Origin of the sequence: Paenibacillus sp. FSL W8-0186 (assembly GCF_037969765.1) — a bacterium.
GTDB lineage: Bacteria > Bacillota > Bacilli > Paenibacillales > Paenibacillaceae > Fontibacillus > Fontibacillus woosongensis.
The window spans coordinates 4,171,256-4,228,926 of record NZ_CP150207.1 but is presented as its reverse complement, the minus strand read 5'-3'; the positions used below and the strand labels follow the sequence as shown (position 1 = coordinate 4,228,926).

Here is a 57,671-nt window from a genome sequence, read left to right as displayed (position 1 = left end):
GAACTACTTGCAGCCTGGAGATACGCTGGTATTGAATGATACACGGGTAATTCCGGCCAGACTCTTTGGCGCCAAGCGGGATACAGGGGCCAAGGCCGAGGTTCTCCTGCTTAAGAACTTAGGGGACGACCGGTGGGAAGCGCTGGTCAAGCCCGGCAAAAAACTGAAGACCGGCGCTGTAATCACTTTCGGAGACGAACTGACAGCTACGATTGAGAGCGAAGGGGATATGGGGGAGCGCGTGCTTTCCTTTTCCTATGAGGGCATCTTTAATGAAATCCTGGACCGGCTAGGCCAGATGCCGCTTCCTCCGTACATTAAGGAGAAGCTCGACGACCGCGAACGTTACCAGACTGTATATTCGAAGCATGAAGGGTCAGCCGCCGCACCGACTGCCGGTCTGCATTTCACGAATGAGCTGCTGGAGCAGGTACAGGCTAAAGGCGTGGACATTGCTTTTATAACGCTGCATGTAGGCCTTGGAACCTTTCGGCCGATGTCGGTCGAGCGGGTAGAGGATCATGTCATGCATGAGGAATATTACATTCTGTCCGAAGAGACGGCTGAGCTGCTGAATGCGACAAGACAGCGGGGCGGGCGAATTATTGCCGTCGGCACGACTTCCGCCCGCACGCTGGAGACGGTGGCGGATAAATGCCAGGAAGGTCCGGTCACCGCGATGAGCGGCTGGACAGGCATATTTATTTATCCCGGCTATGAATTCAAACTGGTGGATGCGCTGCTTACTAATTTTCACTTGCCCAAGTCGACATTGGTCATGCTGGTCAGCGCTCTGGCCGGACGAGAGCGCCTGCTCAACGCATACCGTGAAGCCGTCGAGCACCAATACCGCTTCTTCAGCTTCGGGGATGCCATGTTTATTTATTAAGGTTAAGAGGATGGTTGATGATATTGGCAGCAGCAATAACTTACGAACACATTAAGACGTGCAAGCAGTCGGGCGCAAGGCTCGGTCGGGTGCATACCCCGCACGGCGTGATTGAAACGCCGATTTTTATGCCGGTCGGAACGCTAGCCACAGTTAAGACGATGAGCCCGGAAGAACTTAAGGAAATGAATGCGCAAATTATATTGAGCAACACGTATCATTTGTTTCTGAGGCCCGGGCATGACATTATTCGTGAAGCAGGCGGACTGCATAAATTCATGAATTGGGATCGTCCGATCTTGACCGACAGCGGCGGATTTCAGGTGTTCTCACTCAGTGAAATGCGGAAGATTACGGAAGAGGGCGTGCACTTCCGCTCGCACCTGAACGGTGACAAGCTGTTCCTGTCTCCCGAAGTCGCGATGGAAATCCAAAACGCGTTGGGCTCGGATATTATGATGGCCTTTGACGAATGTGCGCCTTACCCGGCTGAGCATGATTATGTTAAAAAATCGCTTGAACGTACGACCCGCTGGGCCGAGCGCTGTCTGAAAAGCCATGCCCGCCCGCATGATCAAGGCTTATTCGGGATCGTCCAAGGCGGCATGTTCGAAGACTTGCGCAAACAGAGCGCGAAGGATTTGACTTCCCTGGATTTTCCGGGGTATGCTATTGGTGGACTGAGTGTTGGTGAGCCTAAGCATTTGATGTATGAGGTGCTCGATTATACGGTACCTTTACTCCCGGCAGACAAGCCCCGTTATTTGATGGGGGTAGGATCGCCCGATGCGTTGATTGAAGGCTCCATCCGGGGAATCGATATGTTTGACTGCGTGCTGCCGACCAGGATTGCCCGCAATGGCACAACGATGACGAGCCAAGGCAGACTGGTGGTGCGCAACGCTCAATATGCAAGAGATTTCGGGCCGCTCGATCCGGAGTGCGATTGCTACACTTGCCGTAATTACTCCCGGGCTTACTTGCGGCACTTGATCAAAAGTGATGAGACATTCGGTCTTCGGCTGACTACATATCACAACCTGTATTTCTTAATTAACCTGATGCGTCAAGTTCGTCAGGCAATTATGGAAGACAGGCTGCTCGATTTCCGGGATGAGTTCTTCGAGCGGTATGGTCTGTTTGGCAATGATAAGGGATTCTAAGAACAGCAATTATTCAGCGAAAGGGGGATATCCATGTTCCAGTATGCAGCAGCGGCAGGATCAGGTGCGGCGAATCCAATCATTTCCCTGGTTGTTCCGTTCGCGATCATGTTTATCGTGTTCTATTTTCTGTTGATTCGTCCTCAGAAGAAGAAGCAGCAATCACGCAATGAAATGCTGAGAGCGCTCAAGAAAGGGGACAAGATCGTCACCATCGGCGGTCTGCACGGTACAATCGTTTCGTTGACGGATGATAACGTGGTACTTCTCGTGAATGATGCGACGAAGCTGACGTTTGAACGCAACGCGATCAGCCATAGCGTAAGCACAGAGAAGGCTTCCGAATCCAAGTAATGGACGAAGCGCCCATCTAAATGAGAAAAGAGCCTGTTGCAGGCTCTTTTTTTGTTGCTCGAAGCAGTACCCTATCTTTTTTTATGCAAATTGACTCCGAACATCCCTCCTAGAGCCCCGATCAATAAGGCAGGAAGAAGTAAAGTGAAATCGTTTAGCCCCGGCGAATTATCCAGGGCCAGAAAGCTGATGCACAATACCAGAAGGCCGTACAATATTCCGGTAAGAGCCCCCTGATACCAGCCCTTCTGCCCAGCCCGCTTCCCTGAGGTAAGTCCCCCAAATAACAGAGCAGCGGCATGCACGATGTAAATCGGCCAGGTAAGATTGTGCTCCTCCAGCGAACCGGATTGCAGCAGCAGAGATAAAATCAGCGCCCCGATCATCATCCACAGGAAAGCGTACCATATGCCAGACAAGGTGGGATGGGAAAGTCGAATTGATCCCAATCGTCGGAAGAAATCCATAACTCGTTCCTCCTATTCATTTATTATCATCATTGTATGGTCAAGCTTGCAGGTTTAGTACAGGTTTGCTTGCCGCGAACGAGTACCGGACTAGCAAAAAATGCATGTCCCGCCGCAAATTAAGCGGTTTGACGTTCGCATGGGTCAGCGGGAAGAAGGTCACAATATTTGTACTAATCGTTCTGACCGTATCTGATTAAATGTGATGGAGGGAACCTGATGACCATACATCTCGCTTCGCTTATACTTCGGACCGTGCTCATGTATATTACTGCGTTTGTTGTCATGCGCATTATGGGAAAAAGAGAGATCGGGGAGCTGTCCATCTTCGACTTGGTCATTTCGGTCATGATTGCCGAAATCGCGGTATTCGCGATCGAGGATATGAAACGCCCCCTGTATGAAGGCATTGTTCCCATGATTACTTTGCTGCTAATACAAATGGCGATTGCCAAAGTGTCTTTGCACAGCCGGGGGGTGAGATCTCTGTTTGACGGCAAGCCCAGCGTAATTATTCAGGACGGCCGGATCAACCGGGAGGAGATGAGAAGGCAGCGTTATAATCTTGACGACCTGCTCATGCAGCTGCGAGCCAATAATATAGATAATGTGGCGGATGTTGAATTTGCTGTACTCGAGACTAGCGGCCAATTGAGCGTTATGCCAAAAAAAGAAGGAACCCGGAGCGGACGCTACGTACAAGGCAGCGCTGCAGCCGAGCGAGCCAGCAAACCGGTGGTTCCTAGAATAAGATATGAAGAAATTCCTTTGTCCCTCATTATGGATGGCAAGGTTCAGGACCGCAATTTGGAGCAGATCGGCAAAACGCGATTTTGGCTAAAAAATCAAATTCAAGCCAGGGGCGTCAAGGAATTCAAGGAAATATTTTTTTGTTCCATCGATCATCAAGGGAAGCTGTATATCAATTTAATGCAGGACCCTTAGCTAGCGGAACCATCTGCGCAGCAGCGGCAGCCGGCGGAGATCCTGAAGATCGATCAGTCCCATGGCTCCTGCCAGTACGAGATAGAGCAGCCCCGAAATGAACGCGGCTAAGACAAGCTGAACTTCCGGAAGCGGGCTGATCGGCAGTTCGTGATAAATATAAGTGGCCGCAGCGGCCATGATGATCATTCCGCAAATCACTTTGATAACATCGAGATAAGGAATACGATAGCGCAGTTCTCGCGATACGCTGTAGCCATGCAGCAGCGTCACGACAGCAAAGTTGGCGATGATGGCGATAATTGCTCCGTAAATGCCCAAGCTTGGATTGGATGCCAGATAGAGGATGAGCGATATTTTGATAATTGCTCCGATTAAGGTGTTCAGCAGAGCGCGTCCCGGCTTGTCGAGCGCTTGCAGGGCAGCCTGCAGGGGCGATTGGGCGTATAGGAACAGGGCGAACGGGGCCATGATTTTGAGCATTCCGGCGATATCTGCATTGTTATATATAAGCAGGCATAAAGGCTCGGCCAGGACATACATCAACGCCGCGAAGGGTCCCCCTGTAACGAGAGCCAGCCGCAGAGATTGATGGAGCCTCAGATGGATCGTACGCATATCCCCACGTGCCTGGGCCTCAGCCAGGGAAGGGACGAGGGAAACGGCGAGCGACGATGTGAGCGCTCCTGGCAGCAGCAGCAAAGGGATCACCATGCCTTGCAGCGACCCATATTGGGCCGTGGCAATCGCTGTAGTAATGCCGGCTATCGCGAGGCTTTGAGCGGTGGTGATCGATTCCAGCAAATAAGACAGCGAGCCGACGAGGCGGCCTCCTGTAACCGGTACTGCTATCCGGAGAATGCGCTTCAAGGTAGAGAAAGACCAGCGTCCTGCATCCGGGTTCAGGCTTGATCCCTTACCCGGATCCATAGCCGGGGCTGCGGCTGCTCCCGCAGGCGGCGCCTTTATCTCTTTGCGGCGGGCGCGCCAATAGTGCCATAGAATGACCGCCATGCCGACCACTTCTCCGGCGGCTACTCCGAGCATCGCCCCGGCAGCTCCGTATGCAACGCCCATAGGCAGCATCAGATAAGAGAACCACAGCACGCATATGATCCGTCCTATGGTTTCCATAATTGATGAGCTCGCGGAAGGAATCATATTTTGCTTGCCTTGGAAATAGCCGCGAAATACGGAGGACACGGCGACAATCACGATCATCGGGCTCATGGCGAGAAAGGTATGGTATACCCGGGAATCCGGCAGGACATAGCGGCTGATCCACGGCGCGCCCACCAGGCTGGCGATGGTAAAGATCAACCCCGCCCCTGCTGTAAAAACCAGGCTCGTCCGCAGTATTGCCGCCGATCGGCCTGGCTGGCCGGACGACTCCGCTTCCGCGATCAGCTTAGCGACGGCTAGAGGTATGCCCCCGGTAATGATGGTGACCAGAACGAGGAAGAAAGGGTACCCTAACTGATAGAGGCCCACGCCTTCGGCGCCGATGATTCGGGGGAGAAGGATGCGGGGAATGAAGCCGAGAATGCGATTGACGATACCCGCGACAAGCAGGATCATGGTTCCTTGGATAAAGGTCTGTTTATTCAAAATGATTCCCTCTTTCCCGGAATAAGCATTTTACTATGACGTCTTGTCTGATATATTTATGAATATGCAGAACCTGTCCGGATTCATGACAGCTCTTTTTTGCCAAGCGTCTGGAGAACCGTCAATCAACCGGAACAAGGAAGCAGGAATCACGGAAGAAGGGTAGAATTACTTTAATGACAGCTCACCTCGCAGGAAAGGGGCATCATGAAATGAATCATCAGGAATTCGCCGAGAAGCAGTTAAATGAAACGATCGAAGCTCTATGCCGCAGCAAAGTGGAGGAATTCCGGCTTATCGGTTATGAGCATGTAACCGTATCGGACATTTGGAACTGCGTCAGTCATAAATATGAGAAAGAAGGATACCCCGAACTTCACCAATTGGTTAACGATATCCTTTCGCTCAAATCTACCCAGTTCATGAACTATATGACGTTATCTGCATTTCGTGGGTCCCGTTTCTAGGAAATCGGGATTTCTTTTTTTGTTCTCTAGGGAAGAGTTAATAAAACCGACAATATTTGATAAATTGACGCTCTTTTCCTGCATCGCTATAATAGGAATATTGAGAATTCGAAAGGGGAACGAGGTACGGGATGAAAAGACTCATCGCATTCATAACCGTCGTGGTCGTCTTAACGGCAATCATGGCTTGGACAAGCCCTGGTCTGCTTCGAGATGTACGTCTTGGCCTGGATTTGAAGGGCGGATTCGAGATTTTGTACGAAGCCGAGCCATTTGAAGCCGGAGCAAAAGTTACGAAGGAGTCACTGCTCAAAACGGCCCAAAGCTTAGAGAAACGCGCTAATCAGCTTGGTACAAGCGAGCCGGAGGTCACAACGGAAGGAACGAACCGGATCCGTCTGAAGCTTGCTGGCGTCACCGACGAGAATGAAGTCCGAAAGCTGATGAAGAAGCCATCGACTTTGACGTTCCGCAGCAAGGATGGAACGGAGACGAGTCCCGAGCAATTTAACAAAATCGAATTGGTCGGCACGGACTTCGTCGAAGGCGGGGCATCAGTACAGTTCAATCAGCTTAACCAGCCGGAAATCGCGATCAAGCTGAAGGATAAAGACAATTTCGCCCAAATCACCGAGCGGCTGCTGGGTAAGGAGCTGGCTATTTTCCTTGACGATGATTTGCTGTCAGCCCCTGTTGTTCGGGCCGTATTAAGAGACGGAACGGCTTCAATCAGCGGAAATTACACACGCGAGGAAGCGAATGATCTAAAGGATGAGATCAACCGCGGCGCCCTGCCGCTTAAATTAACGGAGAAATACTCGCAGAGCGTCGGCGCGACGCTAGGAAAGCAGTCCCTCTATCAGACGATCCAGGCGGGTTTGGTTGCCTCTTTGTTCATATTGGTCTTCATGATTTGGTTGTATCGCGTTCCGGGTCTGCTGGCCAGCTTTGGCTTGATTCTGCACACATGGCTGCTTATCGTGGTCTTTAATTTTGCAGAATTTACGCTAACGCTTCCGGGGATTGCGGCTATCGTCCTCGGGGTCGGCATGGCGGTCGACGCCAACATTATTACCAATGAGCGGATCAAGGAGGAAATGCGTCAAGGCAAGAGCATCCTGTCTGCCGTGAAGGCAGGGGGAAAGCACTCGTTCCGGACGATCATGGACTCGAACATTACAACGATCATTGTAGCGATCGTAATGTATATTTTCGGGACAGGAGCGGTCAGAGGTTTCGCCCTTGTCCTGATCGTTGAAATCGTGCTCAGCATTGCCACCAATATTTATTTTATCCGTTTCCTGCTCAACCTGCTGCTTAAAGCGGGCAAGCTGCGGAAGCCGAAATATTTCGGTGTAAAGGAGAGTGAAATTGGTGAGCTTTAAAAATAAATTATTGCATTTGGATTTTGTGCATATTAGCAAGCGCTGCTACACATTTTCCATCATACTAACGATTATTGGCTTCATCTCATTGGCTGTGTTCGGCCTCAATTATAGCGTCGATTTCAAAGCCGGTTCCAATGTCGACATTTCGTTCACGAAGAACGTGACTTCAGAACAAATCGAGCCCATTTTGGAGAATATCGGGGTTCTGGAAGGATCGAAAATCACGCCGGGCGTAGACCGGATGTCGATCCGCTTCGATGAGGTATTGAACGAGGATCAGGATCACCAATTGAAGGGCGAGATACTGAAGCTCGACAGCGGTGCATCCATGGAAATCAATACCGTCGATCCGGAAATGGCGAAGGAGCTGGCGGCAAATGCGATATGGGCTGTACTGCTCTCGAGCCTCGGGATTATTGTTTATGTCGGCATCAGGTTTGAATGGCGCTTTGCGATCGCTGCCATTGTCGCCTTGCTGCATGATGCCTTTATGGTGGTGACGATCTTCTCCATCTTCCGCTTAGAGGTAGATTTGACCTTTATTATTGCGGTGCTCACCATCATTGGTTATTCGATTAATGATACGATCGTTATCTTTGACCGGATTCGGGAAAACCTGCGGTTTGCCAAACAGAAGACACGCCAGGATTTGATCGATCTCGTAAACAAGAGCGTATCCCAAACCATTATGCGGTCACTGTATACCGCTTTGACCGTATTTATTGCCGCTTTATTCCTGCTCCTGTTGGGAGGAGCGTCGATCAGGATGTTCTCGCTGGCCATGGTTATCGGGTTGTTGTTCGGGGCGTATTCCTCGATCTTTATTGCCAGCCCGCTGTGGTTTGTGCTTAAGAGCAAGCAAAAAAACAAACCGGCCAAAGCGTCCTAAGCGACGGTTTGCCGTTTGCATGGCAGGAGCGAAGCCGCGTCTCGATGAAGGACGCGGCTTCGCCGTCTTCATGGTAATAACGTGTTTCAGGAGGGTTAATATGATTCGCGAACGAGCTGTACCATCTGATTCTGCCGCCTGGCTTGGCACTGCAAACAACGTCATCCTGGCCGTGTTCAAAGGAGTGGTCGGCTTGCTCTTTGACAGCCGAGCCCTGCTTGCGGATGCGTTATATTCCGCGGCGGATGCGGCAGCGGGCATCGCGGAGAAGGTTCAGCTTCCGCTAAGCGTCAGACAGCGGCTGAGACTTGGGCATGGGGCAGGCGGCCGCATGAAGGCGGAACCGCTGGCAGCGATTTTTTTCGCTGTATTCCTGTTTATGGGCGCTTTGCAAATGGGAGGCGCTTCAGTATTTACTATGGTTACCGGGAAGGTTGTTGCGCCGGGGTTTATGGCTGGGGTGGCCATTGTCGTCTCGATTGCCTTAAGAGAGATCGTATTTCAGCTTCAGTATCGCCAAAATCTCAAAAAACCGGGTAATGCCTCGAAATCCTTTATCGACATGCACAGGCATTCCCTATACACTTCCATCATTGTTCTTCTCGGAATTTTTGGGGCGATGACAGGCGAAGCATGGGATATACCGTTGTTGTTGTATGCCGACCCGGCTGCCTCTATCGTTGTTGCTAGCCTTGTCCTATGGAAAGGGTATCGGCTGATCGTAGGAGCCGTGTACGGCCAAGAAGAGGCGAAGGCGAAGGCAGAGGACAAATCTGCATTCATTGAAACCGTTCAAAGGGTGCATGGGGTCATCACTGTAGACGAACTGAAATTGCATGGCAGCGGCCATTATATATCTGTAGCAGTCATTATTAGCGTGAATCCGCGGATTTCCGTATTGGAAGCCAATCATATTGCGAATCGCGCCAAAATACTGCTGATGAATCGCTTTTCCCAGGTGAGCGACGTAAGTATACAAGTTATGCCTTATGATCCCGGCTATCCTTACAAGAGTAATTACGAAGGCTCGAATAATGATCTGCCTACGCTGCTGCAATAAAGAAAAATGCGCTCAAGTAGGAGAGAAGGAAAGAAGGTGCTGACAGATTGCTTCATCCGAAGTACCGTTGGGTTGGTCTACATAGCGACGCGGAAGCAGCTTCGCTGCTGGCTGAGCAGGCCGGCATACCGAAGATTGTGGCTTCCCTGCTCGTAAGCCGTGGAATTCAAGACGCTCAGGAAGCGCGTCAATTTTTGCAGGGGACCATGAAGGATCTGCATGATCCTTATTTGCTGAGCGGCATGCAAGAGGCAGTTGCCCGAATCAGGCGGGCTGTAGAGCAGGACGAACAAATTTTGATTTATGGTGACTATGATGCGGACGGCGTATCTTCCACGGCCCTTATGGTTTGCTTGATGCGCCATTTGAATGCCCGGTTTGAGTATTATATTCCTCACCGCTCTAAAGAGGGGTACGGTCTTCATATCTCAGCTTTGGAGCCATTCGTAGAACGAGGCTTCACGCTGGTGATTACCGTCGACACGGGAATTAGTGCGGTAGAGCAAATCTCGTACGCCAATGCGGCAGGGATGGATGTTATCGTTACCGATCATCATGAGCCTCCAGAAGTCCTTCCCGAGGCTTACGCGCTCGTCAATCCCAAATTGCCTTATTGTAAATATCCGTTTAAGGGCCTTGCCGGGGTCGGGGTGGCCTATAAGCTGGCGGCAGCCTTACTTGCCGATGAGACCCCTGCTGCCTGGACAGAGCTGGTTACACTGGGAACGATAGCGGACTTGATGCCGCTTACAGATGAGAATCGTATCCTAGTAACGAACGGATTAAAAGCGATGGCTTATTCCAGTTTTCCAGGGATCACGGCTTTAATGGGGGCGGCGGGTTACGCCAAAAGCGAACCGCTGACCATGGTATCCTCGACGAACGTAGCGTTTGGACTTGCACCCCGCATCAATGCAAGCGGAAGAATGAGCCATGCGAACCAGGCTGTTGCCCTGTTAACGACGCAAAGTATTGAAGAGGCTGAGAAGATTGCTGAGGATTTGGACATCCTGAATAAGGAACGCCAGCTGCTGGTGGACAGCATCGTTCAGGAAGCGATTGCTCAGTTGGCCGGTAAAGAGGCTGAGGGGGCCTTACCGGGTGTTATCGTGTTGGCTGGCGAGGGCTGGAACCCGGGAGTCATCGGAATCGTGGCCTCTAAAATACTGGACCGCTATTATCGGCCAACCATCGTTCTTGGCATAGACCCGGAGACCGGAACATGCAAGGGCTCTGCTCGTTCCATCCCCGGACTGGACATTTATGAAGCTCTAACTCACTGCAAAGGCCTGTTGGATCACTATGGAGGGCATCCCTCGGCAGCAGGAATGACCTTGCACCGAAGCCAGCTTGCGAAGCTGGAAGAGCAGCTGAACGAGTTCGCTGCCGGTGTGCTTTACGAGGAGCATTTTATCCCGGTGATGCATACGGATTTGGAGTGCCGCTTATCGGATATTTCCTTGCCCGTTATTGAGCAGTTGGAAAATCTTGCTCCGTTCGGCATGGGGAATACCTGCCCAAGATTGCTCATTCGCGGCGCCAAGCTAGTGGAAAGCCGTTCGTTAGGCAAGGAAGGCAAGCATATGAAGCTTGTCCTCAGCCAGGATGGAACCATGATGGAGGCGGTGGCTTTCGGGAAGGGAGAGCTGTTATCCCAATTAACCGAAGAGGCCCGGATCGATGTCGTGGCCGAAGCCAGCATCAATGAATGGAACGGATCCCGCAAGCCGCAGCTGATGATTCAGGATCTCGCTGTACCGCATATCCAGGTGTTTGATTACCGGGGGGCAAGCCATCCTGTCGTGAAGATGAATGAAATCCGCAGCCAGCTGATTGAGCAGCAATCACTTGAGCAGCGAATGATCGCCGTCGTCGCGGTCAAAGACTCGGAATTGACGAAAAATTATGAATTGAACGATACCCCTTGTTGGATATATGATAAGGACGTTGGCGTAATTCCTGGCAATACGGCCGCTCAGCTGAACGGGCAAAACAGGATGGATATAAAAATATTGTTTGTTCTGGAACTGCCCGAGTCCTTCGACATATGGCATAAAATGATGGGGGCATTCTCTTCGCTAGAGAGAGTGTACCTGCTCCACCCGGCAAGGGATCGGCAAGAGGCGATTCTTCCGCCGTCCCGGGAGCAATTCAAACAGATCTATGCTCTGCTCAAGCAGCAGGTTACGGCTGCGGTGCCAGAGGAAGAGCTGATTTCCGGCCTGATGCGGCGCACCCGCCTGTCACGGCGGATGCTTGTGATGACGCTGGAGGTCTTCGAGGAATTGGGCTTCATCCATCGCGATATGGGTACATTAACGGTGATCCAGGCTCCCGCCAAGCGGGCTCTGGACTCGTCTCGCCGCTATCTGGAGCTTGGAGAGCTGGCTGAAATGGAGCAGATCCTCCATCATGCCGGAATACCGCAAATTACGCAGTGGCTAATGACAAATCAGCAAAACGTATCTTAGCTATTCCTTTTTTATTTCATAGATATGCTGTTGTTATGCGCTAACTACTAGGAGGAGATTGCATTGGATTTCAAAGAGTACATTCGCGTCATACCCGATTTTCCCCAGCCGGGAATCAGTTTCAAGGATATTACGACCTTGCTGAATAACGGAGAGAAATACCGCGAAGCGATTAACGAGCTTAAGAAAATGGTATCAGATTTAAAGATTGACCTGATCGCCGGGCCGGAAGCGCGCGGCTTCGTGGTGGGCGCTCCTTTGGCTTATGCCCTTGGCGTAGGGTTCATTCCGATCCGCAAGAGCGGAAAGCTGCCGTATAAGACGATCGAAGTCGGTTATGACCTGGAATACGGTTCGGACCGCTTAGCCATGCACAGCGACGCGGTCAAGCCGGGACAGAACGTGTTGATCGCCGATGATTTACTTGCTACGGGCGGGACGATCTCCACTTCGGTGCAGCTCGTTCGCGAGCTTGGAGGCAATGTGGTAGGAACCGCGTTCTTAATTGAGCTTAGCGAGCTGAACGGCCGCGAGAAATTGCCGGGCATCGAGGTGTTCTCGCTGTTACAGTATTAAGATTGCAAGCCATAGCATAAAGACACTAAAGACATCCTTGCGCGGGATGTCTTTTTATATGCTTCATTTATACGGTGGAAAATAAAGTGATTTTTACGAAAATAACTGAGGTCGTTTCGTACCATGTTTTAGGGTAATTTCTAGTAGTTTCGACTTATTTAGTTAAAAATTAACAGTATTTTCTTGACCTGGATGTTGCCAAGCATTAACAATAGGGGTGTATAAGTCATGCATGCAGACGATTGACCATCATTTTAACAGAGGAGGATATCATTGAAGAAGTTACTTTCGTATGTACTAGTATTGGCCGTTGGCATGTCCATGTGGGCGACAAATTTGAATGCGTTTTCAGGGGAGGTTCCCGTAGGTAGGGGCTCTTATTCGACCGTACTGCCTCCAGGAGCGACGGACGCACCGGCCAGTATATACAAAACTTCCAGCGTGGCCGGAAAAATGCCTACGAATGATTGGTGGAGCAGTTTGGCTTGGAGCACTCATTCTGAAGCTCAGTATCCGCATCCGTTGGCAATGAAGCATCAGGAGGATGGCATCCGCATTTATTATCCGGGAGCTAGAGTTCACGCATTGCCAGGATTCGTCGCTGGCTGGATGAATGATATCCATGATTTCACGGTCAGCCATTCTGCAGTCGGCGCCTTTCCGGATGCTAAGGTGGATGGCTTCAGTGACTGGTTTGTGAAGGCGCTGTATCAGCAAGGGAACAATTCGATGAGCGTATCTTACGGACATGGTTCGCCTTACGTGTATTTCACCTTTGCGGGAGGAGATCCAAAGTTAAAATTTTATACCCCGCCAACGGTCTGGTCGGGAGATAGCAGCAGCCCCGTTCTCGGGATTACGATCGAAGGCGCGCATTACGGCTTATTCGGAGCGGCGGGCAGTACTTGGAGCGGAATCGGGAGCAACACGCTGACGAACCAATTGAACGGCAAAAACTATTTCTCGATCGCAGTGCTTCCGGACAATTCTGTGCAAACCTTGAATAAATTCAAGCAATACGCCTATTCTCATATTACCGACACTAAAGTGAACTATACCTATAATGAAGCGACCAGTGAAGTCACGACCACCTTCACGGCAAGCACGGCAGCCAAAGAAGGCAATCAATCGGGAACGATATTTGCGCTGTATCCGCATCAATGGAAAAATTCATCTGCGGCTACACTGGCGTATTCCTACCCTTCTGTTCGCGGCCAAATGAAGACGGTGGAAGGAACGAGCTTTCAAACGAAGATGAAGTTTAACGGCGTTCTGCCGTCGCTCCCGGATCTCGGGTCTTATGATAAAAATGTTCTCAACCAGTATATAAATGAGGCTGCCGCTGAGCAGTTTGCCGGCGCTGCAGATACGTACTGGACAGGCAAACGTTTAGGGAAGCTGGCCGTACTCGCGCCGATCGCCGATCAGGTCGGCAACACGGCTGCCGCAAGCCAGTTCCGCTCGGAAATCAAGAGCCGTTTGGAGGACTGGCTGAAAGCAAGAAATGCATCCGGCAACTTGAAAGCCTCCAATGTATTTTATTACAACAATAACTGGGGAACCGTCATCGGTTATCCCGACAGCTACGGGACGGCTAATGAGCTGAATGACCATCATTTCCACTACGGTTATTTCATTAAGGCGGCGGCTGAGATTGCCAGAACGGATAAAGATTGGGCCAGCGACGCCAATTGGGGCGGAATGATCAAGCTTCTTATTCGCGACATCGCGAATGTTGACCGTTCGGATTCGATGTTCCCGTATCTGCGCAACTTCGATCCTTATGCCGGCCATTCCTGGGCTTCCGGACATGCCAATTTCGGGGACGGGAACAACAACGAGTCATCGTCAGAGGCGATGAATGCCTGGGCAGGGCTCATTCTGTGGGGCGAGGCTACTGGGAACAAGACGATTCGCGACGCGGGAATTTATCAATATGTAACCGAAATGAATGCCATTAACGAATACTGGTTCGATGTGCATGACACGAACTTCCCTGCCGGTTTTACCAAGGAGACGGCAAGCATGATTTGGGGAGGCAAGACGGTGGGCGACGCCACCTGGTGGACAGGTAACCCGACTGAGGTTCATGGCATTAACTGGCTTCCCATCACATCCGCATCGCTCTATTTGACGCAATATCCGCAATATGCGGCGAGAAATTACAATGCGCTGTTATCGGAAAGCGGCAGCAATTTCAGCCCGTGGGAAGATCTCGTATACATGTACCGGGCCATTTCTGATCCTGCGGATGCCAAAGCAAAATTTAATGCTCGCGTATCGCAGTTGATTCCGGAGGCCGGCAACTCCAAAGCGAATGCTTACCATTGGATCTATAGCTTGGATGCGTTAGGGCATGCTGACCCATCGGTAACCGCGAACTATCCAATTTATGCCGTTTTCAATAAGAACGGAGTCAAGACCTATGTCGTCTATAATATGACGAATAGCGTAAAAACGGTTCAGTTCTCTGACGGCCATCAGGTAACGGTGCAGCCGAACAGCTTTAATATCGGCAATGGCGGCGGTAACAACGGCGGTAACAACGGCGGTAACAACGGGGGTAACAATGGAGGAGGCAATGGAGACGGAGGCGGCAATAACGGGGACATCGTCACGGATGATTATACGGTTAGAGTAAACCTCGTCTCGGGATCGGAAGTCAAGATTGTCTTCGTTCCGAAAACTCCTGCGCTCTACGTGGACATTCATTACACGGTGTCTGGCGGACAGCAGCTGAATTACCGGATGACGAACAATAACGGCAGCTGGGAGCAGGTTATTGGAGGACTGCAGGGCGGAAACGTCATCGATTACTGGTTTACTTATGAGAAGTCGGGGCCGCAATATGATTCGCCGCATTACACATTTACCAACTAAGAATCAATGAAAAAGACGCTACACAAATGTGTGCTTACGGTAAAAGAAAGGCCGAGCCAGGGATCGCCTCCCTGCTCGGCCTTTCTTAGTACCCAATATTGCATTGTTCTTGGATTAATGGGCTTCTTCCTTATCATTGGATAGGCCAAGCACTTCGATAAGCTTGAAAAACAGACTCATCACAATGCCTACGATGGTAGCTAAGGCCATCCCCTTCAGCTCGACATCGCCCATTTTCAGCGTAGCTCCGCTCAGACCGATGACGAGGACAATGGTGGCTAACAGCATGTTCGTCGGCCGGGAGAAATCGACTTTCTGTTCTACGAAAATCCGCAGACCGGAAGCGGCAATGACCCCGAACAGCAGAAGCGATATTCCGCCCATAACAGGTGTTGGAATATACGCGATGATAGCGGAAAATTTACCGGAGAACGAGAGCAGGATCGCGAAGATGGCCGCACCGCCGATTACGAAGATCGAGTAGACTCTCGTCAGCGCCATGACGCCGATATTTTCTCCATAGGTTGTATTCGGTGTTGAACCTACGAATCCGGACAATACGGTAGAGATACCGTTACCGAGCAGGGAGCGGTGCAGGCCCGGATCTTTGGACAAGTCTTTGCCCACAATGTTGCTTGTTACCAGCAAGTGTCCGATATGCTCGACGATAACGACCAGCGCTACCGGAATGATCGTAATGATGGCGGACGCACTCCATTTAGGCGTCGTTACGGTTGGCATGGAGAACCAAGGTGCAGCTGCAATGGCCTCCTTGTCTACTGCACCCAAGAAATATGCTAGACCGTATCCAACGACGATACCGATGAGGATGTGAATGATTTTAGGGAATCCGCGGAACATGACGGCTCCCAGCATGGTGACCCCGAGTGTAACGAGAGACAGCATAATTTCTGTCGGATTCGGCGTCCAGGCTTTGGTCGGGTCTGAATTGATCAGCCCAGCCATGCCGGCGGCAACCGGGATCAGTTCAAGCCCGATAAGCGCGACGATCGCCCCCATGGCAGCCGGAGGGAAAACAATATCGATCCAGCCGGTACCAGCTAGCCGAATGAGCAGCGAGACCGCGATGAAAATTAAGCCTGTCACGATAAAAGCGCCAAGGGCGTAAGAATAGCCTGTACCCGGATGAGCAGCCAGAACTGCGAGTACCGGGGAGATGAAGGCAAAGCTTGATCCGAGATAAGCGGGGATTTTCGCTTTACAGATCAAGATATACAGCAATGTACCGATCCCGTTCATGAGCAGGATCATCGCCGGGTCGACGCCGAAAATATTCGGTACAAGCACCGTGCTGCCGAACATGGCAAAAAGGTGTTGCATACTCAGCAGAACACCAGGCCCGAAGGGAACTTTCTCATTAACTTGAATTTCACGTTGCAAACAGGGTCACTCCTCTAAACGTTCATATTTAGTTATCCTTACTAGGATAATGACTATGTCCGCAATTTTCAACAGAAAATATTATAATTTTCAAATAATTTAATGAAAAAGACCCAAAGTTCGCCACACAGCGAGCTTTGAGTCTTGCCAAAGGTGCGGATAATCGCGAATTATATCGATTATTCGAAGGATTCGCACATAAGCGGCCAGCCTACTTGAAATTGTTCGCCTGCTGCTCAGCGAAATCGCCGATAAAAGGCAGTTTGAACCATCTTCCCTGCAGCGCCATCAGCATCAGCACGATCCACAGCACAAAAGAAAGCAGGCCGACGATAAGGGAGCCGATCCAGCCGATGAACGGGATCCAGGAAAAAAAGATGTTGGCAACGGTCAGCAAGCCGAATACGAGGACTGATTGCATGGCGTGGAATTTGACGAAGCTGCTCTTCTTTTCCAGGACTAGAAAGATGATTCCCGTAATGAAGCTTAGCGCATAGCATAGAAGACCGGCAACCTTGGGATCGAGATTAGTCGATGAAGCGTCGATGTGGGGCTCGTTCATTAACAGCAAAACCTCCTTAGAAAATATTAATATGTATGCAACTAAAAGTAAGATATTCGATGCCTTAGAAACTAATTCCTGTTTAATCTACAATTTTTTTATTTCAATATATAAGCTGAATCATGAAATGAAAAAATGTGGGTAAGTACGATATAGGTTTGTAAGAGGTGGAAATCTGGTCACAAGTGTGATTACAAGCCTACACTTCCGAAGCAGCTTTCTGTAGCATTGCTTTCCGTCTTTTCGGAATCGGTTTTCCTCGCCTGCATTCGTTTTTAGCTCATCTTTATCTAAATTGCGTAAACTAAGCTGAGTCGTGCACTAAGATTGCCATGCATTTAAGCTAGGTCGTGCACTAATTGCCATGCAATAAGCGGTGCTGAACACTAAGATGCCATGAAATAAGCTAAGCCGATGCATTAAATGGAATTCATGTATCTAAATATGCCCAAAACGAAGGTATCAGGGGATTAGATGGATTGTCTGCACCTAATTTCAAGAATCCAGCCCCTAGTCGCCATTTCCCTACATCTAAATACATGAAATACACTTAAATCTAACTTCCCTTCCTTGCCAAGGAAACTAAATGCTAATAATCCATTTATATAAGCCGCAATATAAAAATAAATGCGGGGCTAGTACGATATAGGTTCATAAGAGGCAGAAGCATCATTCTTTAGTTCATCTTTTATAGTTTAAATAAAGATGTTTTGTGCATGTTCATCCAGGCCAATGGTTGACGTAAGAGGATGCAGCAGTCATAATTATAGGAAATCAAAATCGGGCGAAAAGTGCCCTTTTATACGCTGCTATACAGTCTTATTTTATATAGAAAGGAAACGAATCGGATTCAATGGGCATAGAGCGATTACTCGAAAAGGCGTCTATCTACATTAAAGAACCGGATCTCAAGCGCATTCGGGAAGCATACGACTTCGCGGAACAAGCCCATCATGGCCAGCTGAGGAAATCCGGTGAACCTTATATTCTGCATCCGCTGGCGGTTGCAGAAATTGTCGTGGGCATGCAAATGGATGCTCTTTCTATTATTGCAGCCCTGCTTCATGATGTCGTTGAAGATACGACCGTTTCCTTGCAGGAAATCCATGATCACTTCGGCAGCGATTGCGCCATGCTTGTAGATGGGCTAACGAAGCTGGAGCGCATCAAATTTCAATCCAAGGAAGAACAGCAGAACGAGAACTATCGAAAAATGTTTATTGCCATGGCCCAGGACATCCGGGTCATCGTTATTAAGCTTGCGGATCGTCTCCATAACATGCGGACCTTGAAGTTCCAGTCCGAGGAGAGCCAGCGCCGCATTGCTTATGAGACGCTGGAGATTTTTTGTCCCATCGCCCATCGGCTGGGGATTTCGGCGATCAAGTGGGAGATGGAGGATATCTCCCTGCGCTATTTGAATCCGCAGCAATATTATCGGATTGCCAATCTGATGCACAAGAAGCGGGCTGAGCGGGAGGAATTCATCAAAAATGTCATCGCCCGAATCCAGGAGAAGCTGGATGAAATGGGCGTTGAGGCCGAGCTGTCCGGCCGGCCGAAGCATATATACAGCGTATATAAGAAGATGACGACGAAGAACAAGCAGTTCAATGAAATCTACGACCTGCTCGCCATCCGGATTATCGTGAACAACATCAAGGATTGTTATGCAACCCTGGGGATCATCCATACCCTTTGGAAGCCGATGCCGGGGCGGTTCAAGGACTATATTGCTATGCCGAAGGCAAATATGTACCAATCCCTTCATACGACCGTTGTTGGGCCGACAGGAGAGCCTACAGAGGTGCAAATCCGCACCAAAGAAATGCACCGGACCGCAGAGTTCGGGATTGCCGCCCACTGGGCTTACAAGGAAGGGACGGAGGCTGGCACGCCGGAGAACAAAATGACGTTCTTCCGCGAGATACTGGAGCTGCAGCATGAAGCCAAAGACGCATCGGAGTTCGTCGAATCGCTGAAAATGGACTTCTTCTCCGATCTTGTCTTCGTCTTCACCCCTTCGGGTGAAGTCATCGAGCTGCCATCGGGCTCCGTGCCGCTTGATTTTGCCTACCGTATCCATACCGAAGTAGGCAACCGGACGATCGGCGCGAAGGTGAACGGACGGATCGTGCCGCTGGATCACAAGCTTAAGACCGGAGATATCGTCGAAATTCTGACCTCAAAACATTCCTACGGACCAAGCCAGGATTGGCTCAAAATCGCGCAGTCCTCCCATGCCCGCAGCAAAATCAAGCAGTGGTTCAAGAAAGAGAAGCGGGAAGAGAATGTGGACAAGGGACGCGACGCGATCGAGCGCGAGCTGAAACGCGCGGGTCTTGACCCGGCGCAGTGGATGACAGAGGATAAGCTGCTGGAAGCAGCGAAGAAATATGCCTTCAATGATGTGGAGGATATGCTGTCGGCCATCGGATTCGGCGGCATTACCGCATCCCAGATTGTGACGAAGTTGACAGAGAAGCTGCGCAAAGAGCAAGAAGAGGCGGAGCAGATCGAGCTGACTTCCGAAGTCAAGGAAGTAAAGGCGCCGGAGGAACGGAGATCCCGTCCAACGAACGGCGTCGTCGTCAAAGGCATCGACAATTTGCTCGTGCGCTTTGCCAGATGCTGCAACCCTGTCCCGGGAGACGATATTATCGGCTACATTACACGGGGGCGCGGCGTCTCCGTTCACCGCAGTGACTGCCCGAATATTCCGACGGCAAGCGATGGGGAAGAGGCGGCGCGCGTCATCGAAGTGGAATGGGAAAGCGCGGTGGAAGCGAACTACAGCGTTGATATCGAAATTACCGGCCATGACCGCCGCAACTTCTTAAATGAGGTGCTTCAAGCGGTCTCGGAGAGCAAGACGAATATTTCCGCAGTCTCCGGACGCGCGGACAAGAATAAGATGGCGTTAATTCATATGACGATCCTGATCCGCAACACCGACCATCTCCATTCTGTTGTGGAGAAGATCAAACGGGTTCAAGATGTGTATACCGTGCACCGCATTATGCAGTAATTTCGGAGCAGGGACGGAATTAAAGGAGACATGAATCGATGAGAGTTGTTGTGCAGCGCTGCAAAGAAGCGAAGGTTACGGTAGACGGTACCGTGATTGGTTCGATTGGCCAAGGCCTTATGCTGCTGGTCGGCATTACGCATGAGGACACGGAGAAGGAGGCGGCGTACCTGGCGGACAAAATCGCCGGACTGCGGATTTTTGAAGATGACGAGGGCAAGATGAATCGGAGCGTAACCGATATTGGCGGAGCTATTTTGTCGGTCTCCCAATTTACGCTATACGGGGATTGCCGCAAAGGCAAACGCCCGAGCTTCATTGCCGCGGCCAGGCCGGAAACGGCGGAGCCGCTGTATGAACGGTTCAACGCTATGCTTCGGGATAAAGGGCTGGTGGTCGAGACGGGGGAGTTCGGGGCTGACATGGACGTTCAGCTGACGAACTGGGGCCCTGTAACATTAATGCTTGAGAGCCAGCAGCCGCCCAAGACAGAAACGCCGTAGCGCGCAGATTTGGAATACGATTTCTCCTTTCAGGGCAATCTGAAAGGGAGATCGTATTTTTTGTTTTCCAAAATAAAAAAAGCACAACCGCTATAAAAGGAGTTTACTTCATGCGACAGTCGCTGAAAGCTGCACAATGGCGCCAGCCTCCGCTGATTCCTGCAGGGGACCGGAGCGAAGCCTCCATGCTGTCCCGGGCAGCCAGCGCCGAGGAGCACGAGTGGATACAATTGGAGTTCAAACCGGGAAGGGCGTTAATCCCTCGGCCGGGCAGCTAGAGCCAATCGGCTCTATTTTGCTTTGTTATAAAAAATCGCGTTGCGGGTAATAACTTCCCGAGAGAGAAATTTTTTGGAAGGAGAGGACAGCCATGAGCAAAGTAGCCTTTTTGCTGGCTAACGGCTTTGAAGATTCGGAGATGCAGGTTCCATACGACGAGGTGAAGAAGGCGGGCCACGAGGCGGACATTATTGGCCTCAAAGCAGGGGAGACACTGAAGGGAAAGCAAGGCAAAGCCGAATATCAGGCGGAGAAAGCTATTACTGACGTCAAAGTGGCAGATTATGACGCCGTAGTCATCCCCGGCGGGTCGTCTCCGGAAAATCTTCGCTTGAACGAAGGGATACTGCAATTTGTCAAAGAGGCCAATGCGGCCAAAAAACCGATTGCTGCGATTTGCCACGGCCCGCAAATCCTGATCAGCGCGAATCTGCTGAAGGGCCGGACGATAACGTGCTATCCGCCGCTCAAGGACGATATGATCAATGCGGGAGCCGAGTTTAGAGATCAGGAAGTAGTGGTCGACGGCAATTATATTACTTCACGTACGCCTGAAGATGAACCGGCATTTGTGCGCGAAATACTGCAGGCGCTGAAGTAAGCGTGAAACCAGTCTTATCCGGTTCAGTGACTCCATGTGACGAAGGAGAGATCGATATGGCCAAACATATTCAAGCTTATTTTAAAAGTGAGGATCAGGCGGAGGGAGCCAGGACGAGCTTGCTTTCGTTCGAGACGGAGCAGGTTGAAGTCGGACGCCTGGAGCAGTCGATTGGAAGGGACGCGAACATCCTTGTTCCCTTCGTCCCGGTAAGCAACAGTGCAGCAGGAGGAACTTACGGTGCCGTAGGCTATCCGGGCGCTGCCGGCGGGCAAGGTTTCGTGCCGGTCGTCATGCCAAACAGCACTATCGCTGATGGCGGCGGTGATCATGAGGAAGCGATGGCGCGAAAAGAGAGGGATGAAGCGGATCCGGTGATGGATCTGAATGATTTCGGCGATGAGGATTACGACAGCCTGCAATATGTGCTGAGCCTGAAAGTCCGGGATCAGGATTACGACGCTGTCGTTCATAAATTGCGCTCCCAAGGTGCTTTTGTAGCTAAGCTTGATGAATGATATGCTGATATAAATCGCTTTCGATTATGTAATATAACTGTAATATTACTTTCATGTTCTTTTAACATAGCCTGTTTATAATAACAGCATGACCCCCTTTTAAAATATATACTTTTGGACCTGCGCCCCGTTGGTAGCAGGTCTTTTTCTTGATTAAAGCTTGACTTTGTGCTTAGGGTTACTTAAAATCTAAAAATATACGTAAAATTCTTTAATACATTTATTCGATGACGGGAGAAAGTAATTCAACCCCACATCCACAGAGAGGAATCCCGGCGTGAGGGATGCATGCTGTTTCAAGCCAATGCTTGGAGCCTTGTTTCCGCCCATGGCTGGCTGGAAGGATTCCGGTGATGATTGAACGAAAGACTTCCCTGAGAACCGGCGGCGAAATGTAACAGAGTAACCGAGCGGCGCAGGCGGGCGTTAACCGCATAAAGCGAAGGCCATAAACATAGCGCAAGAAGGGACGGGTTTATTCCTGTTACCGGGCTATAGTCAGGGCAGTCGGAATGTGGGTGGCACCACGGGTGATTCGGTAAGCGATCTCTCGTCCCTGTTTATATTCATGAACAGGACGGGAGTTTTTTTATTTTCACAGCATCAGTAAGATAGTTGGATGGAGGGATAGACATGGCTTTTCAAAAGCCGACAGGCACGCAGGACATACTGCCCGGAGCTGTCGAGAAGTGGCAATTCATTGAAGAGAAAGCCAGAGATTTGTGCCGTCGCTTCAATTACAAGGAAATTCGCACGCCGATCTTCGAACAAACGTCATTGTTCGAACGCGGCGTCGGGGAAACGACGGATATTGTCGAGAAAGAAATGTACACGTTCATTGACAAGGGCGACCGCAGCATGACGCTTCGGCCTGAAGGAACGGCGGGAGTCGTCCGCTCTTATGTAGAGAACAAGCTGTATGGAGAGCCGGACGTAACGAAGCTGTATTACATCGGTCCGATGTTCCGTTATGAGCGTCCGCAGGCGGGACGCCAGCGGCAGTTCCACCAATTCGGGGTGGAAGTATTCGGCGCTGTCGACCCGGCGATTGATGCCGAAGTTGTGGCGCTTGGATATCAGTACTGCCGTGAGCTTGGCCTGCAGGAGGTCAAGGTAGAGCTGAACTCGGTCGGCAATCCGGCGAGCCGGGCGGCCTATCGCGACAAATTGCTCGGTTTCCTCATGCCGATGAAGGACAATCTGTGCAAGGATTGTCAATCCCGGATCGAGCGCAATCCGATGCGCGTGCTCGATTGCAAGGTGGATCAGGAGAAATTTGCCGACGCCCCTTCGATTCTGGACAGCCTGGATGAGGAATGCACGACGCATTTCGCCAAAGTGCAGGAGCTGCTGACGGCGATGGGCATTGAGTATACGATCAACCACCGTCTGGTTCGCGGACTGGACTATTACACGCATACCGCGTTTGAATATAAAGCCCAAGGCATCGGAGCGATCGATACCATTGGGGGAGGAGGGCGTTATAACGGCCTTGTCTCCGAAATCGGCGGTCCCGACCAGCCGGGTATCGGCTTCGGCATCGGTCTTGAGCGGATCGCGCTCATCCTTGAGAAACAAGGCGTCAGCTTCTCCGCAGAGAAGCCGCTCGATGTCTACCTGGTCGCTCTAGGCGAAGCAGCCGACAATGAAATTTCGACGCAGCTCTTCAAGTTGCGTCAAGCCGGCTTCTCGGCCGAGCGCGACTACCTGGGCCGCAAAATGAAGGCACAGATGAAATCCGCCGACCGGATGAAAGCCCGCTACACCGCCATCCTCGGTGACGACGAACTGGAGCGCGGCGAAATCGCCCTTAAGTCGATGGAAACCGGCGAGCAGCGTACCGTCAAGCTCGCTGAGCTTGCAAACGAGCTGAAGTAAGCCGCAGTCGCCATGCACCATAGCAAGCGTATCCCCGAAGGGGAGAGCGTTTCCTTAGTAGAAAGTAGAAGCAAGAGTCGCAAGCCATGCTGCTAGCAGTAGTTGCCCTGCATCGTAGCAAGCGTATCTCCGCAGGAGAGAGCGCAACCCGCAAAAGCCTTTGCCCTGCACCACAGTGAGCGTATCCCCATAGGGGAGAGAGTCCACCAAGCACGTAGTAACACCAACAACGCATCGTGGCAGTTTATGCCCTACCCTGCAGGAGCGTTGACGTAGAGCGGGCCCGTCGGCGGCAAGCGGCTGATAGCACCATACCATGCCGGGTGAGCCGAAAGCAGAAGAACTCTGCAACGTGTTTGCCAGGTAACCCAGGAGCGCCAAAAGTAAGACGTACCCGAAGGGGGAAAAGCGTTCCACGCACCAAACCCAGCGCATTCCCGAAGGGAACAGCGGCTGCGGGAGCACCTCTTCACCTCCTACGTTACTCCAGTTTGCGGGAGTCCCGAGGGCAGCAAGCCCTCGGGGACCCTCCCTTACGACAAGGGAGGGTTTGGGAGGGTTGGGAATATCTAAATTAAAGGAGCCACATATCCATGAATCGTACTCATCATTGCGGATCGCTTAGCGCCGCTCATATTGGAGAAACAGTAACTCTGAACGGCTGGGTGCAGACCCGCCGCGACCTCGGGGGCGTTCTGTTCATCGATCTCCGCGACCGCAGCGGCATCGTGCAGATCGTATTCAACCCGGACTATTCCGGCGAAGCGCTGGAAATCGCTGATAAAGTACGCAGCGAATACGTCCTTGCCGTGAAAGGGAAAGTAGTCAAGCGGGATCCAGAAACGGTCAACCCGAACCTGCCGACTGGCGAAATTGAAGTGCAAATTTCCGAAATCGAAGTATTGAACGCGGCTAAAACGCCTCCGTTCTTTATCGAAGATGGTATCGAAGTGGACGAGTCGATCCGCCTGAAATACCGCTACCTGGATCTGCGCCGTCCGGAAATGCAGCAGACATTAATGCTTCGTTCCAAAGCAGCGAAGGTATTCCGAGACTTCCTGGACGGGGAGGGTTTTATCGAGGTAGAGACGCCAATCCTGACGAAGAGCTCTCCGGAAGGCGCTCGCGATTATCTCGTACCGAGCCGTGTACATGCCGGCGAATTTTTTGCCCTGCCGCAATCGCCGCAGCTGTACAAGCAGCTGTTGATGGTCAGCGGAGTGGAGCGCTACTATCAAATCGCCCGCTGCTTCCGCGACGAGGACCTGCGCGCCGACCGGCAGCCGGAATTCACCCAGGTGGACATCGAGACTTCCTTCCTGTCCCGCGACGAACTGCTCGACATGATGGAGAGACTCGTTGTACGTCTGTTTAAAGAAACCAAAGGAATCGACATTCCTACGCCGTTCCAGCGCTTGAGCTATGCTGACGCGATGGGCAAGTATGGCTCTGACAAGCCTGACCTGCGCTTTGGCCTGGAATTGATCGAAGTGAACGATATCGTATCGACCTGCGGGGTCAAAGTGTTCTCCTCCGTCATCGAAAAGGGCGGCGAGGTTAAAGTACTTAACGCCAAAGGCTGCGGTACATGGAGCCGCAAGGAAATTGACGATCTTGGAACGTATGCGGCCCGCTACGGAGCGAAAGGCCTTGCCTGGATTCAAGTGAAGGAAGGCGAGTTCCGCGGACCCATCGTTAAATTCTTCTCCGAGCAGGAAATCGAGGCGCTGAAAGAGCGTACAGGTGCAGAGGAAGGCGATCTACTGCTCTTCTCCGCCGACACCAAGAAGGTAGTTGCCGACGTACTTGGCAATCTGCGCCTTAAAATTGGCCGCCAGCTTGGCCTGATCGACGACAACGTGTACAAATTCGCTTGGGTTGTCGACTTCCCGCTGCTTGGCTGGGACGAAGAGCAGAAGCGTTATGTCGCTGAGCATCATCCGTTTACGCGCCCTCGTGACGAGGATATCGCCTTGTTCGATACCGATCCGGGCAAAATTCTGGCCCAGGCCTATGACCTCGTACTGAACGGCTACGAAGTCGGCGGCGGTTCGATGCGGATCTACAAGCGGGAGGTTCAGGAGAAAATGTTCAAGGCCATCGGCTTGTCCCCTGAAGAAGCTCAGGAGAAATTCGGCTTCCTGCTCGATGCCTTTGACTATGGTACTCCACCGCATGGCGGCGTAGCCTTCGGATTTGACCGTCTTGTCATGCTGCTGGCCGGCCGCAATAACCTGCGTGAAACGATCGCGTTTCCGAAGACGGCGAGCGCGACAGATCTGCTCATGAATGCCCCGTCTGAAGTGGATGCGCCGCAATTAGAGCAGCTTCATATTAAATTGGCCGTGAAGCCGGCTGAAGATAAAAAACAATAATTCATTCGCTAGAAACGGGTACTGCCTCCTGACAGGAAGCCGCAGCCCGTTTCTGCTTCATAAAGGAGGATTGCGGGAAGTATGCTGCATCAGTTTTCACGGACAGAGCTGGCGATCGGAGCCGAAGGTCTTGAAGCCTTGAAGAACAGTACGGTAGCGGTTCTTGGCATCGGCGGAGTCGGCTCAATTGCCGTAGAGGCGCTAGCCCGTACGGGAGTCGGACGCATCATTCTGATCGATAAAGATGTTGTCGATATTACCAATATCAACCGCCAAATCCATGCCCTGACTACGACGATCGGGCAGAAAAAAGCGGATTTGATGTGTGAGCGGGTTAAGCTCATTAACCCGGAATGTGAGACGATTGCGCTAAATATGTTTTATACGGAAGAAACCTACGAGCAGCTGTTCCAATATGACATCGATTACGTATTGGATGCCTCGGATACGATCATGTACAAAATCCATCTCATCAAAGAATGCCTGAAGCGAAAAATTCCGATGCTCTCCAGCATGGGCGCCGCGAATAAAATGGATCCGACCCGCTTCCAGGTAGCGGACATTTCGAAGACCTCGGTCGATCCGATGGCTCGCGTCATTCGCACGAAGCTCCGCAAAGACGGCATCAAGAAAGGGGTTAAGGTTGTATTCTCCACGGAGGATCCGGTTAAGCCTCGTGAGGATGTCACCAAGAAAATTGCCCCGGAGGGCGCGAAAATCCGCAAGGCGAAGCAGCCTCCAGCCAGCAACTCGTTTGTTCCACCCGTCGTCGGCCTAATTATGGTCAGCGTAGCCGTCCGGGAACTGCTCGAAATCAACGGAATCAAGATTTAATGAGACAAAGCGATTTTGCCTTTTTCCATGAAGGCGGTCGCTTTTTGTTTTCCATGGTGGTATAATGTAACTCCTTTTGACTCTGGAAATATAAAATCACTCGCCAGGACAATTGGAACACTAAACCTTAGGAGGTAACTGAAATGACTGATTTTCAAAGTGCCTATCAAGAAGAGAAAGAGTGGCTGGACCGTACCTTGCAGGAGATCGACCGCCAATTGTCAGCTTTGCGAGCCATATCTGTGTATACAGGTCATGATTTTACGGAGCAGGTACTGGAGGCGGGCCGGGAGGAACAGCGGCAGCAGCTGGAGAAATCCGTGCGGGAGCCCTACTTCGGCCGGCTTGATTTTGAGGAACAGGGCCGGAAGCCTGCCTCTCTATATATTGGCAAAGTCGGCGTCAGCGACCCTTCCGGCCAGCAGCCGATTGTCATTGATTGGAGAGCGCCGGTAGCGAGTTTATTTTATTCATTTACAGGCGGGGATTCAGCATCCTATGAAGCGCCGGAGGGCATTATCGAGGGACTTGTCTATTTAAAAAGAAACATCGTCATCCGTCAGCAGATTCTGGAGCGCGTCGTCGATACGTTCAATCGGGAGGACGAGGGTCCCGCGGTGTCGGATGAATTTCTCGTCTATCGGCTAGGCGAAAATAAAGACAACCGGCTGCGTGATATCGTATCGACGATCCAGGCAGAGCAGGATCAAATCATCCGGGCGGCAAAAAACACGGCACTTATCATTCAGGGCGTGGCGGGCAGCGGGAAAACGACAGTAGCGCTGCATCGCTTGGCCTTTTTGCTGTATCAATATAAAGAGCAGATCAAGGCGGAACGCATGGTCATCTTTGCGCCGAACCATATGTTCATCGACTATATTTCCGAGGTGCTGCCAGAGCTCGGCGTTGGCGATATCCAGCAAAGCACGTTCCCGGACTGGGCTGCGGAAATACTTGGGCTGGAGCATCCGCCGGCCGCAAGCCAGAGCGATCTTCACCGGTGGTTCGATGCAGGCCGGTCGGAGCCTGTGCCGGAAAGTGAGCTGCCGGGCCGATTCAAGGGCGCGATGCGCTTCAAGGCGGTGATCGATGCTTTTCTCGCTGACATGGAAGCCTTATGCGTCCCGCAGATCGATTTCGAGCCTTGGGAGGGAACGAAGCTTCCTTATGCCGAGATTATGGCTTGGTTCGAGGGAGAATACAAGCATTATCCTACGGCAAGACGCAAAGAACGGGTTCTGGCCCGGCTGCACCGCTGGATCGAGATGGAGCTGAAGAAAGCACCGTCTGCGGCACAGCTCAAGGAGTGGAAGAAGAAAGCGCAGCAGCGTGAGAAGGCTTATGCCAAGAAGTGGCCGGAGCTTACGCCGCTTTCATTGTACGAGGAGCTTTTTCAACTTAAAAAAAAGGGGAGCATAGGCCTTCCCGACATGTCTGCTGATATTCCCCCGGCCATTTGGCAGGAGACGCGCGGCAACTTGAAGCAGGGCATCGTTAAAGAGGAGGATCTCGCGCCGCTGCTCTATTTATATACGTGCATTCATGAGGTCGAGGGCCAGATGACTTTCGACCATGTTGTCATCGACGAAGCTCAAGATTTCTCTCCCTTCCAAATCGCTGTATTGGACCGCTTTGTCAAAGGGCATTCTTTTACGATACTGGGAGACTTGTCGCAGGGCATTCACTATTATAAAGGGGTGCGTGATTGGCATGAAATGCAGGAGCTGTTCGATTCGGAGGATACAGCTTATTTTGCCCTGACGCGCAGCTACCGCTCGACGATGGAAATCATATCTTTCGGAAACGAAATATTGACCAGGGGAGTCGGCACAGAGCTGCTGGCCGTTCCCGTATTTCGCAGCGGGGAGCCGGTCAAGCTATTGCCTGCGGCGGGAACGGAACGGAGCGGGGCCATCACCGAGGTACTGAAGGCCGTGCTCAAGGGAAGCTACCGGACGACGGCGCTGCTGACGAGGACGCTGCGGGATGCTTCGGAGCTCCATGAATGGCTCGTTCAGGAGGGGATCGAAGCCCATTTGATCGATGGCCGTACCGATCAGTATGCCGGCGGCATATCCGTCCTGCCAGCTTATTTGTCCAAAGGGCTTGAATTTGACGCTGTCATTGTTACGGATGTCGACCGGGAGCATTACTCGCCGGAGGATGCCAAACTGCTCTATGTCGGCTGTACAAGGGCTCTGCACGAGCTCTGGCTGCTGCATGGAGAGGAATTACCTGATTATGTGATCACGGAGAATTCAGAGATGGTCATGAACGTGGTTCGTCCTCTTTCGTAAATTCAGATCGCATGAAAAGGAGTAAGATTTATGCATAGGAAGAGCTGTCTTAAGCAGCTCTTTTTCTATTTTCAACGAAGAAATAGGTCTGATGTTATAATCATTTATATGTCTTTGAGCTAAAGCAGCATGGAACAGGGAGGGAGTGGCTTGCCTATGAAGTCATTACCGCTATACAAGTTGATTCAAGAGGACATCCGGTATTTCATACGGACGGGGCAGCTGAGGCCAGGGGATCGTGTCCCGTCGGAGACAGAGCTCGCCGAGCAGTATCATGTAAGCAAGATTACAACTAAAAATGCTTTGAATGGGCTGGCTGAAGAAGGAATCCTGGTCAGACACCGGGGAAAAGGGACATTTGTCAATCATATCCCCAAGGATATCCCGTCCATGAGCGGTCATAAGGGATTAATTGGGCTCATTCTCCCCAGCATGAAGACAAAGGTAGATCAGCGGATCATCAATGCTATCGAGCAATACGTCCGGAAAAATGGCTATCATCTCCTGATCAAAATTACTCAGGAATCGTCGCTGGAAGAGAGCAGGGCCATCGAGGATTTACTCCAATTAAGGGTAAAGGGGCTTATCATATTTCCGATTGAGCAGGAGATGTATAACAATGATATTTTAAGATTGTCATTGAACCGGTTCCCGCTCGTCCTGATCGATCGTTATCTGAAAGAAATCGAGACTTACAGCGTAAGCGCAGATAATGTGGATGGCTCCTATCAGGCGGTTAAGCATCTCATTAGCCGAGGGCATCAGCAAATCGCTTTTGTAACGATGGAAGTGACCAATTCGGTAACGGCGGACCGGGCGCTGGGATTTGAGAAGGCGTTCCTTGAACGAAACCTGCCGATCAATAAAAATTTGTGGTGTGTGGTGAGCATAGCTGATGTGGCTTCGGGAAAAGGAAGCTCCAAGATTCAGGAATTTCTAAGAAACCACCCTGAAATTACGGCGATTTTCACTGGAAATGCAGAACTCACCCACATGACGCTTCGGGCGATAAAACATATGAATCTGCCCAATGAGCAACGCCCGGAACTGATTAGTTTTGACCAGTCCGATTTAGCAGAAGTGAGCTACATCAAGCAAAATGTCGAGGAAATGTGCAAAGTTACTGTGGAGCTCCTGCTGGAGCAGATTCACGGGACATACCTCCCCAGAAGGATAGCCATACCTGTTATTCTATTTCATTAAAAGAACAGTCATTTCAATTATATACTCTATAAGATATAAAAAACTTCAAGGAGTGATGATAAGATGACGATAAAATAGAAAGCGATTACATTCGCCTGTGGGAGGAAGGACGCTATGAGAAAATATTTAAAGATTTTGCTTGTTCTAATGGTTGGATGCCTAATTTTGCCGGCTTCGTTGGCGCAGGCCTACCAGAATCCTCAGACACTCAGCAATGAATGGGAAACTTATGGTTCCGGTGATCCTTATATTTTGAAATTCAAAGGCGATTATTATTTGTACGTCAGCACCAAGGACTCTGAGACAGGCATTAAAGCCTGGAGCTCGCCGGACTTAGTGAACTGGACTTATGCCGGACTTGTGGCAACGGACCCGGTTACGAAAGGGGCTTACGCGCCGGAGGTTATTTATTGGAATGGCTACTTCTATATGTATACCTCTCCGGGCGGAAACGGCCATTACGTGCTGCGCAGCGAAAGCCCTACAGGGCCTTTCACCGTTCAGACCCCCAATAAAGGATTGAGTATTGACGGGCATGTATTTATTGATGACGATGGACAGTGGTATTTCTACCGCGCTGAACACGGCCAGATGGTCGCTCATCCGATGAGTGATCCTTATACTTTTGGAGCCGGGCATCAAACTGGCGCATCGATCGGCGGAGGCTGGACAGAAGGGGCTACCGTCATTAAGCGGAACGGAAAATACTATATGACATACACCGGAAACCATGTTCATAGTCCGGCTTACCGGATCGATTATGCGGTGAGCAGTAATCCTTTAACGGGATTTGAACCTGCCAGCAAGCAGAATCCCGTCGTCCTCTCAACCGAGGGGCCAATGATTGGACTGGGCCATAATGGGTTAGTCACCGGCCCGGATCTGGATTCGCTCTATATGTTCTACCATAATTGGAAGGGCTACACGCCTGAAGGCTGGCCGATTCGAAGTATTAATATGGATCGTGTCGTATGGAACGGGGACAAAATGCTCGTCCTAGGCCCTACGGCAACATCGCAGCCCGACCCGGATATGCCGGATTTTCATGACCGCTTTAACAGAACGGCTATCGGCTCGAACTGGTACAATGTAAATGGCGGGCATTGGGGCATCTATAACCAGGAGTTAATGTGGCAGGATAGTATGGGCTCTACGGCGGCGCATAAACAAATTACGAACGCGGCGACGGATGCGAATTATACGGCAGAATTCCATATGAAGCAAATGAATCGAGGAACAAGCGCCTCCCCGCGTTACGGAGCTACGTTTTCTTATGTAAATGAAGATAATTACGGCGTGGCGATGCTGAGCGAATTGCATAACCGCCTGGAAGTCAATTTTGTCGTAGATGGCGTGTCTCAAGGATGGGTCTATGCTTCACTGCCTTCCGGGTTTGATTATAGCAAGTGGCATAGCATTCGGGTCGAGAAATCAGGGAACGAATTCCGAATCTACGTGGATCAGATGCTGAAGATCGTACAAAGCGCCAATCTTGGCGGTGGTCAGGTCGGCTATTTAACCGAAGATACGCATGCTGACTTTGCTTATGTCGCATTCAGCAACAAAGTGGACGGCAGTAACGCTTGGGATGCGTATAAGCCCGTCCCTGGCAAAGTGGAAGCGGTTCACTATATGAGCGGTGGCGAAGGAATCGCTTATCATGATACAACCGCAAATAATCTGGGCGGCGAATATAGAAAGGACGCGGTAGATATCCGTGTTAATCCGGAAGGCGGCTATAACGTAGGCTGGAACCAGTCCGGGGAATGGTTAAAGTACAAGGTAAATGTGGCTTCAACGGGAGCTTATGACGTTACGTTTCGAATGGCAACCACCATGGATGGCGTACAAATCAGATTATGGGACGGAACGACGGATTTAACCGGTATTGTGCAAATCCCTAATACTGGCGGCTGGGATGAATGGCGCTCGATCACGGTGAAGGGCATACCTCTAACGCAAGGCTTAAGAGAATTACGCGTTGAATTTGTGACGGGTGAGGCCGACTTCGCCAGTATGGAATTCCAGCATCATGCAAGCGTACCTCATCTGACCGATAACTTTGATGGGAGCAAGAGCGGCGACTGGAAGCAATGGGAGGGAAGCTGGTCTGTCAGCGGCGGACTGTATCACTCCGCAGGCGGCACATTTGCCAAGGCAACAATTGGCAATGATCATTGGGCGGACTATACCGTGGAAGCGGATATTCGCATGAACGAGGGCGGAGGAGACTCGGGGATCATTGTCCGCGGTACCAATCCGGCAAATGGGCTGGAGCTTGGGCAAGGCAATGCCGATTTCATGCAGGGGTATTATGCCTACATCAAAACGGATGGAGTGTATCTCGGTAAACAAAATTACAACTGGAGCCCGTTAACGGGTGTGAATCTGGCTCTGTCCACAGGTACATGGCATAAAATGAAGGTAGTCGTTCAGGGAACGAATATTAAGGTGTACGTAGGTGATATGAACGTTCCGAAAATTGATTATAACGATTACTCGGAAACGGCATTTACTCATGGAAAAGCGGGGTTAAGAACGGCTCATCAGAGTACGTCGTTTGATAACTTCACGGTCTATCCTTAATTATAGTTCTATAGTTCTGAAATAGTGGAAGAAGGATCCTGCCATACGGCTGGGTCTTTCTTTGTTCGTATCGAAGCAGGTGGAGATGATAACGATGAGATTAGGCAAAGGCTGGCGGTATTTGCGAACGAGCATAAAATACAAATGGATTCTGCTGCTCATGGCGATGACATTAATCCCTTTGTTTATATTGGGGCTGGTTTCTTATTCTATTTCTAAAGATGCTATTGACAAGAAAGTGGCAGAGTCCTCGAAGCAGTTGATCAGACAGACAGGGGAAAATATCGATATCCGCTTCTCCGGGTACAAGGATATGCTGATGCAGGTGATTACGAACACGGAAGTTATGTCTTTGCTGGATAAGCTGCAGCAGCGTGATGAAAGCATTGTGGAACATCTCACGCTGACTACCAAGCTGGCTTACTTCACGGCGGTCTCTCCAGAGTTCAAATCGATTTCGTTTATTACGGATGCTCAGTATATTAAGGGGATTTTTCGCTGGGAGGATCTTGAAGCTCATCAGGCTGATTTCTATGAGCGGACGATGGCCAAGCGGAATTCTTATGTCTGGTTCCCCACTAGACTAGGACAGTATTCGGATACGGCGGACAATCATGAGGAGCTGGTCTTCTCTCTGGCCAAGCAGGTATTCAACATTTATGATGGCCGGCAGATGGGCATGGTGGTGGTGCTCGATATCCGGGAAGAGATGCTTAGCGATATTTTAAGTAAAAATACAGACAGTGAGCTTTCTACAGAAAGCTTCGTAATCGATCAGAATGGAATCATTTTATCGCATGCGGACAAATCCATGCTGATGACGCCGATGAACCTCTATTTTCAAAATGACACGGGGGCAGCTATTCAGGACGGGGTGAAGGAAGGCAGCTTTGTGGCCAGGTACAAAGGGAAAGAGGTTATGGTGAACTACCAGCAGCTAAAGAGCAACGATTGGAAGGTTGTACATATTATAGAACGGTCCAGTTTATATAAGGATTCGAATCAAGTGATAAAAGTAATCGCTATGATCATGATATTGTGCGTATTGTTCTCGATCATTACGGCCTATGCCATGGCATCGTCTGTCTCCAAACCCTTAAAAGAGATGGTGAAGGCGATGAAGCAGGTTCATCTCGGCAATCTAGCGACACGGATTCGCATCAACGAGGACAGAAGCGATGAAATTGGCAGTTTACAATATCATTTTAATGATATGGTGGGGAGAATTGAAGAATTGGTGGAAGCGGTATATGTAGAGCAGAACAATAAAAGAATTGCCGAAGTAAAAGCCCTGGAGGCGCAAATCAACCCGCATTTTCTCTATAACACACTGGATGCGATCAAATGGACGGCGTTGTTCCAGAAAGCAAATAATACGGCGGAAATGGCCCGGTTATTATCCCGCTTGCTGCATATCAGTATCGGAAAAGGAAGCGATACGGTTCTTGTTCAAGAGGAACTGGAGCATGTCGAATGTTATATGGGAATTCAAAATTTGCGCACCACTACGCCGATTGAAGTGAATTATGAAATTGAAGATAAGGTGAAGATGTATCGGACGCCCAAAGTTATTTTGCAGCCGATTGTGGAGAATGCGGTGCTGCATGGATTTGCGGATCAGCCGCAGGGGGCTGTGATTACGATTCGCTGCAGGCAGGAGGGAAATCGTCTATTATTCGAAATTATAGACAATGGCCTTGGCTTTGAGGATGAGGTTCATTTCGGCGGTCTGGTACCCGATGATTTACCGAAAGGAGCTTTTTTCCTAGGGGTTGGTCTTGCGAATGTAGCGGAGCGAATCAAGCTGATTTGCGGGGAAGAGTACGGTCTTGCTATAAACAGCAAGCCTGGTAAGGGAACTGTTGTGGTTATTACGCTGCCAATACTAGAGTAATCAGGGGGACAATATGTACAAAGTACTGATCGTTGATGATGAGCATTTCGTCCGATATGGAATTAAAGCGATGATAGACTGGGAAAGTATAGGGTTCGATGTCGTGGGTGAAGCGAGCAACGGCACGGAAGGGCTGCTTGTTTTTGAGGAATTGGCGCCAGATGTCGTCATATCCGATATCAAAATGCCTGTCATGGATGGGATCGAGTTTGTCAGTCAGGTCAGGGCATTGGATCGGCAGGTCAAGCTGATTCTGCTGACTTGCCTTGACGATTTTGAGTATGCTCAGAAGGCAATACGTCTTGGGATTACAGATTATTTGATCAAGTCCGATATTATGCCCAAGGATTTGGAGCAGGTGATGATGAATCTGAAGACCGTTCTGGACGAGGCTCAATATGCTGCTGGTCATTCCCCGGGTAAGCAAGCGCACGAGGAATCGAATAAGGATCGCGTTACCAAAGAAGCATTGCTAATGGGGCTGGCACACGGCACGATTTTAGAGGCCCACATCACCGAGGAGAAACTGCAAGCAGCAGGCCTGACTCCCTGCAAGACTCCTCGAATCTTACTGTATATCGGGATCGATGATTTGGAGAAGCTGAGAAGTCGCCACTCAGAAGATGAGATCATTATGCTCCATACCAGGGGGATTGAAGCGACTAGGGAAATATGCTCCTTCGGTTCGGAGGATAACGAAATTATCTCTGGAAGCACGGGGCTGTGGACTGTACTGTGCAAAGGTATTTCTGCTGATGCGGCAGAGGAATTGGCGCAGCGGGTCATCTCGCGAATCTCTGACGAATTAGGATTATCGGTAACCCTTGGAGTGAGCAGTCCGTTCTATACCTTGCTAGAGCTCCGGAATGCTTATTTAGAGGCTGAGCATCGCTATCGGCTGAAGCTGTTTATCGGATGCGGCATCGTGATAGGCCAAGAATTTGTATATGAAACTGACATTGCGGCGAAGCCGGTTCCGGTGATGAACAAGAAGCTGAATGATTATTTGTATTCCTTGGATCGTGAAGCGATGCAGCAGTATCTTGTGGATACCTTCGATCATGTAAAGACAAGGCTCGACTATGAAGGCGTGCATCTAATATCTATTGAACTGCTGCTGAATTTGACCAATATGTATTTGGAATTATCCCATGATCATGAATGGCTGTATGAACGGAAGAAGGAATTGTTTGACCAGATTAAGCAGCTTGAGACGCTGGAGGAGATTATAGCGTGGTTCGTGCAGATCTATGCAGAACTGATCCAGAATATGCGGGCCGTCTATTCAAGTGATCAAGGAAGCATTGCGAAGGCCATTCAGTACATCGAGCAGAACTATGATCAAGATCTGTCGCTCCAAGTGCTAAGCCAGCATGTTCATCTTAGTAAAAATTACTTCTCCAACTTGTTTAAGCGGGAAATGGGCGAAGGGGTCATCGACTATATTACCAAAGTTCGGCTTGAGCGTGCCAAAGCCTTGCTCCGCAATACAGATCTTAAGAGCAGTGAGATCGGCATATTGGTCGGCATATCCGACTCGAAGTATTTCTCCAAACTGTTTAAAAAAATGACAGGCGCAACACCAAGCGAATACAGGGATGGGATGAAGTCCATGTAAGTCATCTGTAAATTTTACACGGATAGAGAGAAATATTGCACCATAAAGATCGGATATGAGAATCGTGCAATGAAAACCTTATTTTTTACGATAGATCACGTAGTTTATTCCGTTTGAATGACTGTCGCTTTATTCTAATATGAAATTCAAGAACAGAATGAATGCGCTTGCATGACAGGCGGGTTAGAAGAAGCTGTTCTAAACCTATACAAGAAAAGGGGATACGCCATGGCTAGAAAGAACAGGTTCACGACAATGTTATTCTTGATGCTTGTGATCGTGCTGATTGCAGCAGGCTGCTCCAGCAAAGGGAACAGTCCAGCCAACTCGGGAAAGGCAGCGGAGACGAATAACGGCCCAGGCGGCAGTGGGACTGGCGGGGCGGTCGAAATAACGTTTTGGAATCTATTTGGGGGCGGGGAAGGCGATTTTGTCGATCAGATCGTAGACGGTTTTAACGGCTCTCAGCAAGAGGTTAAGGTCAAAACGCTGCGGCTGGAATCGGGTGAGTATTATGCCAAGTTCGGTACAGCACTCGCTTCCGGCAAAGGCCCGGATGTAGCGGTAGCTCATGCTGACCGGCTTGCACCTTTTGTTAAGGCGGGTCAATTGAGCGCGCTGAATGAGCTGACGGAGAAGGCCGGCTTTGATTTCAGCGAAATTACGGATAGCAACGTGGAAAGCGTCAGCTATGACGGAATTCCCTATGCCGTTCCTATCGATACCCATTTCCACATGTTCTACTACAATAAAGATTTGCTTGGGGAGGCCGGGCTGCTAAATGAGGATGGCACACCGCGGTTTGGCGAGATTTCTCCTGAAGGCTTCAAGCAATTCCTGACAGAGATCAAGAGCAAGGTTCCAGGGGTAACACCGTTTAGTGTGAATACGCCGTACTTTCATGAGCCCTTCTACAATTTATATTATCAGGCTGGCGGCAGTATTTTGACGGATGATCTGAGTCAAGCCGACATCAACAATGAGAAAGCCATAGACGTACTGAAATTTTATTTGGATCTCTATGATCAGGGTCTTAGCGATATTAACGACAAGACGCCTTGGGATACATTCCATAGCGGAAAATCCGCGACATGGTTTGGCGGCGTGTGGGAAGCGGGCTGGCATCTTGGGGAAGAAGGCCTGAATGTCGGCATTACCTCGATTCCTCCGATCTTCGGCAGCGAGACGCATTGGGCAGCCTCCCATACTCTCGTTATTCCTGAATATGTGACGGAAGAGAAGCAGGTTGCTGCAATGAAATTTATGAAGTATTTTACGCTTGAGGGCGGGAAAATTTGGGCGCAAGCGGGTCATGTTCCAGCAGCGAAGGCGGTCACTGCCAGTGATGAATACATGAACCTTCCGTATCGGGAAGAGTTTGTCGCCTCGCAAAAAACGGTCAAGCATGCACCTAAGACGGATCGGTACAATGCGATCGATACGGTGGTGAAGGATGTGCTTCAGGCTGTTATTTTTAAAACGATGACGCCGGAAGATGGGGTAAAGGGCATGGAGAAGGATATTAACGAAATTCTTCAAAATTAAGAGTAAGGTGGCGAGATGAAACCGTATCTGATGATGCGGTTTCATTCCTTAAACCTTGATAGCGGGCTTGGTTCCGCAGTTCCGCATCGCGTTGGAGGAGGATGACCGTGAAAGCTCAGCAAGCAGCAAGCGGGTGGAAAAGGCAATTGAAAAATGAGTTTTCAGCCATTGCATTTCTAGCCCCATTTTTAATTCCGCTTCTTGTTTTCTATATTTGGCCATTGCTTAGAGGCGCTTATATTAGTCTTCATTCCTGGACGATTCTGGGGATGGAGAAGTATGTGGGCTTCAATAATTATACAAAAATATTGACGAACAGCGATTTTTATAAATATTTATGGAACAGCCTGTATTTTGTCATTTTAGTCGTTCCGATCATTATTTCGCTCGGTCTGTTGCTGGCTCTGTTAATTCACCGCAAGATTCCGTTTCAGACGATGTTCCGATCGATTTACTTTCTGCCATACGTACTTTCCGTTTCTGTCATTAGCTTTATTTGGCTCCGAATGTTCGATTCCAAGCATGGACTCGTCAATGTCATCCTGGAGACTCTAGGGTTATCCTCAGTTCACTGGCTTACCAGTCCTAATGCGGCTTGGTGGTCCATTGTCATTGCTACGGTGTGGTGGACGGTCGGCTTTGTCATGGTATTGTTCCTGGCAGGGCTGCAGGAAATATCCCAGGAGCTCTATGAGGCTGCTGATATTGACGGCGCGTCTTCGTTTCATAAATTCCGGTTCATTACGCTTCCGGGTTTATCTTCTGTGATGAAGGTGCAAATCTTTTTTCAAATCATCGCGGGCTTAAAGCTGTTCGGGCAGGTTCAGATAATGACCAATGGCGGACCCGGGGATACGACGAATACGATCATCCGTTACATCTATGTGACGGGATTCAAGAAGGATATGTTCGGGCTTGCAGCCGCACAATCGACGTTGTTTTGTATTTTTATGCTGTTGATTGCCGCGGTTCAATACATGGTTGTTAACAGAAAAGAGTCGTAAATGGAGAGTGAATAGAGGTGGCGCGAACAGCGATATATAGTTTAACCGTCATATTGGCAGTCATATTTGTAATTCCTTTAGTTTGGATGTTTGTCGTTTCCTTGAAGCCCGAAGGCGTATCCGCGATTACGGTGGCAGAGTGGACGGACTTCTCAGACTTAACGATTAGCAACTATGCCAAGGTATTAACCGAATCGCAAATTTTGAGATGGACCTGGAATAGCTTCGTGATCGGAGCCGTAACTACATTGATTACCGTGATCATTAGCTCGTTAGGGGCCTTTGCTTTTTCACGCAAAAAGTTTAGATCCAAAGGGTTCTTATTTATTTTATGCGTGTCCGGACTACTCATTCCGACGGAAGCGATGTTGATTCCTTTATACGAGACGGTCTTAAGCATCGATTTGCTGGATAATATGTGGGGTATTATTTTGCCCAGCCTGACGAATCCGCTTGGACTGATCTTGATTAAGCAATTTATGGATGGGCTGCCGAAGGATTATATGGAAGCAGCACAAATTGACGGGGGGCGGGATTTCCGCTTATGGTGGTCGATCTATATGCCTCTAACGCGTTCAGCCATGATTGCAATTGGTATTTTCTATTTCATTATGTCCTGGAATAATTTCATCTGGCCGTATATCGCGATTAATTCCGAAGAAAACATGGTGCTGTCTACAGGCTTGCCGACCTTCCTATCGAATAATGTGCTGCATGTGAACACGATTATGGCAGCCAGTGCGATCGCTGCTATTCCTACGATGATTGTTTATATTTTTCTCCAGAAGCATATCGTCCAGGGTGTATCTATGACAGGGGTTAAGGGTTGACGCCTAAATCAGTTGCTTAAGGGACATAGCATGAGATCAGAACTAGGATGAAGGAGTAGATGAGAGACAATGGGAACACAGATGTATATCAAGGATTATCCAAGACCGCAATTCATAAGGACGGACTGGGTTAATTTGAATGGCGAGTGGAGCTTCGGATTCGATGATGAAAACATGGGTGAACGCTTGGGATGGCCAAAGAAGTTCGGGGGTGATCGCCAAATTACTGTTCCTTTCACTTATGAAACCAGAGCTAGCGGTATTGGCGAAGAAGAGCATCATTCTAATGTATGGTACCATCGAATGCTGGATATTCCGGCCGAGAAAGCGGGCAGGCGAGTCATACTGCACTTCCAAGCGGTTGATTATATCGCCAAGGTTTGGGTGAATGGGGAGTATGTTGGACAGCACCAAGGAGGCTATTCCGCATTTTCCTTCGATATTACCTCCTATATCGTTTGCGGAGATGCCAACAGCTTGACGGTCAAGGTGGAAGACAGCATGGATGCTGCCCAGCCGCGGGGGAAGCAGCGTTGGGAGCAGAATAGCTTCGAGTGCTTCTATGTGCAGACGACGGGAATCTGGCAGTCGGTATGGCTGGAATACGCAGCGCCTACGTATATCGATCAAGTGAAAATAACCCCGGACGTCGACGATTGGAAGGTGAGGTTCGAATATCAAATGAACGGCGATTGGCCGGCCGCAGATATGTGGCTGGAAACGATCGTCAGCTTGAAGGGGAAGCAGGTTAAAAAGGTCGGCTTGGCGATGGATCGAAGCTGGCTCCAGTTGGAGGTTGACCTGATTCATGAAGTGAACGGCCCCTGGAAGATGAGCTGCTGGACGCCGGACCATCCGAATTTGTATGACGTTGAGTTTATTTTGTACCGCGGCCAGGAGAAGATAGATCATGTCTATTCCTATTTTGGCATGCGGAAAATTTCCACCAAAGCCGGACAGGTATTGCTTAACAACGAACCGATCTACCAGCGGCTTGTTCTGGATCAAGGCTATTGGCCGGAGAGCCATCTTACTCCGCCTTCGGACGAAGCCATCATCCAAGATATCGATGCGATTCTGGAGATGGGTTACAACGGCGTACGAAAGCATATGAAAGTAGAGGATGCCCGTTTTCTGTACTGGTGTGATGTGAAGGGGCTGCTCGTATGGTCGGAGATGGCAGCAACATTCGAGTTTAACGACAATGCGATTCAGAGATTTACCAACGAATGGATGGAGGTAGTGCGGCAGTATTATAATCATCCATGCATTGTGGTGTGGGTTCCATTTAATGAATCCTGGGGGATCATGCAAATTGCCAAGGACAGAAAGCAGCAGTCTTTCACGGAGGCCATCTATCATCTCACCAAAGCTTATGATCCTTACCGGCTTGTCGTATCCAATGACGGCTGGGAGCATACGGTGTCGGATCTCATAACGCTTCATGATTATGTAGAGTCAGGGGAAGAGTTCCTGCAGCGTTACAAGGATAAAGAGAAGATTATAGGAAACGAAATCGCCTTTAACAAGAGGAAATATGCCTTTGCCGATGGTTATTCCTACAGCGGGCAGCCGATCATTGTCAGTGAATTCGGCGGCATTGCCTTTAAAAATGAGGCGGGTTGGGGTTACGGCCATCAGGAGTCCTCAGAAGAATCATTCGTGGCAAGACTAAAAGCGATACACCATGCTATTAAGAATACAGATTATATTGCCGGGTATTGCTATACACAGATTACAGATGTGCAGCAGGAGATGAATGGGCTGCTGACGGAGTCGCGAAAGTTAAAAGTACCCATGGAAGTTATAAAGGAGATGAACCAATCCTAGTTTGTTGGGAACAGACATCAGGAGCTGCTCATTAGAATTCTAATGGGGCAGCTCCTGATTTCGTAATATGGAGTCTTGGCTAGCATGAGGGTGTTGTTTCCTTCTGGACGGTGCGCATCTTGGCCAGTATTTTGCGAATGCTCTCGTCTGAGAGGTAGTACATCTCGGCTAAATCTCTAACCGATAGGCCTGAACGATGCTTCCGAAATATTTCCTCATTCCGATTGGCAATCGTTGTGCGGGAACCGCTGAGCTCTCCCCAGGAAGCACGGCTTTGCTCCGGCTTGGGGATGTAGAGAAGCTCACCTTGAATATGGCGCTGCAATTCCTTCAGCAATCGGGGGGGAAGCACATCCTTCCCATTTTTGTAGCTCACGGTCATGTTCCTCCTTGTTTCGATGTGCTCGATCTAGTTCAAGAACGAAATAAGTCTGCATGATCGTAATCCCCCTTTCGCAATAATTGATTTCATCATTATCGTCATTTCATAAATAGCTGGCTATATCTTAACATATTTTCACAGCAACGAAAATAAGGGGGCTATACAGCCCCCTTGCTTGAGGTTTCCGCTTACGCGGAAACCACCTCACTCACTGAAATCACATTCATCAGCCCCCTTTCCAGTGATTCGTCGGCCCGACATCTATATTAACTCATATTCCGCCTTGGGAAGAAAGCGAAAGAATGATTTTAAATGTTTTGTACCCGATCATGTTTTATGTCCCAATATGGTAAAATGGTGTTTAGGTTTAGGCTGTCATTATGAGTCATAAGGAAGTGAACTCCATGGATTTGTTCTCATACCAGCAAAGCTCGAGCCCTGCCGGCAGGCTGCTTGCCGACCGGATGAGGCCGACGACGCTGGATGAATATATCGGGCAGGAAGACATCGTGGGGCCCGGCAAGCTGCTGCGCAGGGCGATTGAAGCGGACCAGGTATCTTCGATTCTGCTGTATGGCCCCCCCGGCTGCGGGAAGACAACGCTTGCTCATATTATTTCCAATCATACGCAAGGAGAGTTTGTAAGGCTGAATGCCGTAGATGCTTCCGTAAAGGATGTGCGGGAAGTGATCGAGAAGGCTCACAACGATAAGTCCTTCTATGGAACGAAAACAATTCTGTTTCTGGATGAGGTGCACAGATTTAACAGCTCGCGGCAGGATGCGCTGCTTCCAGCTGTAGAAAAGGGGACGATTACTTTTATCGGGGCGACGACGGAGAACCCGTTCCATTATGTGAACGGGGCTTTGATGAGCCGCTCGACCTTGTTCCAGCTGCAGCCCTTGACGAAAGAGCATTCGCTCATTGCGATGAAGCGGGCTTTGACCGATAAGGAAAAAGGGTTAGGCTTTATGCACCTTGAAGTGGATGAGGAGGCGCTGCTGCATATCGCGGCGATGGCGAACGGGGATATCCGCCGGGCATTGAATGCGCTGGAGCTGGCAGCGATGACGACTCCTCCGCGGCAGGATGGATGTGTCCACATTACTTTGGAGGTGGCGGAGGAATCGATCCGGCGTCCGCTAGTTAAGGCGGATGAGTCGACACAATACGACGTGCTGTCGGCGTTCCACAAAAGCATCCGCGGCTCCAGCGATGCAGCGCTGTTCTGGTTCCTGTACGCCGTGGAGAAGCTGGGGATGGACCCTATGACCTTCATCCGGCGGCTGATTGCCGCAAGCAGCGAGGATATCGGCCTGGCGAATCCCCAAGCGATGGTTCAGGCAGTGAGCGCGCTGGAGGCGTATCGGAATAACGGCTGGCCGGAGGCGAAGCTGAACATCGCCCAGGCGATTCTATTTGCGGTAGAGAGCCCGAAATCCAATGCTGTGACCACAGCGATCTCCAAAGCGATGACGGCCATCGAGGATGTGAGATCGGCGGAGGTGCCTCTGCATTTGCGGGATACCCACTACAAGGGGTCCGAAAAGCTGGGACATGTCGGCTACAAATATCCGCATGATTATCCGGGGCACTATGTGAAGCAGGATTATCTGCCGCCGAATTTGGCGAAGCGGAAGTTCTATGAGGCGACGGAGCAGGGGAATGAGAGCAAAATCCGCCATAACCAGCAAATTCGGCAGTCGAAGGACATGCAGTAGGACAGATACGATCCAATGTACGAATTTGTACTATCAGTCGAAGCACCGTCGGGTGCTTCGGTTTTTTTGACGTTTTTGGCGCAAAATAACTTGTATTCTATAAATCTACATTTTTTCAGAAAGTGGTGAAATAATGAATGGTCCGTCGAAGGGATCGGATGATGCTGCCGAGGGATGGCTGCGGCAAAGTTCGAATATAAGTCTGGAGGAAGTGAACAGTTCGATCAAAATCCCAAAGGACGCCAAGTTCTGGAGAAAATTTTTCGCCTTTGCCGGCCCAGGGTCTTTAGTAGCTGTAGGTTATGTCGATCCTGGTAACTGGGCGACCTCCATTGCAGGCGGGGCGCGTTTCGGCTACACTTTGCTTTCCGTCATTCTTATTTCTAACTTGATTGCCATGCTGCTGCAATCCTTGTCAGCGAAGCTGGGCATTGTGACAGGACGGGATTTAGCCCAGGCCACAAGAGATGCGGTCGGGAAGAAAACCTCCTTCGCTTTATGGATTCTCACAGAATTGGCGATCGTGGCAACGGACTTGGCCGAGGTGATCGGCTCTGCCATCGCGCTTAATTTGCTGTTTGGCATCCCGTTACTGCTGGGCATTTTGATTACAACGCTTGACGTGCTGCTGTTACTGCTGCTGCAGAAGAAAGGGTTCCGCATTATTGAATCGATCGTCATCGTATTAATGGTAACGATATTCGGCGTGTTTGTATTTGAGGTCATCGTCTCGAAGCCGCAAGTGTCTGCCTTATTGGGCGGTTATGTGCCGAAGCTGGAAATCGTTACAAATCCGGAAATGCTGCTGATCTCTCTGGGGATCCTGGGAGCGACGGTAATGCCTCATAATCTGTACTTGCATTCCGCCATCGTGCAAACCAGACAATACGAGCGGACCAGGGAAGGACGAAAGGAGGCGCTGAAATATTCCGTATTGGATTCGAATATTTCATTAATTATTGCTTTTTTGATTAACTCAGCCATTTTAATTCTTGGCTCTGCTGCTTTTTACGGTACAAGTATGGATGTTTCCGAGCTTGAAAGAGCTTATGAGTTGTTGAGCCCTACGGTCGGAGTAGGCATCGCCAGCACGTTGTTTGCAGTCGCATTGCTGGCCTCCGGCCAGAACTCGACGATTACCGGAACGCTAACGGGCCAGATCGTGATGGAAGGATTTGTGCATTTGCGGGTGTCCCCTTGGCTTCGCCGGATAATTACCCGATTAATCGCCGTCGTCCCAGCCTTTATTGTGACGTGGCTCGCCGGATCGAAAGGAACGGGGGAACTCCTTATTTGGAGTCAGGTCGTGCTTAGCCTGCAGCTGCCTTTCGCCGTTATTCCACTAGTATTGTTTACGAGCGACAAAAGGAAAATGGGTGAGTTCGCGAACGGAACCTGGGTTAAAGCATTATCCTGGTTTTGTACGGCCGTCATTTTAGTCTTGAATGTTTTCCTCGTCACATATATCATCATAACCGGACATGATTTAGGTTAATCGATCTGGATCCACGTGATCCACGAATAAAGAGGAGCCGATACAGAGATTAGATTACAAAAGGAGTGGAAATGCCATGTTCGTATCCGAAAAATATGCTGGAACCCGTGAAGAGCAGTATTCCGTCGTCAAGTCGCAGCTGCGGACGCTGCTGGAAGGAGAGCCTAACCGAGTAGCCAATCTCGCTAATGCGGCGGCGCTGCTGAATCAATTTCTGGAGCAAATCAACTGGGTTGGCTTTTACTTGTATGAAGATGGCGAACTCGTATTGGGTCCGTTTCAAGGGCTGCCGGCCTGCATCCGGATTCCGCTGGGCAGGGGGGTATGCGGAACAGCGGCCATGCAGCGCACAACTGTGCTGGTGGATGATGTCGAACAGTTTCCCGGCCATATTGCCTGCGATGCCGCTTCCCGTTCGGAAATTGTCGTACCGCTAATCAAGGACGGCGAGCTGCTTGGCGTCCTGGATATCGACAGCCCGATTACCAGCCGGTTTGATGAGCTGGACCGCGAGCAGCTGGAGCAATTTGTGGAAGAACTTGTGCGCCATCTGTAATGGCCGCCAGAAAAACGGAAGAAGGGACGTCTCCAAAGTGAACCTAGATGACTGAGGGCTCCCATCTTAAGCACCTCTATATAAACTGTCGGACACGAAGCTAAACAGGGATGTAGACTACTAAATGGAAATCATGTATTTAATTATGCTCGATACGAATATTTCAGGGAATTAGATGGATTTGATGCACCAAAAATCAAGAATCCAGCCCAGGATGACCTTCTTCCCTCCCGCTAATGACATGAAATCCATTTAATTCTATATTCCTTTCTTAGTCGTAGAAAATAACTACTATAAATCCATTAAACTAAGGGGGGCACGCCGAGGGCAATCGCTCATTCCGTAGCTTCTTCTAGCGAGGGCTGGGTTCACACCGAATTTGGGGTTTGTGGCTTTAGCCCACAATCTAATGAAGATGGCGGGCATCCGCTTCGCTAATTTCCTGCAAAGCGACAAAGCAAAAAAAGTTGGACGGAAAACCTTACGTTTTCTTGCCCAACTTTTTATTTTGGAGACTTATGAGACAGCCCCTTCTCTTTGTGCGCAGCTTCGGCTAGCTTAGGGAGGCTCCCGACTCAGGAACAGGCATCTTCTCGGCTGCTTCGATCGTGCCGCCGCCCAAGCATTCGTCGCCGTCATAGAAGACGACCGCCTGGCCTGGGGTAATCGCCTTTTGCGGCTGATCAAAGGCAACAAACATCGTTCCGTCTTCCCGCGGAATCAAAGTTACTCCTTGATCCTGCTGGCGGTACCGGAACTTGGCCACGCATTTGAACGGCTTGTCCGGCAGCTTGTCCGCGCCTGCGATCCAGTTTACGCCCGAGGCAACCAGACCGGTCGAATACAGGCTTGGGTGCTTGTCCCCTTGCACGACGTAAAGGATGTTGTTCTGCAAATCCTTTTCTGCCACGAACCAAGGCTCGCCGCTGCCCGATCCGCCGATGCCAAGGCCTTGGCGCTGCCCCAGCGTGTAATACATGAGGCCGTCATGCCGGCCTTTGACTTCACCCGTTACAATGTCAACCATATCTCCGGATTGGGCGGGCAGGTACTGGCTTAGGAATTCGCGGAAATTGCGTTCGCCGATGAAGCAGACTCCTGTGCTGTCTTTTTTCTTGGCAGTATAGAGTCCCGCCTCCTCAGCAATGCGGCGCACCTCCGGTTTGGGCAGATGTCCGATGGGGAACATCGCTTTGGCCAATTGCGCTTGATTCAGCGCATTAAGGAAATAGGTTTGGTCCTTGTTGCTGTCTACGCCGCGCAGCAATTTATATTGGCCGTCATGTTCTTGCACAACACGGGCGTAGTGTCCTGTGGCTACGTAATCGGCGCCCAAATCCATGGCCTTATTCAGGAACTCCCCGAATTTGATCTCGCGGTTGCACATCACATCCGGATTTGGCGTGCGGCCGCGCTTATATTCTTCGAGAAAATAGGCAAATACTTTATCATAGTATTCCTTCTCGAAATTGACGGTATAGTAAGGGATATCGATTTGCTCGCAGACGCGCCGTACGTCCTCGGCGTCCTCCTCCGCCGTACAGCGGCCGAACTCATCGGTATCATCCCAGTTTTTCATGAAAATGCCGATAACATCATATCCTTGCTGCTTGAGCAGCAGCGCCGTTACCGAGGAATCGACGCCTCCGGACATGCCGACGACAATTCTTGTTTCGCTGTTTGATCCAGACATCTATATCACTCCTTTGGCGGTTTCCCTGTCGATATTTTATCATAAGCAGCCGGTTCGGGCGAAATTATCGGAATGTTAATTCACGGTAAACGAATTGCGCGAAAGCCGGGCCGTTTTATTTTCCAAAAGACACGGGATATGTTACGATAAACATAGGTTAATGATAGGAATAGGGAGTTATTGGCCAAGTATGTCCTTTGGGCACGGACACATGCCCCCTTATCATTACTTTATGGATCAATGTTCAATTATATAAATATTACTTGAAAATTGAAAGAGGTGGCTTCTTTGAAGATTTCCACGAAAGGACGCTATGGCTTAACGATCATGATGGAACTCGCTGCGAAGTTCGGTGAAGGACCTACTTCCTTGAAGAGCATCGCTGAGAAAAACCAATTGTCCGAGCATTATTTGGAGCAGCTGATTGCACCGCTTAGAAACGCCGGGCTTGTAAAAAGCGTGCGCGGTGCATATGGGGGCTACATACTATCGCGCGCTGCTGAAGAGATTACAGCAGGGGATATTATCCGCGTCTTGGAAGGGCCGATTTCCCCGGTAGACTTCACGGAGGAGGATGATCCGGCCAAACGGGATTTATGGCTGCGGATCCGTGACAGCATCGCTGAGGTGCTGGACTCGACTACGCTAGATAGTCTGATCAATTATGAAGAGGCTGGCGCAGAGCAAAACTATATGTTCTATATTTAAATATAGCGACGAACACAAAAAGACTCCTCTCGAGGAGTCTTTTGTTGGGCTTATGGCAAGGATACGATAGTTTACTTTATCCAATAAGAACGATCGCGCTTCGCCTGCGTTTGTGCCGGGCGGGGCTTTTCGATTTTATCGATCGGGATGATGCGAGTGACGTGCACGATTTCTTCCAGCAGAAACCAGAACGCGCCTTCCACGGTGCGAAGCTGCACCTTCTTCGGGTCTGCTCCCCATTTCGGCAAGCCGCGCATCGTCTCACCCGAGTCCAGTATTATGACGACTTCCTGCTCTAGTGTAACTGCCATCTTTAGTTCGTGCATCATTCTCACGCTCCTTCGGTTTATACTTTTATCATCGGAATATTAACGCAGAAATTAAAGAGAAAATCATGATTATGATGCACATTTGCTGGACACCTGTTAAGCCCGGCGTTATGATGGGAATGTTTCAGGGGAAGAATACGATAAAAACGCATGAAATTCAGGTTGTTTGCGCAACCTTGCAAAGAAAAGACAGGTGATCATAAATTGAGAAAAATATATTTGGATCATGCAGCTTCGACCCCGATCCATCCGGAGGTTGCCGAAGCTATGATTTCCGTCATGCAGAAGCATTTCGGGAATGCATCGAGCGTACATTCCTTCGGAAGGGAAGCGAAGCGGGTAGTAAACGGTGCTAGGGATCGCCTGGCTGCGGCTCTCGGCTGCAAACCGGAGGAGCTGGTATTTACGGCGGGCGGCACGGAAAGCGATAATCTGGCCTTATTCGGAACAATGCATGCCCAGAAATCCCGCGGCAAGCACATTGTGACGACCGCCATTGAGCATCACGCCGTTCTGCATTCGTGCCAGCAGCTGGAGCGAGACGGCTTCGAGGTAACGTATCTTCCGGTTGATCGCACGGGGCGCGTCCATGCGGAACAGGTTGCTGAGGCGCTGCGGCCCGACACTTTTCTGGTCAGCGTGATGTTTGGCAACAATGAAGTCGGTACACTGCAGCCGATCATTGAAATCGGGGAAATGATCCGCAGCACTGGCAGGGATATCGTCTTTCATGTTGATGCGGTCCAGGCACTAGGTGCCGTTCCTATCCATTGCAATGAACTCCCAGTTGACCTCATCAGCTTTTCCTCGCATAAAATAAACGGCCCTCAAGGCGTAGGTGCGCTGTATATCCGTAAACAACGAATGATCGAGCCGATTCTGCACGGCGGCCTCCAAGAGAAGAAGAGACGGGCTGGCACAGAAAATATGGCCGGTATCGTCGGCTTTGCCAAAGCTGCGGAAATCGCTGTATCCGGATTGTCGGAAAGACGCGAGCATGATCTGAAGCTGCGGTCAGCATTGTTGTCCAATCTGGAGCGGACCGTCGGCTCGGAGCATTTTCGCGTTAACGGAAATCAGGAGTTTTATCTGCCGCATATCGTGAATATCAGCTTCCCGGAAATGCAGACGGAGACGATGCTGATGAACCTCGATATGGAAGGGATAGCGGTAGCCAGCGGCTCTGCCTGCACCTCGGGATCGCTTGAGCCGTCTCATGTGCTCGAAGCCATGAATCTTCCGCAAAATCTTTTGCGCTCGGCGATTCGATTCAGCTTTGGTTTGGGTAATACTAGTGAAGAAATAGAGTACACTGCCGAAAAAGTTGGAACCATCCTAACCCGTCTTCGTAAAAAAATATAATGGGCTGTGTTTTTCAGATTCCAAGGAAAGGAGGATGCGTTCGCTTTTTCACATTAAGCTGTAAATAGCCCAGCGAGGAGGGACCTGAACAACTATGAGACTGCAGGATATGATAGGCTTGGCTGTCTTTGAAGTGGAGGGCGGCAAGCAGGTCGGAAAAGTCCTCGATGTAATGTTGAATGAAGATTGGACTATTTCAGGGATTACGCTGGAGGGGAAGACGATGTTCTCCACAAGCAGCAAAGTAGTGCTCTGGGAAGATATCGTCGCTTACGGCGAGGATGCCGTCATGATTCGCAATCAACAGGCTGTCCGCAAATGCGAAGCCGAGAATATACAGCTTACCTTCATTTCGGGTAACGGCAAATTGAAGGAACTTCCTGTTCTCACGGAGGACGGTACGATGATTGGAACCGTTGCGGATGTTTATTTTGAGCAGAATTTGGGAAATACAATTACTGGTATCGAAATCAGTGATGGATTCATATCCGATCTGATGGAGGGGCGCAAAATACTGCCTCTTACGCCAGGGATAACGAAAGGGGAAAATGCGATCATGGTCCCCCCGAACAGTGAGCAACGGCTGGAGAAGACCATGAATTCTATCAATGGATAGGTGATTGAATGATGAAATGTCCAAATTGCAGCTCCAAGGATATTGGGAAGATCGGTTCCCATCAATTTTACTGCTGGGGATGCTTTATTGAATTGACGGTAAACGGGGAGAAGATGTCCGTATACCAGGTTGAGGAAGACGGAACGCTCAGTTCCTTGGATGATTTGTTCTTCGGCGAGGAAATGACGCAGGATTTCTCGCAAATGCATGCATCGACTTAATATGCCGGCCTACATATAGAACGCTACGATTCTATATCGGCGCAGGTGAGCCCTTCTCCGCTAGGAGGAGGGCTTTTTACTGTCTATGGTACGGTTATTTTTGCCTCGTCACGCGCATACTGACCTATAGCCAGTCCGCCGCCAAGGAGGGATCGTGTGTGGAACCGTTCAACAACAAATTGTTTCGCAATGGAATATGGCTGCTGCTGGGCCTGGTTATCCTTTATTTCCTATGGCTGCTCCGCCCGATGCTGACTCATATCTACGGATTTCTAAAAGCCGTACTGGCTCCTTTTGCCATTGCGATGATTATCTCTTATATTCTTAATCCCGTGGTACGGATGCTGGGCGGCCGCAAGGTGCCGAGGACGATGGCCGTGCTGCTGATTTACGCGGTGTTTCTGACCAGCCTGTCAGTGATTCTGATCAATGTCATTCCGATGTTCATTGAGCAGCTGGAGGAGCTGGGCGAACATTTGCCAGAGCTGACCCTGCATACCCAGCAAATGATCAACCGGTGGGACAGCAGTCTGCTTCCCGGCAGCATCCGGATGGGCATGAACAATTGGTTTTTTCAATTTGAGCATCGTCTGGCTGACGGAATCTCGAAATTTCTGGATAATATCGGTACGACGATCGGGGTCGTCTTCAATGCGTTCATCATCCCTTTTCTGATCTTCTATATGCTTAAGGATTTCGAGGCATTTGAAAGAATGATTCTTCATTATTTGCCGCGTTCCCGCCGCAAGTCCACCGTTTCGCTATTGAAGGATATCGACGGCGCGCTGGGCAATTATGTGCGCGGACAGCTGCTCGTATGCGTCATTATCGGGGTGCTCGCCTATTTCGGTTATATGCTGATTGGCATGCCTTTTGCGCTGCTATTTGCCGGGGTGGTTGCGGTATGCAATGTCATCCCTTATCTCGGCCCCTTTCTTGGCGCGGCGCCTGCTCTCGTTATGGCTACCACGATATCGTGGCGCATGGTGCTTATGGTTGCTTTGATCAATACGGTATGCCAGTTCATCGAGAGCAACATTATCTCCCCGCAGGTCGTCGGCAGGTCGCTGAATCTGCATCCAATGCTCATTATTTTCGCGCTGCTTGTCGGCGGGGAAATTGCCGGGGTGGCCGGCCTTATTTTGGCGGTTCCTCTATTTGCGGTGGGCAAAGTGGTTCTGCAGCATTTTTATACGTATTATGTTCGCCGAAAAACGGTCTAGAACCGCATTGACAGCGGGAATTTCGCCTTATATACTTATTAGTGATTTGTTCAAACATGTATAACCCGCAAATCGTTGACGAAATGAAGTACGTCCATGTTCATGGTTTCAGAGAAGGCGTTCCTTCGCGAAGCTGGCTGACCGATCCAGAGGTCCCGCTTACGCCGCGTTGGCTGAGAGAACCCGATCATTGACCGGACGGAAAGCTGATTTCAGAGAGCGAAGCAAATTCGCCGGGTGGTTCCCGTTATCGAACTGTTCGAGGCGATCGTATCTATCGGGCGTGGTCAAGTTCCGAAATACGATAACCAGGGTGGTACCGCGAGTTAATCGTCCCTGATATTCAGGGGCGTTTTTTCTTTTTTTCAAGATTTCACGAACATGATCTGTTTAGGAGGAACCCTTATGAAATCAAGTGAAATTCGTTCCAAATGGCTGGAGTTCTTCGCCAGCAAAGGACATAAAATCGAACCGAGCGCATCTCTCGTACCTCATAATGATCCTTCCCTGCTGTGGATCAATGCAGGAATGGCTCCGCTGAAGCCTTATTTTGACGGCCGTGTAAAACCGGATAATCCGCGCATGGCCAATTCGCAGAAGTGCATCCGCACTAACGATATTGAGAATGTCGGAAAGACGCGGCGGCATCATACTTTTTTTGAGATGCTGGGCAACTTCTCGATCGGCGATTATTTTAAAGAAGAAGCCATTACTTGGGCCTGGGAGTTTCTGACGAGCAAGGAATGGATCGGATTTGACCCTGAGCGTTTGTCCGTAACGGTCTATCCGGAGGACGAGGAGGCGTTCAAGCTGTGGAACGAGAAGATTGGCCTACCTGCCGAGCGAATCATTAAGCTGGAGGACAACTTCTGGGATATCGGCGAAGGACCATGCGGTCCCTGTACGGAAATTTTCTATGACCGCGGCGATGCATACGGCGATTTGTCTGACCCGGATTGCACGCCGGGTGGAGAGAATGAGCGATTCCTGGAAGTGTGGAACCTCGTCTTTTCGCAGTTCAATCATAATAAAGACGGCAGCTATACGCCGCTGCCCAATAAAAATATTGATACCGGCGCAGGGCTGGAGCGGTTCGCATCCATTCTGCAGAACGTGAACTCCAACTTTGACACGGACCTGTTCATGCCAATTATTCAGGAGACCGCCAAAATCTCCGGAGTCAAATACGGTGCGAACGAAGATAGCGATGTGGCCATGAAGGTGATCGCCGACCATATTCGCACGGTTGCCTTTGCCGTGGCTGACGGGGTGCTTCCATCCAATGAAGGCCGCGGATATGTCATCCGCCGCTTGCTGCGCCGGGCTGTCCGTTACGGGAAGACACTGGGTCTTGATAAGCCGTTCATGTACAACCTCGTTAAGACGGTTGGCGATATCATGGGAAGCTATTACGGCGATGTCGTGGCAAAACGGGATTTCATCGAGAAGGTAATCCGCACGGAGGAAGAGCGGTTCCACGAAACGCTGAGTGACGGATTGGCAATTCTCTCTGAGATCAGCGAGCAAGCCAAGAAGGAAGGACGCACGGTGATCAGCGGCGCGGATGCCTTTAAGCTGTATGATACGTATGGATTCCCGCTCGATTTGACCGAAGATTTCGCTGCCGAGCATGGCCTGACCGTAGACCGCGAGGGCTTTGAGTCTGAAATGGCAGGACAACGGGAGCGTGCCCGGGCTGCGAGCCATAAAGGCGGCAGCATGTCGGTACAGGGCGGCGTATTGGCCGACTTTACGACTAAATCGGATTTCGTTGGATATAATGAGCTAGAAACGTCCACCAGAATTTTGGCAATCATTGTGAACGATGAGTTTGCCGGTGTATTGTCGGCGGGCGAAAGCGGCCAGGTTATTCTGGAATCCACTCCTTTTTATGCTGAAAGCGGCGGTCAGGTGAGCGATAAAGGGGTAATTCTGAGCGAGCTGGGCAGCGCCGATGTGAACGGACTGTTCAAGGCGCCGCGCGGACAGCATGTACATCAAGTCACGGTGAATTCTGGCGAACTGCGCGTAGGATCGGCCGTGACGGCCCAGGTGGACCGCAAGCTGCGCAGCGAGATTCTGAAGAACCATACCGCTACGCATCTGCTCCACAAAGCGCTAAAAGAAGTGCTCGGCGAGCATGTCAATCAGGCCGGCTCCCTGGTCGAGCCGCAGCGCCTGCGTTTTGACTTCTCGCATCTGGGCAGCATATCCCCTGAGGAGCTGGCGGAGATCGAGCGCAAGGTGAATGAGCAGATCTGGAATGCGCTGGACGTCGTGATTGAATATAAGCCGATTGACGAAGCCAAGGCGATGGGCGCTATGGCCTTGTTCGGCGAGAAGTACGGCGATATCGTCCGCGTCGTCCAGGTCGGCGATTACAGCCTTGAGCTGTGCGGCGGCTGCCACGTCAGCAATACGGCGGAAATCGGCCTGTTCAAACTGATCAGCGAGAGCGGCATCGGTTCTGGTGTACGCCGGATTGAGGCGGTGACAGGCCGCGGGGCTTACATGTACATGGATGGCCAGCTCGAGCTGCTCAAGCAATCCGCAGCGCTGCTTAAATCGAACGTCAACGAGGTGCCGAAGCGGATCGAAGCGCTGTATCAGCAGCTGAAGGAGCTTGGGCGCGAGAACGAGTCGCTTCAGGGCAAGCTGAGCGCCATCGAGGCCGGCGAGTTGACGAGCCGCATTGTCGAGGCCGGAGGAACCAAGCTGCTTGCGGCGCGGGTAGAAGCTGCAAGTATGGATATGCTAAGAACCTTGGCCGATGAGCTGAAAGTCAAAGTACCGGATGCCGTCCTTGTACTCGGCGCAGCGATGGAGGACAAAGTGAACTTTGTCGTGGCTGTACCTCAGGAACAGGTAAAGCGCGGCATTCATGCCGGCAAGCTTGTCAAGGAAGTGGCAGCCGTCTGCGGCGGGGGCGGAGGCGGTCGCCCGGATATGGCGCAAGCCGGAGGCAAGGATGTCTCCAAGCTGGAGGATGCCTTGAAGCTTGCTGAAGAGTTAGTTGCGGCTCAAGGGTAGATGTGCGGCATTCGATACCGTAACCGAAAATTTCCTTTAAGAACCTACAATATGATATAGTAAGGGTAGACTAAGAGGAAACCAGACTGCGATCAAGAAGACGTATGTCTTAAGAAGCGAGGTGTCATCATGGACTACATGGATAAAACTGTAAAGTTTAATGTCAAGGGTGATGAGCAGGAGGCGTCTGCGCAGGAAATTCTTCTTACGGTATACGAAGCGTTGCAGGACAAAGAATACAATCCAATCAACCAGATTGTCGGATATCTGCTGTCAGGGGATCCGGCATATATTCCGCGCCACAACAATGCTAGAAGTCTTGTGCGCAAGAAGGAACGCGACGAATTGATCGAAGAACTGGTAAGGTTTTACATGTCCAGTCACCGTTAGGAGAATAGCATGAAAATTATGGGTCTGGACTACGGGGATCGCAGAATCGGCGTTGCGGTTAGCGATATGTTCGGATGGACCGCCCAAGGCGTGGAAGTCATTGAACGCCGGCGGGAGGGCGACGAGTACGAGCGGATTGCTGAACTGGCCAGTCAGCATGAGGTCGAGGAAATTGTCGTTGGTCTTCCGAAGAATATGAACGGATCGGTTGGTCCCCGTGGTGAAATATGCAAGGCCTTTGCAGAAGAGCTTCGCAGCAGGATCGAGCTGCCGGTTCATTTATGGGATGAGCGGCTGACCACCGTCTCGGCCCAGCGGACGCTGATTGAAGCGGATGTCAGCCGGAAGAAGCGCAAAGGAATTGTGGATAAAATGGCCGCAGTTTTGATTTTGCAAAACTATTTGGACTCTAAGAGTAAAAAGTGAGGGTGATCGCACATGTCTAATGATCGTATCGGCAATGAAGAAGAACCGGAGATTATTTACATCCCTGACGACGAGGGCAATGAGGAAGAGTTTGAAGTCATCATGAAGTTCGAGGTTGACGGTTCGGATGCAAAGTATATGATGGTCGTTCCTGTGGAATCCGATGAGGATCAAGAGGCCGAAGAGGTATACGCATTTCGTTACGAGGAAGACGGCGATGACCTGAAGCTGTATACGATTGAAAGCGACGAGGAATGGGAAATCGTCGAGGAAACGTTCAATACGCTGATCGATGAATTCGACGGGGAGGATCAGGATTAATGCCGGAATTTTCCGCCAGTCATGTGGTATGGACCTCCCGCGTGAAGGATGCATTCGGTACCGTCGTAGAGCTTGAGGATGAAGAGGGACGGGTTTCCGATTATTCGATCGAGAGTGAATTCGATGTTGCAGGCAGCTCCTATGCAGTGCTTAGAGCAGAGGGCGACCGAAATGCCGAACCGGAAATATTCAAAATTATCAGCGGCGAGAACGGAGCCTTGGAGCTCGTTACGATCGATGATGATGATGAATGGGAGAACGTGTCCGAATTGTACGATGAATTAACATTTCCGGAATAGAGCGGTGCGCTAGCACAACTCTTCTGTGAAGCCAGTCATTTTTATAGATAAGTCTGAGAAGGGCGGATACCGCCCTTTTTGGCTGTTAAGGGAGTTGATTGATTGAAAAAGGTATGGAAGTGGCTACTTTCCTTATTGCTTATCATGCTCATAGGCGCAGGCGCGCTGGCTGCGTACGGCTATATGGAAATGCAGCCCGTGAACCGGTCGGAGCAGCCCGTCCAGATTACGATCGCACCCGGAACGGGAACGGCTTCGATTGCGAAGATTTTGGAAGATCAAGGTCTGATCAAAAACTCTTTTATGTTCAAAACTTATTTAAAGTGGAATTCGCAGGGCAGCCGCTTCCAAGCGGGCATATATGAAATGCAGCCGGGCGTGACGTATGACGAAATCATCCAAAAGCTAAACAGCGGGGACGTGGTCAAAGCCGAGATGATTCGCTTTACCATACCTGAGGGTTACACCGTCAGGCAAATGGCCGACAAGCTCGCCGATGCAGGTTATGTGGATAAAGAAGCGTTTTTGGAGCTGACCAAAGAGCCTCAGGGGATCGATGGCGCCGTTCTTGCCGGTGTTCCGGCGTCGGCGGTGCTGAATTATCGCTTGGAGGGATATTTGTTTCCGGAAACCTACGAATTGGAGAAAGGAAGCACGGAGACGGATATCATTGCCAGGATGCTGCAGGAAACGGATAAACGAATCAAGAGCATTCCTAATTTTGACCAGAAGCTGAAGGCCCGGGGACTGGATTTCAACCAGTTGATGACGGTCGCTTCCCTAGTGGAGCGCGAGGTCGTTGCGGACAGTGAGCGGGCCCTGGTGGCAGGAGTAATTTATAACCGCATCGCCAAGGATATGAAGCTGGAAATCGATGCAACGGTTCAGTACTTGCTTGATAAGCCGAAGGAACGGCTGCTGTACAAGGATTTACAGAGCGTGGACAGCCCTTACAA

At 50.3% G+C, this 57,671-nt stretch carries 50 protein-coding genes (2 of these 50 running past the window's edge); 43 read left to right on the top strand and 7 right to left on the bottom strand.

What is annotated here, in order from left to right; genetic code table 11:
* The 3 genes in view from queA to yajC are tightly spaced (at most 33 nt apart) and all read left to right on the top strand, a layout consistent with a single transcriptional unit that may run on beyond the window.
* Positions 1–889 carry the 3' portion of a tRNA preQ1(34) S-adenosylmethionine ribosyltransferase-isomerase QueA gene (queA, locus tag MKX50_RS18845; protein WP_213589544.1) on the top strand. It extends 140 nt beyond the left edge of the window, so only the last 889 of its 1,029 coding nucleotides appear in the window; its start codon lies beyond the left edge, outside the window; it ends in the stop codon at positions 887–889.
* A 23-nt stretch (positions 890–912) separates the two neighbouring features.
* Positions 913–2,052: a tRNA guanosine(34) transglycosylase Tgt gene (gene tgt / locus MKX50_RS18840; protein ID WP_213590665.1), complete on the top strand. Its 1,140-nt coding sequence runs from the start codon at positions 913–915 to the stop codon at positions 2,050–2,052.
* Between the two features lie 33 nt (positions 2,053–2,085).
* Positions 2,086–2,406 (top strand): preprotein translocase subunit YajC, encoded by a 321-nt coding sequence (gene yajC / locus MKX50_RS18835; RefSeq protein WP_155610777.1) that lies wholly within the window; start codon positions 2,086–2,088, stop codon positions 2,404–2,406.
* Between the two features lie 71 nt (positions 2,407–2,477).
* Here the strand turns inward: yajC and MKX50_RS18830 are convergent, their stop codons facing one another.
* Entirely contained in the window at positions 2,478–2,873 is a 396-nt protein-coding gene (locus MKX50_RS18830; RefSeq protein WP_283925524.1) for a TIGR04086 family membrane protein, read from the bottom strand.
* Between the two features lie 219 nt (positions 2,874–3,092).
* Between MKX50_RS18830 and MKX50_RS18825 the strand changes: the two genes are divergently transcribed.
* Positions 3,093–3,818 (top strand): DUF421 domain-containing protein, encoded by a 726-nt coding sequence (locus tag MKX50_RS18825; RefSeq protein WP_213589547.1) that lies wholly within the window; start codon positions 3,093–3,095, stop codon positions 3,816–3,818.
* Here the strand turns inward: MKX50_RS18825 and spoVB are convergent, their stop codons facing one another.
* A complete protein-coding gene (gene spoVB, locus MKX50_RS18820) occupies positions 3,819–5,426 on the bottom strand; it encodes a stage V sporulation protein B (RefSeq protein WP_213589549.1) in 1,608 nt (535 codons plus the stop codon). It lies immediately after the preceding gene.
* Between the two features lie 212 nt (positions 5,427–5,638).
* On the opposite strand from spoVB, the gene MKX50_RS18815 reads away from it, so the two are divergent.
* From MKX50_RS18815 to MKX50_RS18785, 7 genes are all read left to right on the top strand, one after another.
* The gene (locus MKX50_RS18815) at positions 5,639–5,893 is read left to right on the top strand and encodes a post-transcriptional regulator (RefSeq protein ID WP_213589551.1); all 255 of its coding nucleotides are present in this window, start codon (positions 5,639–5,641) and stop codon (positions 5,891–5,893) included.
* A 131-nt stretch (positions 5,894–6,024) separates the two neighbouring features.
* On the top strand, positions 6,025–7,278 hold the full coding sequence (secD, locus tag MKX50_RS18810) for a protein translocase subunit SecD (protein WP_213589553.1): 1,254 nt from the start codon (positions 6,025–6,027) through the stop codon (positions 7,276–7,278).
* Positions 7,268–8,170, top strand: coding sequence for a protein translocase subunit SecF (gene secF, locus MKX50_RS18805; RefSeq protein WP_213589555.1), 903 nt, complete (start codon positions 7,268–7,270; stop codon positions 8,168–8,170). The genes secD and secF overlap by 11 nt, the downstream gene beginning before the upstream one ends.
* 100 nt (positions 8,171–8,270) lie before the next feature.
* On the top strand, positions 8,271–9,230 hold the full coding sequence (locus MKX50_RS18800) for a cation diffusion facilitator family transporter (RefSeq protein ID WP_213589557.1): 960 nt from the start codon (positions 8,271–8,273) through the stop codon (positions 9,228–9,230).
* 47 nt (positions 9,231–9,277) lie between these two features.
* Positions 9,278–11,701, top strand: a complete 2,424-nt coding sequence (gene recJ / locus MKX50_RS18795; RefSeq protein WP_339157574.1) for a single-stranded-DNA-specific exonuclease RecJ — start codon at positions 9,278–9,280, stop codon at positions 11,699–11,701.
* Positions 11,702–11,764: 63 nt separating this feature from the next.
* Complete coding sequence (locus tag MKX50_RS18790; RefSeq protein WP_213589561.1) at positions 11,765–12,277, top strand: adenine phosphoribosyltransferase; 513 nt, start codon at positions 11,765–11,767, stop codon at positions 12,275–12,277.
* Positions 12,278–12,592: 315 nt separating this feature from the next.
* Entirely contained in the window at positions 12,593–15,157 is a 2,565-nt protein-coding gene (locus MKX50_RS18785) for a glycosyl hydrolase (protein ID WP_339160192.1), read from the top strand.
* A gap of 114 nt (positions 15,158–15,271) precedes the next feature.
* Here the strand turns inward: MKX50_RS18785 and uraA are convergent, their stop codons facing one another.
* Together uraA and MKX50_RS18775 are read right to left on the bottom strand one after the other, a co-directional pair.
* A complete protein-coding gene (uraA, locus tag MKX50_RS18780) occupies positions 15,272–16,558 on the bottom strand; it encodes a uracil permease (protein WP_213589563.1) in 1,287 nt (428 codons plus the stop codon).
* Positions 16,559–16,769: 211 nt separating this feature from the next.
* Complete coding sequence (locus MKX50_RS18775) at positions 16,770–17,120, bottom strand: DUF4870 domain-containing protein (RefSeq protein WP_213589565.1); 351 nt, start codon at positions 17,118–17,120, stop codon at positions 16,770–16,772.
* An 853-nt stretch (positions 17,121–17,973) separates the two neighbouring features.
* Between MKX50_RS18775 and MKX50_RS18770 the strand changes: the two genes are divergently transcribed.
* The 17 genes from MKX50_RS18770 to MKX50_RS18690 all read left to right on the top strand — a co-directional run bounded on the left by MKX50_RS18770 (position 17,974) and on the right by MKX50_RS18690 (position 41,943).
* Positions 17,974–20,148 carry a bifunctional (p)ppGpp synthetase/guanosine-3',5'-bis(diphosphate) 3'-pyrophosphohydrolase gene (locus MKX50_RS18770; RefSeq protein WP_213589567.1) on the top strand — a complete coding sequence of 725 codons (2,175 nt, stop codon included), beginning with the start codon at positions 17,974–17,976 and terminating at the stop codon, positions 20,146–20,148.
* A gap of 38 nt (positions 20,149–20,186) precedes the next feature.
* The gene (gene dtd / locus MKX50_RS18765) at positions 20,187–20,651 is read left to right on the top strand and encodes a D-aminoacyl-tRNA deacylase (protein WP_213589568.1); all 465 of its coding nucleotides are present in this window, start codon (positions 20,187–20,189) and stop codon (positions 20,649–20,651) included.
* Positions 20,652–20,761: 110 nt separating this feature from the next.
* Entirely contained in the window at positions 20,762–20,929 is a 168-nt protein-coding gene (locus MKX50_RS18760) for a hypothetical protein (protein WP_213589569.1), read from the top strand.
* Positions 20,930–21,021: 92 nt separating this feature from the next.
* Entirely contained in the window at positions 21,022–21,531 is a 510-nt protein-coding gene (locus MKX50_RS18755) for a type 1 glutamine amidotransferase domain-containing protein (RefSeq protein ID WP_339157573.1), read from the top strand.
* A gap of 56 nt (positions 21,532–21,587) precedes the next feature.
* On the top strand, positions 21,588–22,049 hold the full coding sequence (locus MKX50_RS18750; RefSeq protein WP_213589571.1) for a hypothetical protein: 462 nt from the start codon (positions 21,588–21,590) through the stop codon (positions 22,047–22,049).
* A gap of 633 nt (positions 22,050–22,682) precedes the next feature.
* Positions 22,683–23,927 (top strand): histidine--tRNA ligase, encoded by a 1,245-nt coding sequence (gene hisS, locus MKX50_RS18745; protein ID WP_213589572.1) that lies wholly within the window; start codon positions 22,683–22,685, stop codon positions 23,925–23,927.
* Between the two features lie 593 nt (positions 23,928–24,520).
* Complete coding sequence (gene aspS / locus MKX50_RS18740; RefSeq protein ID WP_213589573.1) at positions 24,521–26,302, top strand: aspartate--tRNA ligase; 1,782 nt, start codon at positions 24,521–24,523, stop codon at positions 26,300–26,302.
* Between the two features lie 81 nt (positions 26,303–26,383).
* Positions 26,384–27,136: a tRNA threonylcarbamoyladenosine dehydratase gene (locus MKX50_RS18735; RefSeq protein WP_055105145.1), complete on the top strand. Its 753-nt coding sequence runs from the start codon at positions 26,384–26,386 to the stop codon at positions 27,134–27,136.
* Between the two features lie 143 nt (positions 27,137–27,279).
* A complete protein-coding gene (locus tag MKX50_RS18730) occupies positions 27,280–29,433 on the top strand; it encodes a UvrD-helicase domain-containing protein (RefSeq protein ID WP_339157572.1) in 2,154 nt (717 codons plus the stop codon).
* Between the two features lie 156 nt (positions 29,434–29,589).
* A complete protein-coding gene (locus tag MKX50_RS18725; protein ID WP_339157571.1) occupies positions 29,590–30,636 on the top strand; it encodes a GntR family transcriptional regulator in 1,047 nt (348 codons plus the stop codon).
* A gap of 114 nt (positions 30,637–30,750) precedes the next feature.
* The gene (locus tag MKX50_RS18720) at positions 30,751–33,222 is read left to right on the top strand and encodes a family 43 glycosylhydrolase (protein WP_339157570.1); all 2,472 of its coding nucleotides are present in this window, start codon (positions 30,751–30,753) and stop codon (positions 33,220–33,222) included.
* 94 nt (positions 33,223–33,316) lie between these two features.
* Positions 33,317–35,116, top strand: coding sequence for a sensor histidine kinase (locus MKX50_RS18715; protein WP_339157569.1), 1,800 nt, complete (start codon positions 33,317–33,319; stop codon positions 35,114–35,116).
* Between the two features lie 13 nt (positions 35,117–35,129).
* Positions 35,130–36,734, top strand: coding sequence for a response regulator (locus tag MKX50_RS18710; RefSeq protein WP_339157568.1), 1,605 nt, complete (start codon positions 35,130–35,132; stop codon positions 36,732–36,734).
* A gap of 228 nt (positions 36,735–36,962) precedes the next feature.
* On the top strand, positions 36,963–38,279 hold the full coding sequence (locus MKX50_RS18705) for an ABC transporter substrate-binding protein (RefSeq protein WP_339157567.1): 1,317 nt from the start codon (positions 36,963–36,965) through the stop codon (positions 38,277–38,279).
* Between the two features lie 107 nt (positions 38,280–38,386).
* On the top strand, positions 38,387–39,283 hold the full coding sequence (locus MKX50_RS18700; RefSeq protein WP_187386455.1) for a sugar ABC transporter permease: 897 nt from the start codon (positions 38,387–38,389) through the stop codon (positions 39,281–39,283).
* 53 nt (positions 39,284–39,336) lie between these two features.
* Positions 39,337–40,113 (top strand): carbohydrate ABC transporter permease, encoded by a 777-nt coding sequence (locus MKX50_RS18695; RefSeq protein WP_339157566.1) that lies wholly within the window; start codon positions 39,337–39,339, stop codon positions 40,111–40,113.
* A 69-nt stretch (positions 40,114–40,182) separates the two neighbouring features.
* Positions 40,183–41,943, top strand: a complete 1,761-nt coding sequence (locus MKX50_RS18690) for a sugar-binding domain-containing protein (protein ID WP_339157565.1) — start codon at positions 40,183–40,185, stop codon at positions 41,941–41,943.
* 79 nt (positions 41,944–42,022) lie between these two features.
* On the opposite strand, the gene MKX50_RS18685 is transcribed toward MKX50_RS18690, so the two are convergent.
* Positions 42,023–42,319 carry a CD3324 family protein gene (locus MKX50_RS18685; protein ID WP_339157564.1) on the bottom strand — a complete coding sequence of 99 codons (297 nt, stop codon included), beginning with the start codon at positions 42,317–42,319 and terminating at the stop codon, positions 42,023–42,025.
* Between the two features lie 410 nt (positions 42,320–42,729).
* Here MKX50_RS18685 and MKX50_RS18680 point away from each other — a divergent pair, with 410 nt between their 5' ends.
* From MKX50_RS18680 to MKX50_RS18670, 3 genes are all read left to right on the top strand, one after another.
* On the top strand, positions 42,730–44,046 hold the full coding sequence (locus tag MKX50_RS18680) for a replication-associated recombination protein A (protein ID WP_339157563.1): 1,317 nt from the start codon (positions 42,730–42,732) through the stop codon (positions 44,044–44,046).
* Between the two features lie 133 nt (positions 44,047–44,179).
* On the top strand, positions 44,180–45,541 hold the full coding sequence (locus MKX50_RS18675; RefSeq protein ID WP_213589590.1) for an Nramp family divalent metal transporter: 1,362 nt from the start codon (positions 44,180–44,182) through the stop codon (positions 45,539–45,541).
* 76 nt (positions 45,542–45,617) lie between these two features.
* A complete protein-coding gene (locus MKX50_RS18670) occupies positions 45,618–46,097 on the top strand; it encodes a GAF domain-containing protein (protein WP_213589592.1) in 480 nt (159 codons plus the stop codon).
* 553 nt (positions 46,098–46,650) lie between these two features.
* On the opposite strand, the gene mnmA is transcribed toward MKX50_RS18670, so the two are convergent.
* Positions 46,651–47,790, bottom strand: a complete 1,140-nt coding sequence (gene mnmA / locus MKX50_RS18665; RefSeq protein WP_213589594.1) for a tRNA 2-thiouridine(34) synthase MnmA — start codon at positions 47,788–47,790, stop codon at positions 46,651–46,653.
* Positions 47,791–48,078: 288 nt separating this feature from the next.
* On the opposite strand from mnmA, the gene MKX50_RS18660 reads away from it, so the two are divergent.
* Positions 48,079–48,498, top strand: a complete 420-nt coding sequence (locus MKX50_RS18660) for an Rrf2 family transcriptional regulator (protein WP_155610751.1) — start codon at positions 48,079–48,081, stop codon at positions 48,496–48,498.
* Positions 48,499–48,569: 71 nt separating this feature from the next.
* Here MKX50_RS18660 and MKX50_RS18655 read toward each other — a convergent pair whose 3' ends face one another.
* Complete coding sequence (locus MKX50_RS18655; protein ID WP_230873736.1) at positions 48,570–48,809, bottom strand: hypothetical protein; 240 nt, start codon at positions 48,807–48,809, stop codon at positions 48,570–48,572.
* 222 nt (positions 48,810–49,031) lie between these two features.
* Here MKX50_RS18655 and MKX50_RS18650 point away from each other — a divergent pair, with 222 nt between their 5' ends.
* The 11 genes from MKX50_RS18650 to mltG form a co-directional block, all read left to right on the top strand.
* Positions 49,032–50,189: a cysteine desulfurase family protein gene (locus MKX50_RS18650; protein ID WP_213589596.1), complete on the top strand. Its 1,158-nt coding sequence runs from the start codon at positions 49,032–49,034 to the stop codon at positions 50,187–50,189.
* 94 nt (positions 50,190–50,283) lie between these two features.
* On the top strand, positions 50,284–50,805 hold the full coding sequence (locus MKX50_RS18645; RefSeq protein WP_213589598.1) for a PRC-barrel domain-containing protein: 522 nt from the start codon (positions 50,284–50,286) through the stop codon (positions 50,803–50,805).
* Positions 50,806–50,816: 11 nt separating this feature from the next.
* Positions 50,817–51,026, top strand: a complete 210-nt coding sequence (locus tag MKX50_RS18640; protein ID WP_196427132.1) for a hypothetical protein — start codon at positions 50,817–50,819, stop codon at positions 51,024–51,026.
* A gap of 158 nt (positions 51,027–51,184) precedes the next feature.
* Positions 51,185–52,249 (top strand): AI-2E family transporter, encoded by a 1,065-nt coding sequence (locus tag MKX50_RS18635; protein WP_213589600.1) that lies wholly within the window; start codon positions 51,185–51,187, stop codon positions 52,247–52,249.
* A gap of 41 nt (positions 52,250–52,290) precedes the next feature.
* Positions 52,291–52,443, top strand: coding sequence for a hypothetical protein (locus MKX50_RS18630; protein ID WP_339157562.1), 153 nt, complete (start codon positions 52,291–52,293; stop codon positions 52,441–52,443).
* Positions 52,444–52,654: 211 nt separating this feature from the next.
* Positions 52,655–55,279, top strand: a complete 2,625-nt coding sequence (alaS, locus tag MKX50_RS18625; RefSeq protein WP_213589603.1) for an alanine--tRNA ligase — start codon at positions 52,655–52,657, stop codon at positions 55,277–55,279.
* A 129-nt stretch (positions 55,280–55,408) separates the two neighbouring features.
* Positions 55,409–55,669 (top strand): IreB family regulatory phosphoprotein, encoded by a 261-nt coding sequence (locus MKX50_RS18620; protein ID WP_055105165.1) that lies wholly within the window; start codon positions 55,409–55,411, stop codon positions 55,667–55,669.
* 9 nt (positions 55,670–55,678) lie between these two features.
* Complete coding sequence (gene ruvX, locus MKX50_RS18615) at positions 55,679–56,095, top strand: Holliday junction resolvase RuvX (protein ID WP_213589605.1); 417 nt, start codon at positions 55,679–55,681, stop codon at positions 56,093–56,095.
* Positions 56,096–56,107: 12 nt separating this feature from the next.
* Complete coding sequence (locus MKX50_RS18610; protein ID WP_213589607.1) at positions 56,108–56,416, top strand: DUF1292 domain-containing protein; 309 nt, start codon at positions 56,108–56,110, stop codon at positions 56,414–56,416.
* The gene (locus MKX50_RS18605) at positions 56,416–56,715 is read left to right on the top strand and encodes a DUF1292 domain-containing protein (protein ID WP_213589609.1); all 300 of its coding nucleotides are present in this window, start codon (positions 56,416–56,418) and stop codon (positions 56,713–56,715) included. The genes MKX50_RS18610 and MKX50_RS18605 overlap by 1 nt, the downstream gene beginning before the upstream one ends.
* Before the next feature lie 102 nt (positions 56,716–56,817).
* Positions 56,818–57,671, top strand: the 5' portion of a protein-coding gene (mltG, locus tag MKX50_RS18600) for an endolytic transglycosylase MltG (RefSeq protein ID WP_339157561.1). Its footprint extends 199 nt past the window's final position; 854 of the gene's 1,053 nt are visible here — the first part of the coding sequence; it begins with the start codon at positions 56,818–56,820; the stop codon falls past the right edge of the window.

Excerpts from the sequence above, each read along its gene's own strand:
- yajC (WP_155610777.1), top strand. The coding sequence starts at position 2,086 with ATGTTCCAGTATGCAGCAGCGGCAGGATCAGGTGCGGCGAATCCAATC.
- MKX50_RS18830 (WP_283925524.1), bottom strand. The coding sequence starts at position 2,873 with ATGGATTTCTTCCGACGATTGGGATCAATTCGACTTTCCCATCCCACC.
- MKX50_RS18825 (WP_213589547.1), top strand. The coding sequence starts at position 3,093 with ATGACCATACATCTCGCTTCGCTTATACTTCGGACCGTGCTCATGTAT.
- MKX50_RS18815 (WP_213589551.1), top strand. The coding sequence starts at position 5,639 with ATGAATCATCAGGAATTCGCCGAGAAGCAGTTAAATGAAACGATCGAA.
- secD (WP_213589553.1), top strand. The coding sequence starts at position 6,025 with ATGAAAAGACTCATCGCATTCATAACCGTCGTGGTCGTCTTAACGGCA.
- MKX50_RS18800 (WP_213589557.1), top strand. The coding sequence starts at position 8,271 with ATGATTCGCGAACGAGCTGTACCATCTGATTCTGCCGCCTGGCTTGGC.
- MKX50_RS18785 (WP_339160192.1), top strand. The coding sequence starts at position 12,593 with ATGTCCATGTGGGCGACAAATTTGAATGCGTTTTCAGGGGAGGTTCCC.
- MKX50_RS18775 (WP_213589565.1), bottom strand. The coding sequence starts at position 17,120 with ATGAACGAGCCCCACATCGACGCTTCATCGACTAATCTCGATCCCAAG.
- MKX50_RS18770 (WP_213589567.1), top strand. The coding sequence starts at position 17,974 with ATGGGCATAGAGCGATTACTCGAAAAGGCGTCTATCTACATTAAAGAA.
- dtd (WP_213589568.1), top strand. The coding sequence starts at position 20,187 with ATGAGAGTTGTTGTGCAGCGCTGCAAAGAAGCGAAGGTTACGGTAGAC.
- MKX50_RS18760 (WP_213589569.1), top strand. The coding sequence starts at position 20,762 with ATGCGACAGTCGCTGAAAGCTGCACAATGGCGCCAGCCTCCGCTGATT.
- MKX50_RS18755 (WP_339157573.1), top strand. The coding sequence starts at position 21,022 with ATGAGCAAAGTAGCCTTTTTGCTGGCTAACGGCTTTGAAGATTCGGAG.
- MKX50_RS18750 (WP_213589571.1), top strand. The coding sequence starts at position 21,588 with ATGGCCAAACATATTCAAGCTTATTTTAAAAGTGAGGATCAGGCGGAG.
- hisS (WP_213589572.1), top strand. The coding sequence starts at position 22,683 with ATGGCTTTTCAAAAGCCGACAGGCACGCAGGACATACTGCCCGGAGCT.
- aspS (WP_213589573.1), top strand. The coding sequence starts at position 24,521 with ATGAATCGTACTCATCATTGCGGATCGCTTAGCGCCGCTCATATTGGA.
- MKX50_RS18735 (WP_055105145.1), top strand. The coding sequence starts at position 26,384 with ATGCTGCATCAGTTTTCACGGACAGAGCTGGCGATCGGAGCCGAAGGT.
- MKX50_RS18730 (WP_339157572.1), top strand. The coding sequence starts at position 27,280 with ATGACTGATTTTCAAAGTGCCTATCAAGAAGAGAAAGAGTGGCTGGAC.
- MKX50_RS18725 (WP_339157571.1), top strand. The coding sequence starts at position 29,590 with ATGAAGTCATTACCGCTATACAAGTTGATTCAAGAGGACATCCGGTAT.
- MKX50_RS18720 (WP_339157570.1), top strand. The coding sequence starts at position 30,751 with ATGAGAAAATATTTAAAGATTTTGCTTGTTCTAATGGTTGGATGCCTA.
- MKX50_RS18715 (WP_339157569.1), top strand. The coding sequence starts at position 33,317 with ATGAGATTAGGCAAAGGCTGGCGGTATTTGCGAACGAGCATAAAATAC.
- MKX50_RS18710 (WP_339157568.1), top strand. The coding sequence starts at position 35,130 with ATGTACAAAGTACTGATCGTTGATGATGAGCATTTCGTCCGATATGGA.
- MKX50_RS18705 (WP_339157567.1), top strand. The coding sequence starts at position 36,963 with ATGGCTAGAAAGAACAGGTTCACGACAATGTTATTCTTGATGCTTGTG.
- MKX50_RS18690 (WP_339157565.1), top strand. The coding sequence starts at position 40,183 with ATGGGAACACAGATGTATATCAAGGATTATCCAAGACCGCAATTCATA.
- MKX50_RS18680 (WP_339157563.1), top strand. The coding sequence starts at position 42,730 with ATGGATTTGTTCTCATACCAGCAAAGCTCGAGCCCTGCCGGCAGGCTG.
- MKX50_RS18675 (WP_213589590.1), top strand. The coding sequence starts at position 44,180 with ATGAATGGTCCGTCGAAGGGATCGGATGATGCTGCCGAGGGATGGCTG.
- MKX50_RS18670 (WP_213589592.1), top strand. The coding sequence starts at position 45,618 with ATGTTCGTATCCGAAAAATATGCTGGAACCCGTGAAGAGCAGTATTCC.
- mnmA (WP_213589594.1), bottom strand. The coding sequence starts at position 47,790 with ATGTCTGGATCAAACAGCGAAACAAGAATTGTCGTCGGCATGTCCGGA.
- MKX50_RS18655 (WP_230873736.1), bottom strand. The coding sequence starts at position 48,809 with ATGGCAGTTACACTAGAGCAGGAAGTCGTCATAATACTGGACTCGGGT.
- MKX50_RS18645 (WP_213589598.1), top strand. The coding sequence starts at position 50,284 with ATGAGACTGCAGGATATGATAGGCTTGGCTGTCTTTGAAGTGGAGGGC.
- MKX50_RS18640 (WP_196427132.1), top strand. The coding sequence starts at position 50,817 with ATGAAATGTCCAAATTGCAGCTCCAAGGATATTGGGAAGATCGGTTCC.
- alaS (WP_213589603.1), top strand. The coding sequence starts at position 52,655 with ATGAAATCAAGTGAAATTCGTTCCAAATGGCTGGAGTTCTTCGCCAGC.
- MKX50_RS18620 (WP_055105165.1), top strand. The coding sequence starts at position 55,409 with ATGGACTACATGGATAAAACTGTAAAGTTTAATGTCAAGGGTGATGAG.
- ruvX (WP_213589605.1), top strand. The coding sequence starts at position 55,679 with ATGAAAATTATGGGTCTGGACTACGGGGATCGCAGAATCGGCGTTGCG.
- MKX50_RS18610 (WP_213589607.1), top strand. The coding sequence starts at position 56,108 with ATGTCTAATGATCGTATCGGCAATGAAGAAGAACCGGAGATTATTTAC.
- MKX50_RS18605 (WP_213589609.1), top strand. The coding sequence starts at position 56,416 with ATGCCGGAATTTTCCGCCAGTCATGTGGTATGGACCTCCCGCGTGAAG.